Here is a 57,671-nt window from a genome sequence, read left to right on the forward strand (position 1 = left end):
TATAGCGAGGTAAGAAGTGAAGCCAACAGGAAATTGAATAATAAAAAATGGTTCAAAACACTTCAGGATTTTGGAGAAGCGTTAAACGAACCCATTGCTGAACTTGCTATTTATGCTTATTTATCAGATAGAAGTAGTGACTTACACAATCATTATGTCGAAGACTTACAAAACAATCCCTATTACGACCATCTTAAAACCCGACTTGAGCATACATACCCCAATGCCCCATATACGATTCAATACAAGAATGAATTAGCTGCAGATCGCTACATGATGGCCTCCTACGTTGGAAATGTACCAAGTTCTAGCAATATTTACCTCTATATACTTCTAATCTTTTCCCTTTTATTAAATACTTTGCTGTTATATCGGTATTGGAAGACAAAGCAATCTAAAACTGAAGATTTAAAGGCCAAACTATCAAAACAAGAGCAGGTCGTCTTGGAGCATTTATTGCAAGACAAAACCAATAAAGACATTGCCGAAGCCTTATTTTTGAGTGTGAGTACCGTAAAATCACACACCAACAACATCTATAAAAAATTAAACGTACAATCTCGTGACGACGCAAAGTCACTGTTTGCTAGATAGTTATAAAATTCAAACCAGGTACTAGTACCGATTTCCAACCGTAAATCTTAAAATTTCTTGAAGATAATTTTGATGTTTGCTTCAGTATTAATCATAAATTTTTTTATATCATGAAACGAACATTAAACCTTCTAGTTTTATTTACATTAGTCTTCGGTCTTTTTAACGCGGCACCTGCAGAAATCGATAAGTTCGATACAAAAGTCGCAGTTATCGAATTTGAAACGGAAATTATTGACTATGGTACTATAGCGCAAAATTCCGATGGTACTAAAATCTTCATGTTTACCAATACAGGTGATGCTCCTTTACTCATTACCAAAGTAAAGACAAGTTGTGGATGCACAGTACCTAGCTACTCTAAAGCTCCTATTTTACCAGGGGAATCTGGTGAGTTAGAAATTAAGTACGATACCAAAAGGGTAGGCGCTTTTACCAAAACGGTTACCGTGATGTCTAATGCCGAAGGAGGTAACAAAATCCTAAAAATTAAGGGAAACATTGTGGCTTCAAAATAAGGTCATAATTACACAGACAAAACTGCTAGGACTCCTAAGATTCTTAGCAGTTTTCTTTGTTTTATACTTTAAAGAAATAACGTAATTTTGCAGTTCTAAAATTACGAGAATGCAACTTTCAGAACAAGAATTAGTACGACGCGAAAAGTTAGAAAAATTACGTGCTCTAGGCATTAATCCCTATCCAGCCGATTTATACCCAGTTAATCATACATCCCAACAGATAAAATCTGATTTTGAGGAAGGTAAACAGGTGATTATCGCAGGTCGACTAATGGCTATCAATATCCAAGGAAAGGCTTCTTTTGCACAATTGCAAGATAGCGAAGGTCGTATTCAAGTCTATTTTAACCGTGATGAAATCTGTCCTGGTGAGGACAAAACACTGTATAACGATGTCTTTAAAAAATTAATTGATTTAGGGGATTTTGTCGGTATCGAAGGAGAACTTTTTACGACTAAAGTCGGAGAAAAGACGGTCATGGTTAAGCATTTTAAGTTGTTGAGTAAAGCCTTAAAACCGTTGCCAATTCCCAAACAAAAGGATGGGGTTACCTATGATGCATTTACGGATCCCGAACAGCGTTACAGACAGCGTTATGCCGATTTGGCGGTAAACCCTCATGTAAAAGATGTGTTCGTAAAGCGCACAAAGTTGTTTAATGCCATGCGTCAGTTTTTTAATGATGCTGGCTATTTTGAAGTAGAAACACCCATTCTCCAACCTATTGCTGGAGGTGCTGCTGCGCGTCCATTCGTAACGCATCATAACAGTTTGGATATTCCCTTATATATGCGTATTGCCAACGAGTTGTATTTAAAGCGTTTAATTGTTGGTGGCTTTGAAGGCGTCTATGAGTTTTCTAAAAACTTCCGAAATGAAGGGATGGACAGAACCCATAATCCTGAGTTTACGGCTATGGAAATCTATGTAGCCTATAAGGATTACAATTGGATGATGGACTTCTGCGAAAAACTATTGGAGCATTGTGCCATTGCCGTTAATGGGACAACGAAGGCGACTTTTGGAGACCACGACATCGATTTTAAAGCCCCTTACAAGCGCGTCACCATGCGTGATTCTATTTTAGAGTTTACTGGGTTTGATATCGATGGAAAGTCTGAGGATGAGATCCGAACTGCTGCCAAAGATATGGATATCGAAGTCGATGACACCATGGGTAAAGGCAAGCTTATCGATGAAATTTTTGGTGAGAAGTGTGAGGGTAACTATATACAGCCCACATTCATTACCGACTATCCAAAAGAGATGAGTCCTTTATGTAAAGAACACCGCGAAAATCCTGAATTAACTGAGCGCTTTGAGTTGATGGTTTGTGGTAAAGAAATCGCCAACGCCTATTCTGAGTTAAACGATCCCATCGATCAGCGTGAGCGTTTTGAGCACCAATTAGAATTGGCAAAGAAGGGGGATGATGAAGCTACCGGAACCATTGATTATGACTTTTTACGTGCCTTAGAATACGGCATGCCACCTACCTCTGGTATGGGTATTGGCATGGACCGTTTGGTGATGTTCTTAACCAATAATCAGAGTATTCAGGAAGTATTGTTCTTCCCGCAGATGCGACCAGAAAAGAAGCAAGTTGCTTTAAATGATAATGAAAAGGCCATTTTTGAGATTTTAAAATCTCAAAAACGCATGGACTTAAGTGAATTGAAATCAAAATCTGGCTTAAGCAATAAAGGTTGGGATAAGGGCATTAAAGGTTTAGGCAAACATGGCTTAACTAAGGTTGAAAAAACTGAGGAAGGTTTGTTCGTAGAACTTATCTAATACACCAAAACATATCTCAATAAAAAAGGAATCATCTATAGCGGTTCCTTTTTTTATGTTAAGATTTAACATCAAATACCTTTGTTAGCGATTAAAAAAACCTAATTTTAGGAAAACACAATCTCAATGAAAAAAGTTTACCTTTTCATCCTTTCTCTAATCTTACTTACCACTTGCCAAACTGAAAAAGACGCCAAAAAAGCTTATGTTATTACTGGAGACATCTCTGGTGACTATGACGGCTATGTTTACCTGGTTTACCCACAGTTTTTAGACAGTATTTACAAAGTCAAAGACAGTGTTAAGGTCATTGATGGGACATTTAAATTTACGGGATCTACCCACTCGCCAGTTCAAGGCTGGCTGAATTTAGAAGGCCAATCGAGTATCGCATGGTTGCTCGTTGAGAATAGCACCATAGACTTAAAGGCCAATTATACCTTTGAAGGGGCCGGGGATAATATCTATAGAAAAATTACGATTGAAGAAGTCATTGGCTCTAAGAGTGATAGCATTAAAGAAGACTATCGAAAATTCTTTCGCGACAACAAAGCTAAAGCGAATTTTGATGATTTGGTCAAAGATAAACTCAGTAGTATAGCCAAAATGGAAGATACTGATGGTTATACAGGTAAGCTATTAGCGGATAATGTGGTTTTCACCAACAGGCTTAATCTTGAAGAGGCCAGTCAGATTCTAGAACAAATTGACACCAATTATGTCGCTCCTTTTGAAAGAGAACTTATAAGGGCTGGCATCAATCGCTTAGAAACTTTTAGTGGTGGCAAGCCCATTTTAGATTTCGTCTTAAATGACAAAAATCGCGACACCATCAATAGTGCCGACTTTAGAGGCAAATTGTTACTCATAGATTTTTGGGCCTCTTGGTGTGTTCCGTGTCGTAAAAAGCATCCGGAGTATGTAAAGTTTTATAATGAAAATCAGGATGCCGATTTCGAAATCCTTAGCGTTTCTATAGATAAGGATGTCGATGCCTGGCAGAGAGCCATGGAACAAGATCAGATGACTTGGCAAAATGTTATTGATAAGGGAGGTTTTGAAGGAAAAACGGCCAAAGACTACTTTCTTTATGCTATTCCTTACAGCTATTTAGTGGACAAAAGTGGCAACGTTATTATGCCAAATCCAACTGTTGAAGACATTGAAAGCTATTTGTAATTAGGTTGTTTATCTCGCTTTACCTTTTAATACAATGAGTATGATTCACATCAAAATGTCTCAGAAAACCATGTAATCACTTGTTATTTAACACAATTTTAGTATTTTCACGGGGCTATTAAAGAAAATCAATTTCCCAATGAAAAAGTATCTTGCCTTCGCCTTGCTTATAACATTATGTTCTTGTAACAGTGATGATGATGCAATGGCTCCAGTCGAAGATCCCTTAGTTGTTGCTGAATTTAGAACAAACCTTTCTGAGTTGAATTTATTTGTTGGAGACCTCAATGATCTGGATATTACATCGAGAGCATTTGAATATAGTCCTAACACCGCTTTATTCACGGATTACGCGCACAAACAGCGCTTAATAGCACTGCCAGAAAATACTGCTATGCAGTATAATGGTGACGGTTTACCTATTTTTCCAGAGAATACGGTCATCGCGAAGACATTTTATTACAATAACGATGAACGGAACTTAAGCTTGGGTAGAATCATTATCGAAACTCGAATTCTTATAAAAATCAATGGCAATTGGGAAACGGGTAATTACAAATGGAACGATGACCAGACCGACGCTACTTTAGATTTAAATGCAAGCACAGTACCAGTAACCTGGATCAATGATCAGGGAGAAACCAACTCGACAGTTTATAAAATTCCATCAGATAGTCAATGTTTCACCTGTCATAGAACTAATGAAGAAAAGCGTCCTATAGGTCTCAAGCTAGAAGCGCTAAATTTTGATGTTAATGGTGTCAACCAAATACAGCAACTTGTAGACAATCAACTATTAACGGATGTTGATTTCACTAATCTTAATGCCATCCCAAACTGGGATGATTCAATCAATTATTCCTTAGAGGAACGGGCGAGAGCTTATTTTGATATTAACTGCGCACATTGCCATACTGATGGTGGGTATTGCGAGTCACAATCGAGCTTGAGATTAGATTATAGTACTTCTTTGGATAATACGAACATTGTAGAGCGAAAGAACAGTATTATTTTTAGAGTTGCATCAGACTTTGAAGAAGGATTAACCATGCCATGGATAGGGACGTCTATGCTTCATAATGAAGGCGTGGATCTCATCTTAGAATATTTAGACACGCTTTAGAAAACACGTTAAATATATACTAAATTCGGTTTTGTTTTTGAAAGATTCTTAGTAGAATACGTACTTTCATGCAAATTTTTTAAAACCGACGTAAAGTGAAACGACTATCCATCAAGCTACTTTTCGTAGCCTCAACCTTTTTGGTGTTTTCATGCTCGACAACTAAAAAAGCGAGCAAATCAAAAAAAACTGATGCCACAGCAATGGCAAAACCACCAGCAAAAAAGCCTGGTAAAAATGATCCAAAACCTTATAATAAAGTCATTACTAAAGATGCCAAATCCGATACAGGACTTTTTACAGTACACTCTTTAGATGACAAATTCTATTACGAAATTCCAGATTCGCTCTTCGACAGAGAGATGCTTATGGTCACTCGAATTGCCAAAACGGCAAGAGGATTAGGTTTTGGTGGTGGAAAGCAGAATGAACAGGTACTACGCTGGGAAAGAAAAGGCAAAAAAGTAGTACTTCGTGTCGTATCGTACAATGTTACTGCGGCCGATTCCTTACCCGTAAACGAAGCTGTTGTCAATTCTAATTTTGAGCCTGTACTTTTTACCTTTCCCATAAAAGCTTACAGTAAAGATTCGACAAGTACGGTCATAGATGCCACACCATTGTTCTCTAAAGATGTAAAACCCTTAGGGCTTCCACAATTTAGAAGACGCCCCTATAAAGTAACGCGTTTGGAAAGCGACAAATCTTTTATTGAAACAATTAAGAGTTATCCTAGAAATATTGAAGCCCGCCACGTTAAGACTTACGCTGCTGGTTCACCTCCATCTAATTCTAGTACAGGTAGTATTTCCATAGAAATTAACAACTCCATGATTTTATTGCCAGAAAACCCTATGAAACGTCGCTATTTTGATGAGCGTGTAGGCTGGTTTACAAGTCGTACAACGGATTATGGTTTAGACGACCAAAGAAGCAAGTCTTTAACCTATTTAGATCGCTGGAGATTAGAAGTAAGGGATGAAGATATTGAGAAATTTAAGCGCGGCGAACTCGTAGTTCCCAAAAAGCAGATTGTGTATTATATAGATCGCGCGACTCCTAAGAAATGGAGAAAATATATTAAACAAGGGATCGAAGATTGGCAGGTTGCCTTTGAAGCTGCTGGATTTAAAGACGCCATTATTGCCAAAGATCCACCTACTGTAGAGGAAGACCCCGAATGGACACCAGAAGATGTGCGTTACTCTGTAGTACGCTATCTAGCTTCTCCTATCCCCAATGCTAACGGGCCTCATGTAAGTGATCCTAGAACAGGTGAAATCTTAGAAAGTGATATTAACTGGTACCACAACGTTATGTCTTTATTACGCGGTTGGTTCTTTGTGCAAACAGCGGCTATTAACCCTGATGCCCAAAGTCCAGAATTTAGGGAAGAAGTCATGGGCCGATTAATTCGTTTTGTCTCAGCTCATGAAGTTGGACATACGTTAGGCCTACCGCATAATATGGGAAGTAGTCATGCATATCCCGTAGAAAAATTAAGAGATGCCAATTTTACAAGACAATTTGGTACTGCACCATCAATAATGGATTATGCACGTTTCAACTATGTAGCGCAGCCTGAGGATAAAGGCGTAGCGTTAATGCCCGATGTAGGAGTCTATGACAAATATTCCATCGCTTGGGGCTACCGACCTATTTTAGACAAAACAGCTGAAGAAGAAAAAGAAACTTTAAATCAATGGATTACGGATAAAGCAGGTGATCCCATGTATCGTTTCGGACACCAGCAAGTGGGTGATATTCACGATCCAAGCTCACAAACAGAAGATCTGGGAGACGATGCTATGCTCGCTAGTGATTATGGTATTAAAAACTTAAAACGTATTGTTCCCAACCTCATAGAATGGACTACCGAAGCGGGTGAGGATTATGATGATTTACAGGAAATGTATGGGCATGTGGTGTCCCAGTTTAATCGCTATATGGGGCATGTAGCCAATAACATTGGAGGGGTGTATGAGAATTACAAGGCCGCAGGTCAAGAAGGTGTGGTTTATACACCTGTTGCTAAAGATCATCAGAAAAGAGCCATGGCATTTTTACAAAAGCAATTGTTCGATACACCTGAATGGCTGATTGATAAAAACATCTTTGACCGCATTCAATATTCAGGTTCTGTAGACCGTATTAGGGCCATACAAGCGCGATCACTAAACACGGTGCTTAGTTTAGGAAAAATGCAACGTTTAACCGAAGCACATACCTATGATAGCAATGCTTATTCGTTACCAGAAATGATGAAAGATTTGCGTCAAGGGATTTGGAGTGAATTGCGAAGTGGTAAGAAGATAGATACTTACAGACGTAATTTACAGAGAGCTCACATCGATCGTTTGGCTTATCTAATGACTGCGAAAAATCAAAGCGGTAGAACATTTAGTCCTTATATCAAAGCAACTGCCGTAAACACAAGTCAATCCGATATTAGAGCAGTCGTAAGAGCTGAATTAAAGGCCTTGCGTTCGCAATTGAGGAATGCTCGTGGTGGAGACGCGATGAGTAGAATTCATATTGCAGATGCTATTGAACGTGTTAATGCTATTTTAGATCCTAAATAATTTAGACCTTATATAAAATTTAAAAGGCTTCAAATGAGTTTGAAGCCTTTTTCAGTTCTAAATATACTATTAATCTTCACCGGTGTGTCTCAAATTGTCAATATCATTTTCGATAGACAAAATTAGCAGACTTGTTGCCGTGCAAAATACAGGGCTCGTAATACAGTGGTGGCCATTCCAACTCCCATCTTCATTTTGGATATTCATTAAACGTCCCGACACATCATCATACCATTTTTTCCAATCATCGTCATCATTGACCACCATAGATTCCCCGGTTTGTAAGAAACTTAAAAACTCTTCACCACCATTATTTCCAAAACCCGTCATAACCTCATTTTCTTGTGCTTTTTGTTTAGATGCATTGTAAATATTATATGACGAAGTATAAGCAATGGCCTCACTTTCTGGAACTCCTATGTCCTTTAGATTTTCGACATTTACCTTATCATCGTCTTTAAGCTTCCCTTCCTTTTTAGCTTTGGCAATTAGCTCCCTAGCTTTTCTAGCATCTTTGGCTGAACCTCTGGCAGAATTACTCACAGCATATAATATAACTCCTGCGCCATCAGTCGTTTTAACAGATTTTGATTCTTCATCATAATTGCTTTTTAAATAATCTTTTTGATTAGTCACCACAATCTCATCTAAGGTTGCACCAACGGATTCTGCGGACTCCAAAGCGCTTGTTGCCAAACCAGATTGTAATACTCCAGCCCAACCAGCTCCTGTAACCCTACCGTCTTTACCCGTGGCATTTTGAATTTTTTCCACACAAACATCCAGACATTTCTCTATGCGCTTTTTAGTTGATGCATCTATGTTTTCTTTTAGAATATTCGAAAAAAATTGTGCTGTCAATACCGCATCAATATTCTGTCCCAATTTACTCTGAATTTGGGTCCCTTTTTCTTCAGTAATATAGATATCGTCCTTAGATACACTTTCAACTTGCTCGAGTAAAAAATCTAAAGCGCCCTTAAGCTGTTCTTTATACGGCCCTTTCTTTAGCGTACTGCCACTTCGTAACAAAGCCATAGCCACCATTGAAGTTGTTGCTGGATCTGCATTAACGGCATGGGGATTCATTTCTCTCTGATTATTATGACTCCCTGCTCCATATCCCCCGTTCTCTAGCTGAGCCTTGGCTAACCAATTTAGTCCATTGTCAACAACAGGTTGAATGTTATCCTTTAATTTAAACCTGGAATAACCCTCTGATGATTGTTCCCCAAATGTGGTCATAAATACGCAACCTTCTGCATTATCGATGTTAGCTTCGGCCATTAGCGAATGCTCTTGTGGCCTATCGATGGATAATAGTGTAATTACAAATGCGGTAATAACTCCCATAATCCCCAATCCTAATTTTGTCTTTGATGTCATAATCTTTCGTTTTTGATTTAACTAAAAATAAGACAATCGCTTAGGACAAAGAATTTATAATGAGTGTAGTAGGGCTCTGGATGAGTGAAAAAACGATTTAAGGAAGTTTGATATTGGTCGTTTGATGGTAGGTCTCAAATTCCACTAGGTTATTATGATCACCTCCTTCAATTGTAATAAAATCCAAGTTACCTATCCCTAACTCGGAAAGTTTCTTACCCGAGGCGTAAGGCACGACCTTATCATCTGTTCCATGCAAGATGGTAATAGGACAGGTTGCCCTTAACAAATACTTATAGGTTGGGAACTTATACTTCAGCAAAGATTCGACTGGAAATATAGGGAATCGATGCTTGGCCACGTCTAAAATACTGTAATAAGGCGTTTCTAAGATGAGTTGTTTAGGTTGATTTTTTGAAGCTAAATATGAGGCTAAACCAGTGCCAAGAGACCTTCCATATAAATTGATATCATGCTCTGGATACTGTTTCAAAAGATAATCATAACAGTATTGGGCATCCTTATAGAATGCAGCTTCTGTGAGCTTCCCCGTACTTTTGCCATAAGTTCTATAGTCCATAACCAAAACGTCATAATTCTTTTCCACAAAATAGGACGTAATCTTACCCCATCTACTCAAATCACCAGCATTACCGTGGAAATAGAGTATAACACCTTTTGATTGTTCTGCTTTAAAATGTAGGGCATTTATAATAGCACCCTTCTCCGTCTCAAAAAATAACTCTTCAAACCGGTAATCGAACTGATATTGATACTCTTGCTTTAGCGTGGTGGGCAAAAACATCAATTTCTCTTGAAAAAAATAAAGTGCTGATCCTATCATAACATATAAGCCTAAAAGAAAAACGACCGTATTTTTAAGCCTTTTTCTCAGTTTTTTTCGAGGTGTGAATGACATTAATACTTGTGGTTTCTAAATCGATGGTTTTGGGTTCAGTGTTTAAAATATCATCCAACATGTTGTGATACGATTCAAAATTATTCAAATTTTTGTGGCCACCACCTATAACTGTGTGCAGTTTGGTCAGCTTAGGGTTGATTTGAGCTAATTTCACACTCGACTTGTACGGAATTAGCTTATCGTGTGTCCCGTGAATGATGTGAATTGGGCATTGTACATATTTTAACCATTTATAGGTTGGCAAAGGATACTTTAAGAGCAATGACAAAGGCATAAAAGGGGCATAACGTGCCGTAACCTTGGTAAGGCTGTAATAAGGCGCATCTAATATGAGCATTTTAGGATTATTTAGCGAAGCCAATTTTGTAGCAAAACCAGACCCCAATGAACGTCCGTAAAGCACTATTCTATCTTCGGTAGTTCTTTCCTTGAGCTTATCATAGACTTTTTGCAAATCGCGTTTAATCGCCTTTTGGGAACGCTTCCCAGTACTTTTGCCAAAGCCTCTGTAATCTACCATCAAAACGTTATAACCATGCCTTGTAAAATCTACGGCGAACTTTCCCCATCCTTTAATACTTTTTGAATTTCCCTTTAGGTATAGCACTACGCCTTTACTTTCTCCCTTAGGAAAAAACCGTAGGCCATTGATAATAGCACCGTCCCTAGTCTCAAGATTATACTCTTTAGTGACTTGATTTTCATAAGCGAACTGAAAATCCTTTGGTAACTTTTCGGGCTTAAACAACATATAATCTTGCAGATAGTACAAAGCTATACTAATTACAATATATATTCCTAGGATGAATAAAACGGTTGAGACCCAGTAAGGCATAGTCTAAAGGTATTTACGCAAGACACAATTTACGAAAATTACAATTGTAGCTTGAAACTAGCGATCTACATTTTTCAAAATGAAATCTAAGATTCGGTTTTTGTATGCCTCTCCCCCCATTTCATACAAATTATAATGCCCTCCATTTTCTACTTCTATAAATTCTTTCTCTGTTGTCTTTAAATTAGCATAAAGTGCCTTTCCATACTTAAAGCCAATACTTTGATCCGCATTACCATGGGCAATTAATACGGGTTGCCCAATATGCTTTACTGATTGCAATGGTCTCACACTTTCTGGATTAAAGTCTCCTATCTTACCAGCTCTATCGAGCGCATAATCTGATAAAAATCGAATCCCAAAGCCTTTTAAATAACGCTTTTTATAATCGTAAACTATTTGACTTAAATCAGCAAAAGTACTCTCTATCACACCAAAATTTATACGCTCATCATACTCTAGAGCTTGTATTGCAATAGCTCCACCTAAAGAATTTCCCCAGATACCAATTGATAAATTTGGCGATTTTTCCTTTACGACATTGACCAGTTTAAAAATATCCTTTTTCTCTTTAAAGCCATAGGTTGTATAAATTCCGTCGCTCTTCCCATGTGCTCTGAGATCAACTAAAATAGATTCTATTCCATTTTTGGCCAATAATGCCGATGTACTTAAAAAATGTTCTTTGCACCCTCCTATTCCATGAACTAGTATTACAACACCTTTTGGTGAAATTTTATCCGTTTTTATCCAATAGGCACTAAGATTTAGACTATCGTCGACTTTTACAGCAAAACTTTCACTTACTAAATTAAAGTCATTTGGAGTTTCAGAAACACTAACCCTTGGCGGTTGGATCATTGCATAAGGAGCTATATGATGAAATCCTATATATATTCCAACAACAATAACGGTGATTACACATATAGCAACATATCTTACTTTTTTCTTCATTGTATTAACCTACTAAAAATACTTCAAAAATACTTCCGCAAAAGGATCCTGTCCTACCACCGTATAATAAAATAAGGCCCCTAACCAACCATGGATTATACCCATCACATAAATATTTTTGACCTTTAAATATATATATCCATAGAATAATGCCAAAATAAACGTACCTAACATTAACCAAAGCGAAGGATAATGTACAAGGGAAAAGACTATTGCCGTAAGTAGAATTATTAAACTCTTTTTGAGCTTTACTCTTTTTAAGTCTTTAAGGTTTCCTGCCAATAATCCAATGGTTAAAAATTGTTGAATACTGCCCCAAATAGGGTAAGTAATAAGTAAAGGAATAATGTGCCAAGTTAAATTAATAGTGCCTTGAATGTAACCCACTAAAAAAAACACTGCAATTGCTATTATTGCAAAAGGTAGCATTAACTTGAATACAGTTTTAAAATTTCCCAACTGAAACCCCCAATCACTTAGAACATTCCTATCTTTTTTATAGCGGTAATAAACATAAAAGGTCCAAGCGAGGATTGCAACGACTACAAATGGTAATCGCCAATTGAGATAATCCATAAAAATAAACTTGCCTATCCCGGTCAAAATTACTCCTGCAATTTCCAATACTCTGATTTTATCGGATATGGGTCTGGTTAGTTTTATGCTTGAAAACTCCGTAAGGTATTTTGTCAATCTATTTTTCATAACCAATGGAATTTAAAACCTCGCAGCTCTAAACCACACTGCGAGGTTTTGGGTTACTAACTAACCAATCATCAAAACAAAAAAATCATGTATACGATGATACCCTCTGCAATTCCAGTCACTATAGACATTCCCAATATATCTTTGATCTTACTTCGCAGAAAGAAAACTGTACTTAATATGGCGATAATCCCGGCAAGCAAAATTTCTAAGGCATTAATCTTAGAAAGCAACAATGTAATACCGGTAAAGGCTGCTGTTATGCCTAAGGTTATTAGGCCAAATTTTAAAATCTCCTCCTTTGTGTAATTCCCTTCTATAAAACCCTTTCTTAAATCCCTTAAGACCGAAAGAATGAATAGTAAGGGAACAACAGATAAGAACGGTGCAAAAATGACTTTGATTCCTTTTATTACACTTAAATCGTTGTAAAAGAAAAAGGCTATAGCGGTAAATGCCAGCAAACCGGTTACTATGATCGTTTGAAATGTAAAAAGTAACTCCCTCTTACTAGCATTGGTCTGGTCTTTTGATGTTTTAATGATGTTCATAATATTAAAATTTGATGATTGTACTTTTAGTTTTAAGCGGATAAAAAGAATATGTGTACTGCTAAGGCCATGAGCACTCCACTCAATATGCCATTGGCCTTTAAGTTGTTATACAATAAAAAGTTAAATACGTAAGAACTTATGGAGGTTGAGTTGATCAAGTGCGCAAGAATTAAGGCATCCTCGAGTCTCTTATTTGTCAGAAACTCTAATAACTGCATTAAAAGAAGAACACCTATAACTGAAATAACCAATAAGAGCGTCGCTGGTCTTTGATTTTTTGCCTTGTACTCCTCCAAATTTTCAGGCAAGAAATGTTCAATAACAATAAACCTTGTAAAAAATAATATTGGAATTGGAAACAAAACGGAACCAACAATCTTCACAACATCCCTTAAGGTTCGTATCTCATCATAGCCCAAAAACACGAGATAAATAAAAACGACAAGAGATACACCTACGGTAATAAAGAAAGCTGTATTTAAACGCTTCTGTATCATTTTAATAACTTAAGATATACGGACTTCTAGATAGGTTACTAGCTAATGAATCAATGTTCTGGTTGTAGGCCTCAATCAAGTAACTAGATATGGACTGCGCATACACGAGTATTAAGCCGAGCACACCAAAAAAAAGACTCGCCCAAATAAGTTCTGATGACGTAAAATTAGACTTAGATTCCATGATATTTTGCTTTAATGATTACTAGGCAAAATTGAAATAAAATTGAATGATGTAAAAACCAATTTTCGTATAAAACTGACGATATATTTTTAATATATATGAATTAAAATCCTATATTTATTGATTTATATTTCATATAAGTGACGATTAAATGATAGCATTAAAATCGATAATAGATACGTTTAGCAAAGAAGATCAACAAAAATTCATTACGTTTCTACAGGAAAAAAACAAGCGTAGGGACACTAAGAATATTCAATTATTCAAGCTAATGAGCATCCCAGAACTAGACTCCAAATCTATTTGCAGGCAACTTTACGAGGTCGATCATTGTAATGCCTATCACGCTTTAAGAAAACGTCTTTTTAATGCTTTGATAGATTTCACGGCCAATAAAAACTTAGAGGATGAGAACTCGGTGGATATGCAAATCATAAAATACATTTTAGCGTCTCGGACCTATTTACTTCAAAAAAACTACGATATCGCCTACAATATATTAGACAAAGCCGAGCGCCTTGCCGACGAGCATTCGCTGTTTCCCATTCTCAACGAAATCTACCATACTAAAATCCAATATGCGCCAAATTACCCAAAAATTGATTTGGAAACGCTCATTTTAAAGCAAAAGAATAATCGTAAACAACATCAATTAGAAGATCAATTAAATATTATTTACGCAAAGCTAAAACTGATACTAAATACGATTAGCTATAAAGGAGAAGTTATTGATTTCGAAAGTCAGCTGAAATCTGTACTTGCGGATTACAAGCTTGTGCTCAATGAATCACTTTCTTTCAAATCCCTTTATCAGATTCTGACTATAGTCAATATATCTGCATTAGTCACTAGTCGATATTTCGAAATTGAAAACTTTGTCATGAGTAGTTATAGAATCTTGAAAGAAAAGAAGGAAACAGACAAACAACTATTCTATCAAATTCATATTGTATATATCATTGCCAACGCGTTATTTAGAAACAAAAAGTTTGAGGCCTCATTAACCTACATCAATGAGATGGAAGAATTGATGCGATTAAAAAAAGGCATCTACTACAAAACCTTTATACTAAAAAAAATATTGGTTGAAGCTTTAAATTACAACTTTATCGATAAGCAAGAAACAGCCATTAAGCTTGTAGAGGCTACAATTAAAAAGAAACATCAGGACATTGAATCGCTTTTAGACCTTCATCTGTCGTTATTGATGTTTTACTTTCAGAAAGCCGATTTTGCCAAGGCCAAATGGGTGCTTTCAAAATTTTATCATACCGATCAATACTACATCGAAAAAGCAGGAATAGATTGGGTGATTAAAAAAAACCTAGCCGAAATCTTACTCTATGCTGAAATCGCAGATGACGATTTATTTTATTCAAGATTAAAGAGCTTTAGACGGAAATACACGTCTTATCTAAAAGAGATTGATCAATCTAGGATTTTGACCTTTATCAATTATGCCGAGCGCTACTACAAGCGTCCTGAAATAGCAAAAAGCAAGGCATTTGCCAAAGCTCTTGTCATGGCGCTTGAAGGTACTTCAACACAAAAAGAGGATATTTTCGTTATTAGCTTTTATGCCTGGTTAAAAAATAAAGCTACGGATAAAAACCTGTATAAAACCACCTTAAAACTTATAAAGTCATAGCGGTTCATAATTTAAAATTCTCCTTTTAAATAAAATTATTATTTTAGTAGCTCGAAATAACTAAACAATCCACCATGAAAAAAATAATGACACTTGGCTTATTTGTTTTTGCCCTATTCTTAGGAACGTCATCTGTTATGGCCCAATCCAATACCATAGAGGTTAACAACATCGCGTCAGAAAAGACCAAAGCTCTACAACAATATATAAAATTCGACCAGAATCAGAGTCATCAGGTCTATGAAGCTATAAAGGAATATACACAGGCCACTTTGGACCTACAAAAGGCAAAAGTTGTTAAAGAAGGTGCTGAGGAAAAAATTAAAACATTGCTCAACACCAAAATGCGAGAAATCTTAACAGACGAACAGTTTGAACGTTACCGAAGCTTTTCTTTGGAACAACAATAATACAACCTTAACATCATAAAGAGCTTCGCGATATGCGAGGCTTTTTTTTGCTATAAGGTTCTTGCTATCTCTTCCACAGCAGCAATAGTTTCATTTAAGTCTTGATAGGTTAAAGCATCTGTAATAAACCATGATTCAAAGGCGCTTGGAGCAATATAGATGCCTTTATTAAGCATACCATGAAAGAACGTTTTAAACGTTTCATTGTTACCCTTGGCAGCACTTTCAAAATCCACTACAGGGTCTTCAGCAAAATGGACCGAAATCATAGAGCCAATTCTATTAATCGTATGTACGACCTCATTTTTGTTGAGCGCATCGGCGATACCCTTATGAAGGTATTTGGTCTTTTCCTCTAACCTGCTCATTAAGCCCTTGTCTGTATCTATGGCTTTCAGCATGGCTAATCCAGCCGCCATGGCCAAAGGGTTGCCACTCAAAGTCCCTGCCTGATAAACAGGTCCCAAAGGCGCTAGGTGATTCATGATCTCATTCCGAGATGCAAAAGCCCCAACAGGCAATCCACCTCCAACGACTTTTCCAAAACAAACTATATCTGCCTTTACACCTTTTAATTCTTGAACTCCACCTTTTGCCAATCTAAAACCCGTCATCACCTCATCAAAAATGAGAAGTATATTGTTAGCGTCACAAAGGGCCCTTAAACCTTCTAAAAACCCTTCAACTGGTGGAATACAACCCATGTTTCCGGCTACAGGTTCGACAATAATAGCTGCAATTTCATTGGGATTGGCCTCAACGATTCCTTTTACATGTTCAATGTCATTATATTTGGCCAATAAGGTGTCTTTCGCCGTACCTTGAGTGACACCTGGACTATTTGGAGTCCCGAAGGTCACGGCACCACTTCCGGCCGCTATTAAAAACGAATCGCTATGGCCATGATAGCACCCCGCAAACTTTATGATTTTGTCTTTTTTTGTAAATCCTCGCGCTAAACGAATGGCACTCATACAAGCCTCTGTACCAGAATTGACAAAACGAATCTTATCGATATGAGGCACCATAGAAACTGCTAATTCAGCGATTTCAGTCTCCAAAGCTGTTGGCATTCCAAATGACGTCCCTTCTCTTGTCTTTTCAACTACTGCATCAACCACAGGTGGAAAAGCATGCCCCATTAACATCGGGCCCCAAGAATTGATATAATCAATAAATCGATTGCCGTCTTCATCGTAGACATATGCGCCCTTGGCTGACTTAGCGAAAATAGGCGTTCCCCCAACGGCTTTAAAGGCTCTTACAGGTGAGTTTACACCACCTGGTATCACTTTTTGTGCCTCCTTAAACAAGGCACTACTTCTTTGGTATAACATAAATTAGTTCGGAATCATTATTTCCTGACCTAAAGCTAGATCATTAGAATTGAGGTTATTTAATTCTTTAATTGCTTCTACAGTTGTTTTGTATCGCTTTGCCAATGAGTATAGCGTATCCCCTTTCTCAATAATATATCGTATCACCCCACTATTAACTGGAACCTTTACGATCTTGTCATTTCCTAAGACCTGCTCATCATACTTATAAAGCTCATAACGTTCAATTAAGGAAATCAATTTTTGCGGATATTTTCTGTCCGTGGCATAACCTGCTTTTTTTAGACCTCTTGCCCAGCCCTTGTAGTCATTGGGTCTTAATTTGAACAAATCAGCGTATCGTCGTCTTCCCGTTAAAAATTCTGAATGATCCTTGTAAGATGATTCGGCTTTCTCATATTTTCTAAAACACTCTTGGGAACGATCATCATCATGGTATATTTTGGCACCTTTCCAACCATGGCACTTAATTCCAAAATGATTATTAGCTTTAACCGCCAATCTCCCCTTTCCTGACCCCGATTCTAAAATACCTTGCGCTAAAGTAATACTAGCAGGTATTTTGGAATGTCGCATTTCTTGTTTTGCAATATCCGCATATAGGGCAATATACTTCTCCGTAGAGGAGGGTGGTTTCGCAACGACCTCTTTTTTAGGTTCATTTTCAACCGGTTCTTCCTTGGTCACTACAACGGTTTCTGTCTCTTTCTTTTGGTTCTTTTCCTTTGTAACAATACCTTTTTTGGGACCGCATCCTAAAGCAAGTACCGCAAAAATCAATACAATATAGTTGTGTTTTAAATTCATTCTATTAAAGGCCACCCTTTTTGTTTTAATTTTAAATTCATGCCGTCAATTCCCTGTAATCCTCCGGTATGAATTACCAATATTTTTGAGTTCTTTGGAAAAAAGTCTTGGGCTATCAAATCAACAATCCCAAACATCATTTTTCCTGTGTAAATAGGATCTAATGGTATATCGTAAGTGTTCTTAAATCTGTTGATAAACGCAATCAGTTCTGGCTTTATTTTGCCATAACCCCCAAAATGATAGTTTTCCATCAAGTCCCAGTTGTCGTTGGTTGCAAATTTACGAATATCTTGTTTTAAAAAGCCCCCTTTTAAGGCAGGAAAACCAAGTACTTTTTGATGCTCTAGCGAGGTGTTTATTATTCCAGAAATTGTGCCACCTGTTCCAACACAGCAACAAATAAAATCAAACTTATCATCACTGTCTTGAAGTATTTCTTCGCAACCCTTTATCGCTAGTGCATTAGTACCGCCTTCTGGAATTAAATAAAATGCCCCTAACTCCGATTTAAGCCCATCTAAAAACGTAGCTTGGTTTTTTTGTCTGTAATGCGCTCTTGAAACAAACTTTAAACGCATGCCACATGACCTAGCGAAACTTAATGTAGGATTCACCTCTATCTTCCCCTCTAATTCCTCTCCTCTTATTATCCCTATGGTCTGTAAATTATAAAGTTGACCTGCATAGGCAGTAGCGGCAATATGATTAGAATAAGCTCCACCAAAGGTCAAAAGGGTATGATGCCCTTGAAGTTGAGCTTCCTTGAGATTGTACTTAAGCTTTCTATACTTATTTCCGGAAACGAACGGATGAATTAAATCTTCACGCTTTACATAAAGACTGATACGCTTATCAGTTCTGAGTGGTACATTATGAACTAAAGATGGCTTTATAATACGCATAAGCGCTAAAAATAATTAATAAATTCCCAAAAAGATCGGGAGTCTAAATAGTCGAGATCTTTTTCATTCTCGTAAGCTTCACGTTCAAAAGACATATTTCTGTAGGCTAACCCCCACTCTTTGTATTGAAACCATCGCACTAAAAACTCAAAGCCATAGATTATAAAAAAAGGAACAATCAATAATTCAATCTGCTGTCTTAAATGAATCTTCTCATGATTGACCAAAACCTTATTCCATTTTAAACGTTTATGCTTTAAAAACATAAATGGAAAAACGGTCATCCCAAGGTAGCCTTTTGGCACCAAATATTTCAAAATTAATATCACAACAAGTCCTAATTCAAAAATCAATCCATACTCATTTTCATCAGCATAATATTTAAACAGTAAGCTTGACTTAGGCCAAGGCATCTTTTTTCGAATTTACGCTATCTTTGTAAAACATGAAACGAGCGTTAGTAAATTTTAAACGCTTTTATAAAGATTAGGTTTAAAAATTTTAACGCGGGAGCGAAGCGATTGCACACGTTCTCAATTTTATAATTAAAATCATACCTAATAATTATTAAAATTTATACGTGTGAAAAAATATGTCCCAATAGAAGAAGGCGATTACTATCTAACACCCGAAGGTTATCGCTGTTTTACTGAACAATATCATCTAAAAAGAGGCTATTGCTGCGAAAGTGGGTGCCGGCATTGCCCATATGGTTTTAACAAGGATCAATTAAAAAAGACGTAATGCAACTGACAGAATTATCATTTAAGGATCAGATATTAGAAGGCATCCCCGATGTTTTGCCGCAACCAAAACCCTATGATTCGGCTATAAATCATGCTCCAAAACGGAAGACCATACTATCGCCTAAGGAAGAAGAACTAGCACTTAGAAATGCCTTGCGTTATTTTGATCCGCGACACCATAGGGTCTTATTACCCGAATTTAAAAGTGAGTTGGACACCTATGGCCGTATCTATATGTATCGCTTTAGGCCAGACTACAAGATATATGCAAGACCCATTGATGCCTATCCGGCAAAATCCAGACAGGCTGCAGCCATTATGTTAATGATTCAAAACAATTTAGATCATGCCGTTGCACAACATCCTCATGAACTGATTACCTATGGTGGTAATGGAGCAGTGTTCTCTAACTGGGCACAGTATCGGTTGACTATGAGATACCTGGCTGAAATGACCGATGAGCAGACCTTGGTGATGTACTCTGGGCATCCTTTAGGCTTATTTCCATCACATAGAGAAGCCCCCAGAGTAGTCGTTACAAATGGCATGATGATTCCCAACTACTCTCAACCAGATGACTGGGAAAAGTTCAATGCCTTGGGCGTCACCCAATACGGTCAAATGACTGCAGGAAGCTATATGTATATAGGCCCTCAAGGCATCGTACATGGCACGACGATTACGGTATTAAATGGTTTTAGAAAAATCGGCAAATCGCCCAAAGGACACTTGTTTGTTACTTCGGGTTTAGGTGGTATGTCTGGGGCCCAGCCAAAAGCAGGTAATATTGCTGGCTGTATTACGGTTTGCGCAGAAGTTAATCCAAAAATCACTCAAGTGCGTTTGGATCAAGGTTGGATTGACGAAAAAATCTCGCACTTAGACCGACTTGTCACGAGAGTCAAGGAAGCAAAATCCAAAAAGGAAACTGTATCCATTGCGTATTTGGGCAATATTGTTGATGTATGGGAAAAATTCGACGAAGAGCATATTCACATCGACCTAGGAAGCGACCAAACTTCCCTTCACAATCCTTGGGCAGGTGGTTATTACCCAGCAGGCTTATCGTTTGAAGCCTCTAACAAAATGATGGCCGAGGATCCTGAGAGGTTCAAGGAAAAAGTTCAGGAAAGTTTAAGGCGACATGCTAAAGCTATCAACCAGCATACTGCCCGTGGCACCTATTTCTTTGATTATGGCAATGCATTCTTATTGGAGGCATCACGCGCAGGCGCAGATGTCATGTCCGATAATCAAGACTTAGGAAGGGAATTTAAGTATCCTAGCTATGTACAAGATATAATGGGGCCCATGTGCTTTGATTATGGTTTTGGACCATTCCGATGGGTTTGTGCTTCGGGAGAACCAGAAGATTTGGCCAAAACGGATGCCATTGCCTGTGAGGTCTTGGAAGCCATTATGCAAAATTCACCTGAAGCTATTCAGCAGCAGATGGCGGATAATATTCGATGGATTAAAGGTGCTCAAGATAACAAGCTCGTCGTAGGTTCTCAAGCTCGGATTTTATATGCTGACGCGGAAGGTCGTATGAAAATAGCCGAAGCTTTTAATCAGGCGATTTCTAAGGGTGACATCGGCGAGGTTATACTCGGAAGAGACCACCACGACGTTTCTGGCACGGACTCACCCTATAGAGAGACCAGCAATATTTACGATGGTTCTCGTTTTACAGCAGATATGGCTATTCACAATGTTATTGGAGACAGTTTTAGAGGCGCTACATGGGTGAGTATCCATAATGGAGGTGGTGTTGGCTGGGGAGAAGTGATTAACGGAGGATTCGGCATGGTTCTTGATGGTACTAAAGAAGCATCCATACGATTAAAACAGATGTTATTTTGGGATGTCAATAATGGTATCTCGAGACGAAGTTGGGCTAGAAACGACGGCGCTATTTTTGCGATAAAACGTGCGATGGAAGCGGAACCTAACTTAAAGGTCACTCTACCTAATCATGTCGATGACGATTTATTTAAATTAATTTAAAAAAAATGATATGAAGAAACTACTCAAATTTACACCGATTTTAGTGTTTGTCATCTTTTTATCGTCCTGCAGCTCTGTACGTGTTGCAGCAGATTATGACAAGGATGCAAATTTTGACGAGTACAAGACCTTTGCTTTTTTTAAGCCAGGTATTGATAAAGCTGAGATCAGCGACATTGATAAGCGAAGAATCCTAAGGGCTATCGAAGCAGAGCTTTTGGCCAAGGGCATGACCAAATCCGAAAATCCAGATATGCTAGTCAGCATTTTCACCAAGTCTAACCAACGCGTAAATGTTTTCAACAACGCTTGGGGCGGTTGGGGCTGGGGCGGCTGGGGCTGGGGTGGCTTTGGCGGCTGGGGTCCTGGATGGGGCTGGGGACCTGGTTGGGGCTGGGGAGCTGGCTGGGGCGGCAACCAAGTCACTACTAGAACAGAAGGTATGCTATTTATAGATTTGGTAGATGCCAAAGCGAAAGAACTCATCTGGCAGGGATCAGGTACAGGATACCTCGTCACTAAGAATGTTGATAAAAAAGAAGCTAGAATTAAAGAATTTGTTGCCAAGACTATGGAACAATTCCCTCCATCCAGCTAATTGAACAGCACATACTATACGAAAGCACTAGTTCTTCTAGTGCTTTTTTTATGACACTTTATGCTGCGATTAGGCTATTATTCTAAATACGCTATCTTTGCCGACTTTTAAGATCGTGCATTATGATATTAGGCCACACCACAAGAAAAAACTTTACACAGAATCCCAAGAATGATATCCTTTCTGGCTTAACCGTTGCATTGGCATTAGTGCCAGAGGCTGTAGCTTTTGCTTTTGTTGCAGGCGTCGATCCCTTAGTGGGGCTTTACGGAGCCTTTATGATGGGCATTATAACCGCTCTTTTTGGCGGTCGACCCGGAATGATTTCTGGTGCTACCGGAGCTATGGCAGTCGTTATGGTGCATCTGATTAGCAAAGGTAATGATGTTGGGCAAGCCTTAGAAACACCCATTGACAACTTGGGCCTACAGTGGCTATTCATCACCCTTTTATTTGTTGGAGGCATTCAAGTATTAGCCGGTATTTTTAAGCTTGGAAAATTTGTGAGGTTAATTCCTCATCCTGTGATGATGGGCTTTGTGAATGGATTGGCAATAGTTATCTTTTTAGCGCAACTTAAGTTGTTCCCAAATGCAGTTCCCAAAGATATTTCTATTTGGAACCATACTTCTGAATGGTTCGGAGCCTTATTCTCTAACGGAAGCTTTTGGAAAATGATGGGCTTTATAGGCTTAACTATGGGCATTATGTATGGACTGCCTAAACTCACAAAGAAAATACCTGCAGCCTTAATTGCTATTATAGTTGTGGCCTGTATCACCATCCTAGGTGGTATAGATATGAGCACTGTCGGTTCATTTATAGCCGATGGAGGTGGAAAAGGTCTTAAAGGCACACTACCTACATTTCAAGATCAAATATTTGGTTTATTTGGCACTTTACAAGAGCATTGGGATACCATACTATCTACAGCTTTTGTTTTAGCTGCTGTAGGTCTTATTGAATCTTTAATGACATTAAACCTCGTCGATGATATCACCGACACCAGAGGTAATGGTAACAGGGAATGTATAGCTCAAGGTGGTGCCAATATCTTGAATGGATTATTTGGTGGTATGGGAGGTTGCGCTATGATTGGACAATCGATAATTAATGTCGATTCTGGTGGTCGTGGTCGACTATCAGGTGCAGTTGCTGCCATAGCATTGCTGTGCTTTGTGTTATTTGGTGCGCCCTTGATAGAACAGATTCCAATCGCTGCTTTGGTCGGTGTGATGTTTATGGTGGTTATCGGCACCTTTGCTTGGTCTAGCTTTAGAATCATCAGAAAAATTCCAATCTCTGACGCTATCGTCCTTATTGCGGTTTCAGCCATTACCGTTTGGAAAGACTTAGCTGTAGCTGTTATTGCTGGAGTTATCATTTCTGCATTAGTATTCGCCTGGAAAAATGCCACCATGATCAGAGCCCGCAAACGCATGCAACCTGATGGTACAAAGACCTATGAAATATGGGGGCCTTTGTTCTTTGGTTCTATTCAAACCTTTAATACGAAGTTTGACGTAAAAAATGATCCCAACAAGGTAGAAATCGATTTTGTAGAATCTCGCATAAGCGATCATTCTGCCTTGGAAGCCATTTTCAATTTGGTAAATAAATATGAAGCCGAAGGCAAATCCATAAAGCTAAAACACTTGAGCAAAGACTGTAAAATACTACTTCGTAAAGCCAATCCGAAGTTTGATGAAGTTATTATTGACGATGTCGATGATCCAAGATATCATTTGGCCGCCAACCCTGAGGAATTCACAAAGCCATTGTCGGATTATCAAATCTAAGTTATAGCATCATTGTTTTACATCTGAACATTTTTAGCTTCAGGGAACTGTTTGGGAATTTCGTCTCTATTTTCGTCTAACATTTGACGCAAGTCAATTTCTATGCCTCTAGAAATTGTAGAAATAGGGACATCATTTGGCATCCCTTCGAACGGGTTTTCACCAATTCTCGCCATGCGTTCCATGATATGAAATGCCCAAGAAACAATAGCACAAAATGGGACTCCTAACCAAATAAAATACTTAGATACCCTTGGAAATTTATCCATCATCTCTACTCCGATTTCCGAAAACTCTGGAATGATACCAAACGGTAACAACACTACAAATGTTCTTGTTAAATAATAAGCCAAACTTGCATATTGTCTTGGGTATGGAAAATTCTTTATGCGTTCTGTCTTACCTTGATGTGTAAACAATTCCTCCAGAACATTTTCCAATTCCAAAAAGGCAAATCCCCAGATTAATCCTTTTTCTTTTAATATCCGTATATGCTTGGACTGCAAATACAGAAGTGCCGTTTGTTTATTGCTTTTACTTAAGACATAGTCTTTTTCTTCTTTGGACAAGTACAGCATTAAATTATCCTCTAAACTTGATATTTCTTCTGGAGTATGAATCGCTCTTGCCCATTCCCTATTGGTCATGGCCTTATGCTGCGCTTCCCAAGATTTTCTTTGACGCATTGCATATCTTAGCGCAGTCATCCATGCTATATGCCTATAAATAAGAGTTTTCTTATGCGATTTAAGCTCTTCTTCAGAGATTGATACTTCAGAGTGCCCTATTGTCACCATATCCTGAACTTTCATTCCCCAGGTTCTGGATGTATTAACGATAGCTCCCCAAATCTTACGCGCTTCCCAAATCCGCCCATAAGCCGAATTGTTTTGAAACCCGACCATAAATGCTACTGCAGTACCAATAAGTGCAACTGGGGTCCATGGCACATGCAGAAAGGTGAAGTCTAAAACTTCATATAAAACTGTTATAATACCGGCATAAATAAGATAGATCAGACTCTCCCAACGCGACCACAGCGCCATTTCTATAACCGAATATCGTTTTTTAGTTAACATAGCTCAAAGACGTTTACATTACAATATCATTCTTCCATTCATAGGCCTCTGGAATATCCGTATCGTCGATCAATTGCCTAATGTCAATCTCTATTCCTCGACTTAAATCTGTAATTGGCACATCATTCGGCCCTCCTTCAAAAGGGTTCTCCGTATTCTCACCAATAGCCTCCATGGTATGAAACACCCATGATAACAAAGCACTAAATGGTATAGAGAACCACACAAAATGTTGAGCTATAAATTCTTGGATAAGATGCCCCCAATTGGTCCTTGATTGATGCGTAGCTAGGTCCTTAATAACATCCTTTCCGATAGATTCAAATCCTTCCATAACGCCATATGGCAGCATTAGAATGAACAACCAAACAAAAATGTAGTTGATGGTGGCATACTGTCTTGGATAGGGGAAGTTCTTAATACGTTCGCACTTCCCTTGAAGCGTATAAAACTCTACAAGGATATTCTTCATTTCCATATGGCGAAAATCATCAATAAAACCCTGCAGCTTTAATTCTCTGAGACGTTTGGATTGTATCCCTAAAATTTGAGACGCTTGATTGCCCTTGGCAAATAATTCTTGATATTCCTGCTCCGAAATATAATCCGATATAGCATCTTTTATGGGTATGGTATCTTCACAAACCAAATAGTTCGCTTCTCGAAACTCTTTATTGGATTTGGTATTCTTTAGATGCATTTCCCATGGCTTATCCATTCTTAACTGATATCGAAGTGCAGTCAACCAAGCCACATGACGATGTACTAATTCCTTATGTACCTTACGGAGATCTTCTTCTGATATAGGATTCTTAGCGTACTCATTGGTAATATAGTCTTTAACTTGAATCGTCCATGATCGAGATGTGTTAACAATACCCCCCCAAATTTTGCGCGCTTCCCAAAGCCTATCGTAGGATGCATTGTTCTTAAAACTCACTAAAAAGGCTACTGCGGTACCCAAAACACCTAAGGGCAACCATGGTACATGCAGCCATTTTAACCCAACGATGTCAAATAATATGACAGGAATGGTAGCTAGAACTAGAAATAAAAATAGGCGTCGTCGTGTCCATTTTACAACCCCTTTGACTGGAAATATGCGTCTTGTATACATGATATAATCTTATATCATGTAAGATACAAAAGACTAGTAATTCAGCAAATCTTCAATTTTAGCTTTTACCTTTTCTGTTGATGGAATCATGGTTTCTTCTAATGTCGAATTTAATGGAATTGCCGGCATGTTCTCACTACCAATAGTCATTACCGGCGCATCTAGGTACTTAAAGCATTCTTCTTGAATTTTTCCTGCCAAGGCTCTAGCAAAACTATTGTTGGACGGCTCTTCGGTCACCACCAAACATTTTCCAGTTTTCTTAACGGATGTCATAATGGTATCTTCATCTAAAGGGAAGAGGGTTCTTAAATCGATGATTTCAATTTGATCGCGCATACCTAATTCTCCAGACGCATTATACGCCCAATGGACTCCCATACCATAAGTTACAATGGTCAAAGTTTCGACATCATCTTGCTTCCAAATTTCTTGTAACAACCAGGCCTTACCAAAAGGCAATATATAATCTTCTGAAGGCTCTACTGAAGTCGCACCATCGGTCCCTTTCACCTTACTCCAATATAAACCTTTATGCTCAAAAATAACCACTGGATTAGGATCGTAATAGGCCGCTTTCATCAGGCCTTTTAAATCGGCCCCGTTACTTGGGTAAGCAATCTTAATGCCTCTAATATTCGTAACCACACTTTCTACCGATGACGAATGATAAGGTCCTCCACTACCATAAGCGCCAATAGGCACACGAAGAATCATACTTACAGGCCACTTTCCATTGGTCAAGTAACAGCTACGACTCACTTCGGTAAATAACTGATTGAGTCCAGGCCAAATATAATCTGCAAACTGCACCTCAACAATAGGCTTTAATCCCACGGCAGACATCCCGACCGTACTTCCAACAATAAAGGCCTCTTGAATCGGTGTATTAAAGACACGATCATCCCCAAATTTTTGCGCTAAAGTGGCTGCTTCCCTAAACACACCACCCAGTCGTCCACCAACATCCTGCCCATAGAGCAAGCATTCTTTATGCTTTCGCATTAATTCTTCTACAGCAAATAAGGCGCAATCTACCATTACTACTTTATCCGCGCCCTCAGGCTCACGCACGCCTTTTTCTTCAGTGATTGGTGTTGGTGCAAAATCATGCGTAAACAAATCTTGGGGCTTCGGATCTTCGGCTTGTAAAGCTTTTTCAAAATCAGAGGCAACCTTAAGCTTAGCTTCATGTTCAATACTATTGACCTCTTCTTCAGAAAATCCATGATCTAATAATTGTTGCCTTAAAACCGGATAAGGATCCCGTGAACGCGCTTCGTCAAGATCATCGCGATACCATTCCATACGCACACCAGAAGTATGATGATTTAGGAGCGGCACTTGCGCATGAACCAGAAATGGGCGACGTTCTTTACGCATAGTGGCTATGACCTTTTCTATAGTTTCATAACTCTCCATAAAATTAGCACCATCAATACTGATGGCCTCTAAACCATGAAACCCAGCGGCATATTCTGCAGCATTTTGCGCTCGCGTCTCGGCCTCATTTGCTGAAATGTCCCAGCCATTATCTTGAACCAAATACAAAATGGGCATTTGTTTTAAAGCTGCCATCTGAAAGGCCTCTGCAATCTCCCCTTCGGTCACTGATGCATCCCCTAGTGAACATACGGTAATTGGGTATAATTGAAACCCTTCGACTTCGCTCAGGGTGACATTTGGATTGTCTAAATTTTGTTTTTCGAGATATTGCATTCCCATAGCTACACCTGTAGCCGGAATTGCTTGCATACCTGTTGCGGAAGATTGATGTGGAATCTTTGGTTTATCATCATCCTTTAAACTCGGATGTGAATAGTAAGTTCTTCCTCCCGAGAATGGGTCGTCTCGTTTTGCTAAAAGCTGCAACATTAAATCATAAGGTTCTAAACCGAATGCCAATAGCATGGCTTCATCCCTGTAATAAGGAAATGCGTAGTCCTGAGGCAATAGCTGTATCCCTAAAGCCACCTGAATCGCTTCGTGACCTCTTGAGGTGGCATGTACATATTTTGAAACTTGCTTAAAACTTTCTTCGTATAGTTCTGTCATCGCTTTTGCTGTGCAGAGCTTAGAGAATCCTTTTTTTAAGATGTTTTTTTTCATTTAAGCTAATTCCTTTCTAGTTTTAAGCATCCAGCCAAACTTATCTTCGAGCCTACCTGTCTTTATGGCATTAAGCGTGTCATTAACATGTAATCCAACTGGACTTTCATCTGACACATGAATGGTTTCTCCTTCTAGTCCAATGTCTTGAATATAAGCTATACCTACTGCGGTACCAGCTCCAAAAGCTTCCTCTAACGTTCCATTTAGGGACGCTTCTCTAATCTCTGCTAAAGTGATGAGGCGTTCTGTTACCTTAAATCCTTTATCCTTTAGTATATCTATGACACTCTTTCGGGTAATCCCATCCAAAACAGAACCGTCTAATTTTGGTGTGATGAATTCACCATTGATCTTAAAGAAAATATTCATTGTCCCTACTTCCTGAATATACTTATGTTCAGCAGCATCTAACCAAAGCACCTGATCATAACCTTTGGCTTTTGCCAGTTCGGTAGGTCGGATAGCAGCGGCATAATTTCCGGCCGCCTTCGCTTCTCCCGTACCTCCATGGGCAGCTCTTATAAAGTGTTTTTCTGCCCACAGCTTTATACGCTTGCTAAAAAACGGTCCTGATGGCGAGGCCATAATGATGAACTTATAATGTGTTGCCGCGCGCATACCTATAAATGGTTCATCCGCGTACATAAATGGTCTTAGATAAAGCGCGCTGCCTTCTTTTGGCGGTATCCAGTTATGCTCTAAACTCACCAATTCCTTTAAACCTTCAACAAATAAATCTTCAGGAAAATTGGGCATTCCCATACGGTCCGCACTTTTGTTCAGACGTCTAGCATTTTGCTCTGGCCTAAATAGCATAGGCTCTCCCTGTGTATCCTTGTAAGCTTTCATCCCTTCAAAAATGGCCTGCCCATAATGCAATGCCATCGCTGCAGGGTGGGTCGGAATCATTCCCATTGGAACAATTCTTGGATTTACCCATTGACCATTTTCATAATCACAAATAAACATGTGATCTGTAAAGCTGGTTCCCAAGGGAATGTTGTCAAAGTCTAAAGCATGTACTTTAGATTGTTCTACTTTGGTAATAGGAATAGTATAATTCATCATATTTTATTTATATGTCATTGCGAGGACTAAGGACGCAGCAATCTATCCTTGGGATTCTTCGCTTTTAAATTCGCTAAAGCTGCGTTAAACAAGTCGCTTTGAATGACATCAATTTCTCTATTTTGCTAATTGGAATGGTATAGCCTATAATATTATCTAAACACCCCTAATGAGCTCCGCTCGGTATCTTCAATTAAAGCTATTGCTTTAATTTCAATAATCCTCAAGGGACAATCTTTTTTTGCTTCCTCAATCAAATCTAAGAACGAATCGTTCTTTTATCTCTTATCTAAATATCTCTATCGGTATCAAATTGTTCAAAATAATCGGCAACACGACGTACAAAACTGCCCCCTAAAAAACCATCAACCACACGGTGGTCAAAAGACAGGGATAAATACATCATACTCCTGATGGCGATTTCATCTCCATGTTCGGTCTCTATAACTTCGGGACGTTTTTTAATAATCCCTAAAGCGAGAATTGCAACTTCGGGTTGATTAATGATTGGTGTTCCCATAACACTTCCAAAAGTTCCCACGTTAGAAATAGTAAATGTGCTTCCTTTAATATCATCGGCTTGCAACTTATTTTCACGTGCCTTTGCACTTAAAGCATTGACATCTGCTGCCAACGCCACCAAATCCTTTTGGTCTGCATTTTTCACCACAGGCACAATTAAGTTACCACTTGGTAGTGCTGTCGCCATACCTATATTAACCTCTTCCTTTACGATAATATTCTTGCCGTCAACAGAGGCATTGATGTTAGGAAAATCCTTAATCGCTTTTGCCACAGCTTCCACAAACAACGGTGTAAAGGTTAAACGCTCACCATATTTTTCTTGAAATGCTTTTTTATTGGTGTTGCGCCATTGCACCATGTCGGTCAGGTCGGCTTCTACATACGCTGTAACATGAGGAGAAGTATGCTTAGAATAGACCATATGATCGGCGATCATCTGACGCATTCGATCCATTTCTACAATTTTACCTTTGCCTTTGTCGAAGGTCAATTGCGGAATACGATATGCCGTGGGATCTTGCACAACGGGTTGTGCAAACTTGTAGAGTCGACCATCTTCAATATAATTAAACACATCACTCTTTCGTAAACGCCCCTCTTTTCCCGTTGCTGGTATTCTAGCCAACTCTTCAAAGCTTATATGATGCTTCTTTGCAATAGAAATGATTAATGGTGAGAGAAACGTGTTGGAATTTGAAACGGAAAAGTTCCCTGTATTGACAGCAGGTTGCAGAGCCGGTTTTGACCTTTTGGCTTTGGCCTTCTTTTCTACTTCCGGCTTTTTTGTTCGATTTGAAGAACCCTCGGATTTGGGTTTTGAAGTTACGTTGCCATCAACTTTAATGACAGCGATGGTTTCGCCAATTTTAATAACGTCATTAGGTTGGTATAAAATTTCTTCAACGACACCGGTAACGTTAGAAGGCACTTCAGAATCTACCTTATCTGTAGCTACTTCCAATAACATCTCATCCTCCTCTACTGTATCACCTACATTTTTGAACCATGTTATTATTGCGGCTTCGGTGATACTCTCACCGAGTTTAGGCATTTTAAATTCGAAATTTCCCAATTTTCCTTGTTCTATAATACAAGGAACAAATATACAGAATATCGCATTTTTAAGATGTTAATAACTTTTAAATTCAATTATACAAGAAATATTTTCTTTTAAATAACATAAAATAAGATTTATTTTCTTTTTATATTTACCCTATTGAAGCTTTACAATATAATTTTCTTATGGCTCACCATCTTGATAAGATCGACACACAGATATTAGGCATTCTACAAAAGGATAGCAACCGAACCACGAAGCGTATTGCCGAAGAATTAGGCATGACCACGTCGCCTGTTTTTGAACGCATTAAAAAACTTGAGAGAGAAGGCTATATCAAAAAGTATGTCGCCGTATTGGATAATAAAAAAATAGGGCTGAAGCTCACCGTATTCATTGGTATTACACTACAAGGCCATACTAGAAGTTATCTCGAAAAGTTTGTGACAGAAATCAACAACTTCCCGGAAATAGTGGAATGTCACCGGGTGAGTGGAAATTTTGATTATTTACTGAAACTCATAGTTGAAGATATTGAAGCCTATGAACATTTTATTATTTCAAAACTGACGCTTTTACCCTATTTGGGCAATGTGCAAAGCTTGATCACGCTCTCAACAGGCAAAGAAACCAACGAGATTGATTTGAGTCGAATATAGTTTAAAATTAACCCTCTTTAGCCTCGACCATTTATAATTTTTGTATATTTTAAAAACCCTATTAGACGGGTTCTCACAAAATGACTTCATGGAAAACGTAGGTTTTAGAAATATCAATATACTTCTGTTGTTATGGTTATGGAGCTTCCAACCCAGTCCTGGACAAACCATTGAAGTCTTAAATATTCCTTCTACCTATGGAAGTCGAAACGTTTCTTTTCAAGGCTTTACCTTAGAAGGCAGTTATTTAGTGGGAGCAACTTCTAAACTACTTGAACCTTCGAATTTTGGCTTGGGAGGTACCATAGAAAACAATATAACTATTACGCATGGCTTTGAAGACCTTGGCTCTATCGTAGATTTAAATCAATTAAATACCTACGATATTATATTTATCGGATCGGTTTTTAGTAATGTGAACGCATTTACATCATCAGAAATCGATGTATTAAAGAATTGGTCTGCCCAAGAAAAAAAGGTGTTGATTATAGCTGAACAACCCGTAGGAAAACCTATCTCGACTGCATTTAATCTTCCTCTTATTGCAGGAAATACCAATCCAACGACAGCTACTCCTGAAGATGTGAACAGAAATATTCATATTTTTTCAGGACCTTTTGGTAATGTCTCTCAAATTACCCAAAGCGGAAACTCTCAAGGTTATTTCAGTGAAAGCTGCAATGCTTCTGCATTAGCCAGGAACGCCGATGGCAATGCCACCATACTTTATGATGCGACTTACAATGATATCTTCATTGCCGACACCGGTTACTTTACCAATCAGAATTCTCAAATGCAGAATAACACTTCCATAAATACCGAAATAGAGATAGCTTGGGGTAATTTATGGGCTTGGGCTATAAGAGAGGTTTTAACAGGTGTATCACCAGGGCTCGTTAGCAATGAGGGTGAAACGCTTCTGACTTCTGAGTGTATTAATTCATACGCGTCAATCGAACTCTATAATAATTTTGCGTCTATAATCAGATGGGAAACCTCTTATGACAATGGGGCTACTTGGGTTGAAATTTCAACAACCGACAATCCACTAATCTTCCCTGACCCTATCGATGGTCAGGTTTTTAGAGCCGTAACATCTAATGATGTAAATTGCCCTGACTTTTTTTCTTCAGCAACTATATTTAATCCGTTTGATATTCCTGATGCCTATCAACCCCAGGACATCGAAATCTGTGACGATATCGACAATAATGGCATCGAACATTTTGATTTAACAGTTCAAAATGAAATTATATTAGGGCCACAATCACCTCAAGATTTTACAGTTTACTATTACAGAGATTCCAATAGAACTGATTTAATTTTAGACGCCGAGCTAACCACTTTTACCAACACTACAAATCCACAGGAAATCTTTGCAAGGGTTGAGCATAATACAGGATTATGTACTAATGACGACATAAGCTTTCTAATCATTGTAAACGCACAACCCATAGCATTTCAACCTAATGACCTTTTTGCCTGTGCTCATATAAGTGATGGTACATTGGGCACTTTTGATCTTAGCATTCAGAATTCGGCAATTTTAGGAACACAATCCGAATCAAATTTTAATGTCAGGTATTTTAGAGATGCATTACGTTTAGATGAAATTACCATAGAGCAGGCGCTAAATTTTGTAAGCACAACTAATCCTCAAGAAATTTTTGTTCTCGTAGAAAATAATGAAGCGGATTGTATTGATAACAGTATTAGTTTTGAATTAATAACATATCCATTCCCGATTTTGGAAATTGAAGATCAATATCTATTATGTCTAGATGCTAATGATAATGTTATTGACCCTGTGAACACCACATTTGTGATCAATCCTCCAATCGATACGGAGTTAAGTGAAAATGAATATGCCTTTCAATGGTATAATGGTCCTCAAATATCACCGACTAATTTAATCGATGGTGAAACAAACAATTCTTATTTCCCAAGTGCTCCTGGCACCTATACTGTACATGTCACCAACATTAATACACAGTGCACGACACAGGCTAGTACAGTTGTAGTTGAATCATATCCGCCAGAATCAATAGAAGTTGAAGTTATAAGTAGTTTATTTTCAGAAAATAGCAGCATTGAAGTTGTGGTTATTGGTAATGGCTCTTATGAATATAGACTCAACGCTAGCCCTTGGCAAACGTCTAACATGTTTAATGATGTTTACGGGTGTGAAAACATTGTTTTCGTAAGAGATATTAGCAACTGCAATGTCATTACTTATGATGTTGGTATCGTAGGTTATCCAAAATTTTTTACCCCCAATAATGATGGCACAAATGACTATTGGAATGTGACGTGCCCAACGCTATTAGAAAATGCTAAAATCTATATTTATGACCGATATGGAAAGTTACTTAAACAATTAAGCCCGTTCGACAAAGGATGGGACGGCACTTACAATGGCAGAAACATGCCTACCAACGACTATTGGTTTTTAGTTGAATATAGGAGTACCGACAATCTACAAAAGCAATTTAGAGCTCATTTTTCTTTAAAAAGATAATTCATGCCGCTTCTAAGCTAGACTTCTCTTAAGGCTTCATGAGAGTCTTCAAAAATTGCTTCTACAAGGTCGTCTTATTGCCTCTCGTTAATCATAACATCGGACGTCTTTTTGCAAACACCGGTTAGGGTTGTAAAATCAGTTTATTCCATTTTTCGCCTTCATGCGTAAATAACTCACGAAGATGCAACCGGCTTTCTTTAAACTCCATAAACTCAATTCGTTTTGGGACTATATAGAATCCAGACCATTGTTCTGGTCTGCTAACTGCCCTTCCACTATAATGCCCTTTTTGTTTCTCCAAAAGAGCAATTAATGTCCTTAGATCGTCTATTTCTGTTCCTTGTTCGCTAATTCGACTTACGATTTGCGAGGCCTTGTTTCTTTCTTTAAAATACCGATCGGCTAGATCTTTTTCAATTTGAATGGCATCTCCCTGAACTCTAATTTGTCGTTCGGTTTCCGTCCACCAAAATGTCAATGATGCTTTAGAGTTTGCTAATAACTCCTTACCTTTTCTAGAATCCAAAGGGCCGGTTATCACAAATTTATTTTCTATGAGTTCTTTAAGGGAGACAAATCTAGAATTGGGATACCCATCTTGTCCTATTGAACTCAAACAGCATGCAGAGGGTATCCTGACAGAAGTCTTTTCCAATTCTTCATTATACCAGACTTTAAATTTTTGTATTGGATCCATATACTTATAGCCAATTACTTTTTAAAAGTTTCTCGGAGAGTTTTGTAGGTATCTTCCTGAAGCTCTCTATCCGATGGAACTGCTCTTAAGGGCTCTACTTCTCTTAAGGTTTCATGACAGTCTTTGGGTAATTGTTGATACAATTCTGTGCCCTTTGTTTTCCAAGCAATCATATCGTCAGATACTTCTTTGACAATCTTCGCTGGATTACCAACCACCAAACTACGTTTTGGAATTTTAGTTTCGGCTTTTATAAAGGCCATCGCACCTACAATAGATTCATCACCAATTTCGGCATCATCCATAATAACTGAATTCATACCAATCAGGCAATTCTTTCCCAAATTAGCCCCATGGATGATTGCGCCATGACCAACATGTGCACTCTCCTTTAACACAATGGACTTTCCGGGAAACATGTGGACCGTACAGTTTTCTTGTACATTGACACCATCCTCTAAAATGATCTGTCCCCAATCGCCTCGAATCGCTGCTCCCGGACCTATATAACAGTTTTTACCGATAATGACATTACCTGTAACCGCTGCCAAAGGATGTACAAAACTACTTTCGTGAACAACTGGTGTATAGCCTTGGAATTCGTATATCATATAGCCCATTTTTATTTTCCCTAAAGGGGAAACCGATAACTTAAATTTACTTTTATGTCATTGCGAGGACGAAGGACGTGGCAATCTGCTTACGAGATTCTTCGCTACGCTCTGAATGACACTTATTTAAAACGCTTAAGTGTTTCTTTCGTAAAATCGCTTAATACCAATCGACCACTAATGGCTGCACGTTCTGCCAAGAGCCTATCCCAATCCTCTGTTCCTTTCCAAAACATCTGCTTCATTTCTTTCATAGCTTCGGTATTATAGTTACATAGGTTTTCGGCAAAAGCTTTTACGGCAGCATCCAATTCTTCAGTGCTCTCAAAAACTTGCGTAAACAACCCTTTTTGTTTTGCCCATTCGGCTGGATAAAAACTGTTTGCATCAATGGCAATTTGAGACATCCCACTTAATCCCAACTTGCGTTCTACTGCTGGTCCAACGACAAAAGGGCCAATACCGACATTGAGCTCACTTAATTTGATGGCAGCAAACTTTGTAGCCATACAATAATCCGTTGCAGAAGCCAAACCAACACCTCCCCCAACTGTTTTCCCCTGTACTCGACCAATAATAAACTTTGGACATTTACGCATGGCATTAATCACATTAGCAAATCCTGAAAAAAATACTTTTCCAGTCGCTTCATCATTAATATTGATGAGCTCCTTAAAACTGGCACCAGCACAAAAGGTACGATCTCCGCCACTTTTTAGAACAATCACTTTAATAGCCTCATTTTGCCCGGCTTCAGTGATTGTATTAGCCAATTTAGCCAAAATATCTCCTGGTAACGAATTATGCGCAGGATGAAAAAATTCGATATAGCCTACTTCGTTTTCTATGGTTTGTTTTACGTAAGGGTTAGTCATATTTTCTGTTATTCCCGCAAAGGCAGGAGTCTATTTTTAATTCTACTTATTCTATTTTGGATTCCTGCCTTGCACCTCCGCCAAAGCTTGTGCCTCCGCTTTCAGCCTTCGTAGCAAACTACTTCGGCGAAGTAGGCAAAGCTATGGTGACACGCGGACAGCGAATGCGGGCGCAGGAATGACAAAACTATATTAATTTAAATTGTTCGAAATGATGGTTAAGATGTTTTCTTTCCAAAAGGTACCACTCATATCTATTTAACTCTCCAAATACCATATTGTTTAAAGTTGCATCTGGATTCTCTTTAAAGTATTCTAGGTATTTTTCCCTTTGTGCTTTAAATTTTGAAATGGCGGTTGCCAAATCCTCATGTTTTAATTCATCAAGCTTATCCTTTTCTAGCATCGGAAACTGGGAATTTTGAGGGAATTTTTTATAATTCCAAAGACTGTTCTTTACTTTCTCCAAAATCTTTTCTGGTGTAGACACTTCAAAATCCTGTATCTCCCCTGCCGCAATTTTATAGGTGTATTCTAAATGCTCTAACATATGCTGAGGTGTCATGATTCCCCATTGTGGTTTCCTATCTTCTGAAAGCTTAGCCAAACATTCATCTATCTTTTCATCGGTCATTTCAACAAAAGTGTCTTGTTTCTTCTGAACCATAGTCAAGACTGTTGCTAATGCTACTAATTCGTCTTCAGCATCAAAAATTTCTGCAAACCACTTTACAATGCCACTTGGATGTTCTGCCGAAGCCACATCGCGATCTACTTTTTGCTTGCAAGTTAATCGTACATAAATCGTATCGTTATGATATAAGGGACGAAGGAACCTACACTCTTCTAGCCCATAATTGGCCGAAACAGGTCCTTTGTTGGGATAGACAAATAATCCTGCCGCGGCTGAAATAATAAAGTAGCCATGTGCTGTGCGTTTTTCGAAAATACTACCATCTAAAGAGGTGATATCCGTATGCGCATAGAAATGGTCCCAAGTGAGATTAGAAAAATTGATAATATCCGAATCTGTTATGGTACGCTTATGAGTCCTCATAGACATTCCTGGCTGAATGTCTTCCCAATGGTATTTAAATGGATGTTGCTCTGCTTCTTTGTATTTGGCTTTTTGCTGATATATGCCTGTAATTTCTGTAATGGTTGTCGGTGAGCCTTGAATCGCAGTACGCTGTAAGTAATGCTTTATCCCTCGCATACCTCCCATCTCTTCTCCACCTCCTGCACGTCCTGGACCTCCATGTACCAAATACGGCAATGGTGAACCATGACCCGTACTTTCCTTAGCCATATCGCGATTAATGACCAAAATTCGCCCGTGGTGACTTGCGGCATTAACCACATAGTCTGTGGCAATTTTATCGTTAAAAGTCGCAATAGAAGATACCAAAGAGCCCTTACCCATTTGTGCTAATTGCACCGCTTCATCGAGTGTTTTGTATGGCATAATAGTACTCACCGGACCAAAAGCTTCGCGTTCGTGAACAACGGTATTCTTGAAAGGATGGTCCGCTCGTAATAAAATCGGACTGATAAATGCGCCTTTTTTAGCATCAGCACCAATAGTTTCAATTTTATCTAAATCTCCGTAAACAATTTGTGCCTCTTTGGCGAGATCATTGACTGAATCTTTAACAGCCTGCACTTGTTGATGGCTTACCAAAGATCCCATTCGCACTTCCTTCAACCTCGGGTCTCCGATGGTGACTTTATCCAATGCTTTTCCTAGGGCGATTTGAACATCCTCTACCAAATTTTCTGGTACAATGATTCGACGAATGGCCGTACATTTTTGTCCAGCTTTTACGGTCATTTCTTTTCGAACTTCTTTAATGAACAAATCGAATTCTGGTGTTCCGGGTATTGCATCTTCCCCTAAAATCGAGGCATTTAACGAATCGGCTTCCATGGTAAATGGCACAGATTCTTCAATTAACCTAGGATGTGCCTTTAGTAAGCGTCCTGTTGCCGCAGATCCTGTAAAGGTGACTACATCTTGAGATTCTACGGTATCTAAAATCGTTTTTACGGTGCCATTAATGATTTGCAACGCTCCTTCGGGAAGAATTCCTGAATCGATAATTGTTCTCGCCACTGCTTCGGCCAAATATGATGATGATGGTGCTGGCAAAACCACGGCGGGCATTCCTGCCATCCAGTTCACGGCACATTTTTCGAGCATGCCCCAAACCGGAAAATTAAAGGCATTGATATGAACAGCAACCCCTTTTTTTGGCACCATAATATGATGCGCCATAAAGCGTCCGCCTCTTGACAAATCTATTGGGTCTCCCTCCACATGAAAGGGTTGATTCGGAAATAGTTTACGCAAGGACGCATTTGCAAATAAATTTCCAAATCCACCTTCTATATCTATCCAACTATCCACTTTAGTGGCTCCGGTTCGATAACTCAATTCATAAAAAGTATCTTTTCTTTTGGTAAGGTAAAGTGCTAATTTTTTGAGCATATTACCACGCTCTTGAAAGGTCATTTTGCGCAGTTGCGCCCCACCTTTTGTACGTCCGTAGTTTAGGATTTCTGGAATGTTCAAACCCTCTATAGCGACACTAGTAAAGGCTTCACCTGTAACTGCATCAAGAATTGGCATGCCTTCTTCTTTCCCTGTTGTCCATTGACCTTGGACATAATGTTGTATTTTTTCCATAATAACTTAAGCCATTATTCTTAAAATTCTTCCCGTAATTTTCCCTTCAATAGACTTTACATAACCATCTACAATTTTATGCATTGGCACTGGTGTATTTCCTGGAAAATAGTCTTTATATTTTTCAAAAGAATCTTCAACCAAATCCGAGCAGACTACATTGATACGTTTACCATCTTCTAACTCCAAGGCCACAGCTTTTACAAAGCTATTAATGGCTCCATTCACCATCGCTGCACTTGTTGTCATATCTACAGGATCGTCTGCCAATATGCCTGTAGATAAGGTTATTGAACCTCCCGAATTGAGATAGCCTTTTCCTATTCGCACAACATTAACTTGACCCATCATTTTACTTTTGATACCAATATAGAAATCTTCTTCCGATAGATTATCCAATTTATCCCATTTGGCATCACCTGCAATGGCGACAATAGCATCTAACTTACCAACAGATTCGAACATCGATTTAATGGAACTTGAATCTGAAAAGTCAACAGTCACGTCTCCAGAATTGCGACCAGCAACAAGCACCTCATGTTTTTGAGTTAGCCGTTCACTGACTTTTTTACCAATGGTTCCGTTTCCTCCTATGACTAATATTTTCATTTATACACGTTCTATAATTGCTGCATACCCTTGCCCCACACCTACACACATCGTAATTAGGGCATATTGCTTTTGTTGTTCATGTAACTCTAAAGCAGCTGAATAGGCTATTCTCGCTCCTGTAACGCCCAGTGGATGCCCAATGGCTATGGAGCCTCCATTCGGGTTCAACCTTGGGTCATCATCCGCCAGTCCCCAAGCTCTTGTACAGGCCAATGCCTGAGCGGCGAATGCCTCATTTAACTCAATGATATCTATATCGTTCATAGTTAAACCTGCTTTTTCTAAAGCCTTATTAGACGCTTGCACCGGACCGATTCCCATAATACGTGGCTCAACTCCAACAACTGCTGAACTCACGATTCTTGCTAAGGGTTTAAGACTGTATTTTTTAACCGCATCTTCCGAAGCGATAATGGTTGCGGCTGCACCATCATTTAATCCTGAAGCATTACCCGCCGTTACACTTCCTCCTTCTTTTTTAAAGGCTGTTCTCAATTTTCCTAAGACCTCAAGAGATGTATTGGGCTTTATAAATTCATCTTTCGAAAATTGAATGGGATCTTTTTTACGTTGTGGGATTTCAACGGTTACAATTTCTTTTGCCAAACGCCCATTTTCTTGAGCTTTGGCCGCTTTCATCTGACTCCAATGGGCAAATTTATCTTGGTCTTCTCGGGAAATATTATACTTCTCTACCAAATTCTCTGCCGTCATTCCCATACCATCCGTCCCGTACATCTCATGCATTTTTGAGTTGATAAAACGCCAGCCAAAACTTGAATCGTACATCTTAGAATCATTTCCAAAAGCACTTGACGGTTTCGCGATTACATAAGGACCCCTGGTCATATTCTCAACACCTCCAGAAATAAACACATCACCATCTCCTGCTTTGATTGCACGATTAGCATGGATGATTGCTGATAATCCAGAACTACAAAGTCTATTCACCGTTTCGCCCGGAACTGTATGTGGTAAACCCGCTAGTAACGAGGACATGCGCGCTACGTTACGATTATCTTCACCTGCTTGATTAGCACAACCCATAATGACATCGTCGTAGGCTTCTTTTGGAATATTAGGATTTCGCTTAACGACTTCTGAAATCACCAGTGCGCCTAAATCGTCTGTACGAACTGTAGATAATGTACCTTTATAATTTCCTATGGGTGTGCGTACACCGTCTATGATATATGCTTCTTTCATAACTAAAAATGAGCAGATTTTACTACTCTATAAATTTCTTCTTTATTTTTTTCATTTGAATCATAAGGACATTGCACTAAAATAGATATCCCTTGGTTATCATCCCCTTTTTTAAAAAAATGATAAAAGTGAGTTTTATCATTTCCAAAAGATTTTGATCCTAATATTAAATAAGAATCTAAATCCTCAATGTACCTCTTAGTAAAATCATCCAGAAAATCAAGTATCTTGATCATGAACTCATATCGAGCTTTTGCACTTTCATTTATTCTCTTTACAGAAAAATCAATTTCACCATCTTTAACATCAATAGCTTTACCCATTGGCACCTTATAAATTTCACCATCTACTTTAAATGATACAATTTTTGATTCTTGAGCGTAACCATTAAAACTATATATTAGGATTAATAATATAATTCTTTTCATTCTTCCCAATTTTTTTGTGTTCTATAGACCACACCTTTAAATAAAGCAATTAATTCTTCACCTCGTTTGACCTCAACCACATTAAAACCGAGTTTATTATTTACTTTTTCAATCACTGATTCGGCAACTAAATAATCGCCTTCTTCCAAAGCTTCGATGTGATTAATACTCGTTTCAATAGACACTGCATATTTACCATGGGTATTGGCCGCAAAGCCAAAAGCTGTATCTGCTAATGAATAACTTACACCGCCATGGGCATAGTACATACTATTCAACATATCTTTTCTGACTGTCATAGCCACTTTACAACGCCCAATTTCACATTCTAAAATCTCAATGCCTAACCATTGGCTAAAGGCATCCTGAGACAGCATTTTGTATGGTATGTCTGCTCCGTTCATGTTTTATTTGTCATTGCAAGGACGAAGGACGTGGCAATCTCATCATGAGATTCTTCGCTTCGCTCTGAATGACATTCTACTAATTAAAAAAATGTTTTATTCGTTCTACTCATCTTTCTCAATAGCGGACTACAGCGGTAGCGGTCCTCGTGATATTCATTGTATAAACCATCTAATTGATTTACACACCAATCGATGCCTTTTTCATCTGCCCATGCCAGTAAACCTTTTGGATAATTTACCCCTTTGGTCATGGCATTGTCAATATCTTCTGTTGAGGCGATATTTAAGAACAACGCATCAGCCGCTTCGTTAATGAGCATGACCAATACACGATCAAAAATTTGTTGTGCAAGAGACCTCTCGACTGCGCTCGAGGTGATATCAAAACCACCAATTAGCTTACCGTTTTCATCATAATCGTAATAGCCCTTTCCTGACTTACGTCCCAAATAACCTGCTTCCGCTAAACGTTTTTGGGTAAATGCTGGTTTGTATCTTGGATCGAAATAGAAGGCTGTAAATACGGTTTCGGTTACTGTATAATTGACATCATTACCAATAAAGTCCATCAACTCAAAAGGACCCATTCTAAATCCACCCAAGGTTTTTAAACTCCAATCAATCGTCATAAAATCAGCTATCCCTTCTTCATAAATACGTAAGGACTCTCCATAAAACGGCCTCGCCACTCTATTAACAATAAAACCTGGTGTATCCTTAGCCACAGCCACTACTTTTTTCCAATCTGAAATGGTTTTAACCGAAATATCTAAAACGTCTCGCGATGTTTGAATGGCTGGAATGACCTCAACCAATTTCATCAACGGTGCTGGATTGAAAAAATGAATGCCGATGCAACGCTCTGGTTTTTTGAGTGATGAGGCTATGGATGCTATCGACAAACTCGACGTATTCGATGCAATAATACAGTCCTCTGAGACATAGGTTTCTAATTCTGAAAACACCTTTTGTTTGATATCTAGATTTTCTATGATTGCCTCAATTGTCAGGTCTGAATCCGCCAAATCCTTTAAGCTATCGACATAGGAAATATGAGATTGGATGCGATGCTTTTCATCGGCATCTATTCGACCTTTTTCAATAAGGCGATTCAATATTTTTTCAAGGCTGGCCTTTGCTTTGTTTAAAGCAGTTTCATTGGTATCGTATAATTTCACATGACAACCAGCGGTAGCGGCAACTTGTGCTATGCCGCTTCCCATGGTTCCTGAACCTATAATTCCTATGTTCATATTTGTTTTCGACCTTTCGACTCCTTTCAAGATAAACTTTACCAGAAATCATTTTAGTTGAACTTCTTTTTACACCCCTAATGAGCTACGCTCGGTATCTTCAATTAAAGCTATCGCTTTAATTTCGATAATCCTCAAGGGGACACCCCATATTGTCAAAATGGAAGGTTTGTCACATCGACGTTTCCTCCCGACAAGATAATTCCTATTTTTTTATTTTTAAATTCTTCTTTGCTTTTCAAAACTGCAGCAAATGGTACAGCACAAGAGGGTTCGATAATAATTTTCATTCGCTCCCAAATGATTTGCATGGCTTCTACAATTTCATCTTCCTCAACACGTATTATTTTCTCCACATGCTCTTTTATGATAGGAAAATTACAATCACCTAAATGTGTACGCAGTCCGTCAGCAACGGTATGAAAGCTAGTATTGGTTTCTATTTTTCCCGAAATTAAAGAGCGGTACGCATCATCTGCTTCCATAGGTTCGCCACCAATAACCTTGCACCTGGTTGAAAAATATCTTGCTGCCAAAGCTGTTCCTGCAATAAGTCCGCCGCCGCCAACCGGTGTTAAAATTACATCTAATTCTGGATATTCCTCTAATAACTCAATAGCAGCTGTGCTGTTGCCGTAAATCACCTCATCTTGATTTGAGGGATGTAAAAAAGAGGCGCCTTTTTCCGCTTTTATTTTGTTCGCTGTTGCTTCTCTTGCTTGTGGTGTAGATTCGCACTCAATAATTTCACCTTCATAAGTTTTAACGGCATCCTTCTTAACCTGTGGCGCGTTTTCTGGCATCACAATATAGGCTTTAACTCCCAATTTTTTGGCAGCCAATGAAACTGCTTGGGCAAAGTTTCCTGAAGAATGTGTTACTACACCTCGTTGCCGTTCTTCATCGGTTAAAGACAATATCGCATTGGATGCACCTCTCATTTTAAAGGCTCCCATTTTCTGGAAGTTCTCGCATTTAAAAACAACATCAGCATCCACCATTTCATTGATTAAACATGAGCTTAACACAGGTGTTTTATGAATAAAAGGTTTTATTCTGTTATGGGCTTCTATGAGGGTTTGTTTTAGACCGGTTTGATTGTCCCCTTGAGGGGACTTTAGGGGTGTTTTTAAATTCTTTACTTTTTCTTCCAAAGACATTGAAATACTGAACATGTTATTTTTTATGTCTTCGTCACTGAATCTAATAAATTTCACTCCGTATTCTTCAAGTTTATCTTGTCTATTTTTATCTTCAAAATAGCGGTACTCATGTGAGTTCCCATCAATCTCTATAGCCAACATGAGTTCATGACAGTAAAAATCAACAATGTAATTCAACATTGGAACTTGTCTATGAAATTGAACACCAAGGGCCCGGTTTTTAATTCTCTTCCAAAGTAAAACTTCTGCTAGAGTGCTATTATTTCTAAGCTCTCTTGCATAGTCTTTTAATTTTGGATTGTATGGAATTATTTTGTTTTTCAATATTTACACCCCTAAAGTCCCCTCTAGGGGACAATTCTCAATATTAAAGTTTATCTTCAATAAGATCATTTATTTCCCTTCGAAATTCGGCTTTCGTTTTTCTATAAATGCGGCTACACCTTCTTTATAATCGTCACTTTGAGCAGCTTCAATTTGATACTTAGACTCCATGTCTAATTGTGCTTCTAAAGTATTGGCCATGGATGCGTTGAATAATTCCTTAATCATACCTAAGGCTTTGGTTGGCATATTAGCCAACTTCACCGCTAATTTCGCAACTTCATCATTGAACCGCTCCAACGGTATGACTTGATAAATCATTCCGATGCGCTCTGCCTCTTCTGCTGATACTTTATCTCCTAGCATGGCTAATGCTTGTGCTTTTTGAAAGCCTACTAATCGTGGTAAAAAGAAGGTTCCTGCACTATCCGGCACCAAACCTATTAAGCTAAAGGCTTGAATAAAACTCACCTTTTCGTGAGCAACTACGATGTCACAGGCTAATGCAATATTAGCTCCGGCTCCTGCGGCTACACCATTAACTGCTGCTATTACGGGCTTCTTTATAGTTCTTATTCGCTTTATTATTGGGTTGTAATGTTCTTCCAATATTTTTTTGAAGCCAGGATTCAATTCGGGCGTTGTAACTTCTTTTAAATCTTGACCTGCGCAAAATGCTTTTCCGCTGCCCGTAAGTACAATGGCCCTTACTTCCGAATTGGCCTCACATGCGTCAAAAGTCTCTTGAAGACGTAATGCCATTTCGCGGTTAAAGCTATTGAACACTTCTGGTCTGTTGAGCGTAATGTACGCTACTTTATTCTCTATCTTTAAAAGAATTGATTCGTTACTCATACCTTACTTCCCCAATATTAGGGATTTTTAATTACACTTGCATCTATGTTAATGAGATGCTGAAACAACACTTCGACTACGCTCAGTGTGACAGTTCAGCATGACAACAAGTTGTCATTTTAAACATTTAAAATAATCGAATGGCTCGTGACAATCGTCACATTGAAATTGTGCTTTACAGGCCGTTGAACCAAACTGACTTACTAATCTTGTATTCCTTGAGCCACAATTTGTACACTTTACCAAACGCTTTCCTTCTAACAACACACTTTTATCCGCTTCGGCATTTAATGGCGCGGCAATTCCATAATCTTCTAAGGCTTTTCTACCTCGTGGTGTAATCCAATCTGTTGTCCATGCTGGATGTAAGATTAGATCCACTTCTGACTCATAACCCGCATCTTTTAAGGCTTTCTTGATATCATCCCCAATAACGTCCATTGCTGGGCAACCGCTGTAGGTTGGTGTAATCTCTACGTTCACCTTACCATCAACAATCACGGCCGATCGCACAACCCCCATATCCATAATAGACAGCACCGGAATTTCAGGATCTGACACCTCTTCCAGAATTGGAATTAATCCTTGATCTATATTTTGCTCTGTTGTGGTCATAGTTATTACTAAAAAAACAGAAATGTTATAAATTATTTCTCAATACGATTTTCTATCGAAAATTACTTCTAATAACTTAATTACTGTAACAACACCCCTATGAGCTACGCTCGGTATCTTCAATCAAAGCTATTGCTTTAATTTCGATATCCTCAAGGGGACAATCGGGAATCTTATATCGTTTCATATAATGAGATGCTGAAACCCGTTCAGCATAACAAATCATAGATTTGCTACCATTCCATATTGGGATATGCCCGTTGCATATATTGTAATTCGGCCAAAATATAACCTAAGTGCTCGGTATGTACGCCTTGCTTACCACCTTTTTGGAAGTACTTTGTTTCTGGAACTTTTAAAGTGGCTTCTTCGAGAACTTCTTTGACATAAGCATAATACGCTTCTTTCAATGCGGTAACATCAACACCAATGACTTCGGAGACCATGGCCTTGTCGGCATCAGTTTGATGGAACAATTCATCTGTATATATCCAGAGGTCATTAATAGCTTCCTGTATTTTTTCATGACTTTCATCCGTCCCATCTCCTAAACGCCTAACCCAGTCTGATGAAAAACGTTCGTGGTAGCTCACCTCTTTTACGCATTTATTCGCAATTGCTGACAATGTCAAGTCCGAACTTTTTTGCAATTCTTTGAGAAATGCTAAATGATAGGCATCAAATAAAAACTGTCTTCCAATAGTATAGGCAAAGTTGGTATTGGGTTGTTCTACCAGTAATATATTTTTATAGTCGCGTTCTTTGCGCAACATGGCGATATCGTCTTCTGTTCTTCCATCTCCTGCAATTTTGCCTGCATACTGAAAATAACTACGCACCTGACCAAAAAGATCGAGTGAAATATTTGTGCAAGCAATATCGGTTTCTAGATTTGGCCCATGACCACAAAGCTCACCTAAGCGTTGACCCAGAATTAAGCTATTATCTGCTATTCCGAGGATATAGTTGTATAAATTTTCGTTTTTCATAATTTTTCTGAAGACGAAGATAAAACTGAAACCGAAGACGAAATTAATATCGCTTCAAAATGGTCACTACAATTCTTATTAACTCGTCATTTTCTTTTTGTAAGGGTTTTAATTCTTCTTCTGTAAATATTTTTGCCTTAATTTGAATATTTATGTTTCTCAAACTTTCTCTTAATTCTTTGAGCGTAATTCTTAATTTATTAGCCTTATCTTTATCTGATGCTGCACCAAGATATTCACCAAAATTTAAAGCCGATGAACAAGATGATCTAATTAACTGTTTTGCCAGATAATCACCTGAATAACTCAAAGGTCTTTTGTCGTAAAAAATTATTATTGACGCTGCAAAGTCTTCTAATCTACTATCTAAATCATAATTTTTCATTCAAAACGAATTCATCTTCGACTTCGACTTCAGTTTCGTACTTTTTTTACATATGTTTTACCTCATCCGGGACGTCATAAAAGGTGGGATGACGATATACCTTATCTTGAGCAGGTTCAAATAGTTCGCCATTATTTTCCGGATTGGATGCCGTAATATGTTTGGATTCCACAACCCATATACTTACACCTTCATTTCTTCTGGTGTAAACATCCCTAGCATTTTCAAGCGCCATTTCAGCATCAGCAGCATGCAAACTTCCAAAATGCCTGTGTTCTAATCCATTCTTACTTCTTACGAAGATTTCCCAAAGTGGCCAATTTTTTGTTGCCATATCGTTATAATTTTAAACCGCTTGTTTTTCTTTTCTCGCTTGTTTCTTTTCAGCATAAGCCATGGCAGCGTCTCGCACCCATGTGCCACGTTCCCAAGCACCAACCCGTGCTTTCATTCGTTCTTTATTCATAGGGCCATGACCTTTAACCACCTGCCAAAACTCGTCCCAATCAATTTCTCCGAAGTCATAACTTTGACGTTCTTCATTCCATTTTAAATCTGCATCCGGCACCGTTAATCCTAAAACATCAGCTTGTGGAACTGTTTGATCTATGAATTGCTGACGTAACTCGTCGTTGGTTTTACGCTTTAACTTCCACTTCATAGATTGCTCGGTATGTACCGATTTATCATCTGTTGGCCCTAACATCATTAAACTGGGCCACCACCAACGATTTAGTGCATCTTGAGCCATTTCTTTTTGCTCTGGCGTTCCGTTACAAAGCTTCAGCATGATTTCGAAACCTTGTCTCTGGTGAAAACTTTCCTCCTTGCATACGCGAATCATAGCTCTTGCATATGGTCCATAAGATGTGTTGCACAAGGGCACCTGATTAATAATGGCAGCACCGTCCACTAACCAACCAATGGCTCCCATATCTGCCCAGGTCAATGCTGGGTAATTGAATATACTTGAATACTTTGCTTTTCCTGTATGTAATTGCTCATACAATTCTTCTCTAGACACCCCAAGTGTTTCACAAGCACTATATAAGTATAGACCATGCCCGGCTTCATCCTGCACTTTGGCAAGCAAAGCGACCTTACGTCTTAGAGAAGGTGCTCTGGTAATCCAATTACCTTCTGGCAACATACCGACAATTTCAGAATGTGCGTGTTGAGAAATTTGCCGAATATGCGTTTGGCGGTACTTCTCTGGCATCCAATCTTTAGGTTCGATTTTTTCGTCACGCGCAATACGCTCGTCAAAATGTTCTTCTAGACTTCGACTTCGCTCAGTCCCCTGACTTCTAATTTGTTCTTCGCTCATAGTTTTTAGCTTTTGGCTATTAGCGCTTAGCTATTAGCTAATCATTTTATTTTCTTTTTCAATATCTTCTATACATCGAAATCAACAACTACTTTTTCTGTTGTTGGCACTGCTTGACAACTCAATACGAGATTTTGTGACACTTCTTTTTCATCTAAGGCATAATTAATCATCATTTCTACCTCTCCCTCTTTAACTTCACATTTGCATGTGCTACAGACACCTCCTTTACACGCAAATGGCAAATCAGCTCCGGCACCTAAAGCTGCATCCAAAATATTGTTATAGTCTTTAGTCATGGTGAATAAAAACTCTTTACCACCATCGACTATGGTAACTTCAACACCTTCTACATTTTGTTGTGCCAATCGCTCTTGGCGCTTAATATCTTCTTCTGTAAGTCCTGTAACGAATAGTTCAAAATGCACTAATTCTTTCGGTAAGCCTGCATTGATTAAATATTGACTGACATAATTTACCATTTGTTCTGGACCACATAAAAACACTTCACTGGTATCGGGAATATCAATAAAGATTTTGGTTAGCACATCCATCTTATCATCATCAAATCGACCATTGAATAACTCTATATCTCTTCGTTCCTTGGTGAGGAAATAGTAAATTTCCAACCTCCCAAAATAGGTGTTTCTAAGCTGCTCAAGTTCTTCCTTAAAGATAATGGATTTTGCCGTTTTATTGACGTAAAATAATTTGCACGTCGAATTTTGTTCTTCAGACAAATGCGTTTTAATCATTGAAATAACCGGAGTAATTCCACTTCCTGCCGCAAAGAACAAATAGTTTTTAGCATGCTCTGGATGGCAGTCCACACCAAATGTTCCACTTGGTGCCATCACATCAAGATAGTCACCTGCCTTAAGTTCTTCATTGATATAGGTTGAGAATTTTCCGCCAGGTATTTGTTTTACTGCAACTTGCCATTTCGCTTCATTTGGACTAGAGCACAATGAATACGAACGACGCACATCTTCTCCGTTGATATCCGTTTTCAAGGTTAAATGCTGTCCCTGTCTGAATCTGAAAACATCAGATAACGCTGAAGGCACATCAAAGGTTACGACTGAAGTGTCTTCTGTTTCCTTATAAATATCTTTAACTCTTAAGCTATGAAACTCTGCCATTTTATGTCGCTATCTAAACGCGGTATCCTTTAATTATACTTCTAAAACTTATTTATGCAGTTCCTGATTTGTACCACCTCAATAGCTTTGAGTGGGCTTCGGTCAGAGGAACGTTAACAAACTAACAGTTGTTAGTTTACGTAGCAAAGTTATAAAATTATATCTAAACTATTTGTTAATTCCTTTAATGAGGATCTGGTTGAGTGTTGTAGATAATTCCTTGAGATCCAATTCTTCTTTTTTAGGTATCCAGATATAGAGCGATCTGAGTGTTGTTAATATTGAGAACATCATCGTTTCTGGTCTTTCATTTACAATTTCGCCAGAAGCAATCCCTTCTTCGAGAATACTTCTAAAATCATCTTCATAGTTACTTCTCAACTGCTTATAATAATCACGCTTTGCAGTGAGGTGCATCCAATCGTTATTCAACGAAGCCATACCATAAATATTCTGACTCGATAAGCTCACATGCAGCTCAATAATTTGTTTGAGTTTACCAATACAGTTGTCCCCCGAAGATTGTATCCGTCGCATCCCTTCTGTAAACGCTTCCGCCAAGGAGATAATAATATCATCGAGGATATCTTGCTTTGAATCAATATGATTATATAGGCTTGCAGCCTTGATCCCCATTTCCGAAGCCAAGTCGCGCATAGTAACAGCACTATAACCCTTTTCCTTAAACAACCTTGCGGCTATTCTAATTATTTCTTGTTTTCGGGTTTCTGCTTTATTGTTCAAAGTTTTAAGTCAATTAGTTTTAAGGATTCGACCGACTCAATAGGCGTCTGATCATATTTTAAAGTCCAACCTAAAGAATTTGTAAGAATAAGGAATTTGGACAGCTCACTAATTAGTCTGTTTTGGGCATTTGATTTTAAATCTGATTCTTCTATTTTTTTCATCAATGCCGCTCTGACAGTGGCCTTAATTTCATTATAATCCTTGGCTTCAAATTGATTTAAAAAGTCTTCTTGAATATCGTAATACTCTAAATCTGGACTGATTTTTATTTCCTCCTCCGGAATATTTAAAATCTGTAATGTCTTATTGACCTCATCTATTTTGTATTCGATCTTACTCAGATCATAACCCACCGTTACATCAGCATTTACGATAACTATAGCTTGCTTTTCCGCCTCTAATAAATCAGCAAATATCGACTTAGAATTTTTATACGTGTATACTTCACTAAAATGCCCTTCGGTAACCACCAGCTTACCAACATTTTTAATCTGCTCTTGAATTAGGGTCGTATTTTCTTGCAGGGTAATCTTATCCTCTTTTTTATCTCCACAGTACTTAAAAGTATATAATACAATGAGTGTTATGATAACTCCAAATAAAATCTTTCGCATAAGCTAATTTAATCAAATTACATCTCATAGCTCATTTAATACCATTTTTACATCCTGTTTTTCTGAATTACATCGAAGGTCTAAGCCATTTATCTATAAAAAGTGTAATGCGTCTTAGTTCTCTTACTCACAATCAACTATTTAGTAATTTAACATGTTACAATGCTGTTATCCTTCAATTTTTATAACAGTAACAGTGCTATTAATCCATTTTAATGCTTAAAAACTTTACTATACCGGTTTTTATGTTTTTGATGCTGGCCTCCTATGGTCAAAAATCAACTTTATTGCAAAATGTTAATTTTAGAGCAAAAGACTTAAAGCATGGTTTAAATGAAATTGGAGACAGTCTAATTTTAACAAGCGAAAAAACCATTTATAGCGTAGAAATATTTAATCAGGATTTTGAGAAAGTTGTTGACGTAGCTGCGAACGAAACCAAAATTCCATTAAACGACACACCCCTGGGGCGTCTTGTTGTTCAAGCAAAAATGCAGAATAAGAGAATCATAATGACACTCTTAAGGCATGAGGAAATAGAAATTATTTCGGAAGAACAATTAGAAAGTGACCCTATAAGTAATACTGTAATTCCTGAAAGGGATATGAGATACGCAGACGTCATTTCTAAAACTAATCCACGAATCATTGAGCATGACGTCGCATTAAATGCAAAAAATGAATCGATTTTTGTGATGGTTGTTCAAACGCCCGTAAAGCATGAAATTGAAAAGCCTATAGTGCGCAATGAAGAACTCCCTAGATCGGATATGAAATCCAGAAGAAGTTTATCAAGCATGCTTAACTGGAAACCAAAAAAAGCTAACACAAGTAGTAAAGTTTTTTGGATTTCCTATTTGGTAAACAGTGGTACAAACTCAGCAAAATCAATGAGAATGGTAAGCCATAGTGAAGCGGACGAACTTATTTCTAGATATAAGCTTGAAAACAAGACCCAACAAGGCAAACTAAATAAGTTGACCATTTGGGAAGTATATGATGCCAATAACTTTATCAAAAAACAATCTGAAAACCGCGATTACGTTCATTCTTCAGAATCTGACCTATTCGATGTCATACCTTATTTTACTTCTGAAGCGCCATCGAAGTTATATTAATGCCTTCTAAACATTAACTAAACGAGGGTATAATCAACCCTGTTTTTTGCTTTACATCGCTTTTGAAAGTACCTCAACTAAAAAAAACGCAACACAGCTTAAATTTATTCTCAGTCAAGTAGTTAGTTATAATTTTACCAACAGATACATAGCATATTTCTAACCTCAAATCTTAAAGCAAATATGATGTATAAAAACCTACTTGCGCTACTTATGCTCTTTTTGACTATGGTATCAAATAGTCAGGATATCGTTTTGCTTAAAAATTTTAATCCGAAAGCCAAAGTACTCCAACATCATTTAAATAAGACCAGAGACAGCTTGATTCTGGACTGTAGCCAAAGCATTATCAAAGTAGACCTATTTAACGGCGATTTTGAAAAAACGGTTGAAGTCAACAATTCTAAAGTCAATATTACTTTAAACGATATTCCTGTAGGTGAATTTATGATTGAAGTTCAATTAGACGACAGGACTATAATTATGGAATTGATAAGGTATGATCGTGCTAAGAATTCGTCCAATGCATGTGACAGTGGCGAACTTGCCTATGAAAAAGGCACTATGTTGGACGAGAATTTAAATACTATAAATGTTACCACTACAAATAGAATTGAAAATTTGCTATCACCTAGAAAAAGGACCGCAAAAAAGAAATTCTTTTGGGTGATTCTTAAAATAAGTAATGCTCCAGGATCTGCTAAGACCATGAAACTGGTGGATGAAACTATTGCAAAAAAACTGATTCAAAAAAACAAGCTTGAATCAAATAATGCAACTAGAAAATTCAATGAATTAATAGTTTGGGAAGTCTATGATTCTTCAAAATTCATGCAAGCACAACTTGCAGACCCCAATTACATCAATTCTACAACTTCAGACCTCTTTAACGTTATCCCCTATTATACGACTACAAAAAACCTGGTCGCCGTTAAGTAAGATGGCATCATTTGGCGAAATTTAAATCACAAACTTTTGTCAAAAGGCATAACAGCTTTTTGGTTTTTGGCTAACTTGGTGTACTAAGTCACCTCAAAAATGAAAACTGCAACACGATTTTCTTGTCAGCTTTTAGCTCTTTTAGTCATCACACTTATATCCTGTAATGGGCATCCAAAAGTAGATTTAGAATTGGAAAAGAAACAGATTCTAAAGCTTCATCATGCACAACGCGATTATCATTTCAACAAGGATTCCATTGCCTTTGCCAACCAACTCTCGGAAAATTTTATTTCAGTAAACAAGGGCATTATCAACAGTCCAAATCAAAGTGAAACCATATCAAGATACCACAACTATTTTACTAGTGTCGAATTTTTGAAGTGGGACGATGTATCCGAACCAATTATTAAGTTCTCGGACGATGGTACTATGGCTTACACCATTGTAGATAAAATCGTTGCCGTATCCCAATTAAACGAAAACAGCGAGACTGTTGAAGGTCAAACGCATTTCGTATGGACTGCTATTTACAGGAAATACGAAGACCAATGGAAAATTGATTGTGTTACTTCTACTAACAAACCTTTAAATTGATGAGATATCTTAGGCTTATAGTCTTATTAGGAATTTGTTCATTATACACCCAATGTGCAGTTGATAGAACAATTAACAACTTGACAAATACAGAGCAAAAAACGCTCAACGAGTTTAAGCAATTAGACTCCATTAACAAATTACACATTACAGAGGATAACGAACCAGGTGAAAAACTAGTGGTATGCGTAACACTTGTTAACAAAGCCAACCTTAAGGTTTTGCCAAACCAAAAAGTAAGGTTTTACCATACTTCCGATAAGGGCGAATACGACCCTGTAGATATCAATGATGAGTCAACTGCCAGACTAAGCGGTGAGGCTTATACCGATAAGAAAGGTAAAATTTATGTTGAAACTATTTTACCGGGCGATTACGGAAGTTCTGAAGACAATCGGCATATTCACACCTCGGTATTTGGTGCTCAACCGGAGGCTTATGACATCAATTTTAATCAATATACTGGTCATATGGGTCGAAACTTCATTAATGGAAGTGATCAACATTTTTTAGCCGATTTAAAACGATCTAATGACGGTACCTTAGTATGTTTTATCACGATAGAAGTAAAAAATCCTAGACCTTGAACAGCACATGAATTGTTTAAAAAAAGGCATTCATATCATTTTTATCTTGTTGATTTCCTATAGCTGTAACACGTCCAAATCAATAAATAAAGCTCAAAAAAAGACCACTAGAATTTTGTTTATTGGTAATAGCCTGACTTATACCAATGATCTTCCAAAACTTGTAGAAACCGTTGCACAAGAAAAGGGATTGCATATAAAAACTAAAACTATTGCATTTCCTAACTATGCGTTAATGGATCATTGGGGTGACGGCATAGTTCAAAAAGAGATACAGACAAAAAAATACGATTTTGTTATTGTACAACAAGGTCCTTCTTCGCAAGCTTTTGGAAAAAAAGTCCTAATTGATTACGGTAAAAAGTTCAGCGATTTATGCAGGCAAAACAATGCTCAATTATGCTTTTTTATGGTTTGGCCATCACGATCTTATTATAACACTTTTGATGGTGTTGTTAAAAACTACAGCGAAGCTGCAAGATTAAATAATGCCCTCCTATTACCTGTTGGCGAAGCATGGAGAACGCACTTCAATACAACCAAAAACTTTGACTATTATTCTAATGATGGTTTTCATCCGACGCTTAAGGGAAGCCGAGCAGCCGCAAAGATTATGATAGAATATATTTTTGGAAAATAAACATTATTTTTAGCTTATGGCATATGACGAACATCTCGGAGACAGAATCCGTCAAATCATTAAGACCAAAAACGTTTCTTTTTATGATAAAAAAATGATGGGTGGACTGGTTTTCATGGTCAATGACAAAATGTGTTGTGGTACGCACATCGACAAAAAGTATGGTGACAGTTTACTCATGGCAAAAATTGGAGTTGAGGGATACAATGAAGAAATTCACAAAGAAGAGTGCCTGCCAATGGATTTTACGGGTAGGCCCATGAAAGGCTATATTTTTATTACTCCAAAGGGATTTGATATGGATGAGGACTTGGAATATTGGATTAATAAAGCTGTAGACTATAATAAAATGCTTTATCAAAAAAATTAGATACATGAGCTCATCCTGTCTCATATAAATTCGACGTGTTGAAAGTGAAAATCATCTCTGTAAGAGAACATCCGGAATTTAAAACTAAGGCAATAGCCTATTTTCAAAAAAGTTGGAAAAGCGTTTTACCAGAGATTTATGAAGACGCCATAACGCATAGCATTAGTGCCAGAAATTCGCTACCCCAATGGTATTTGTTAGAAAAGCACAATGAAATTATAGGTTGTTCTGGTCTCATAACAAATGATTTTATCAGCAGAGGAGATCTATACCCATGGCTTTGTGCTTTATTTATTGAAGAACCTCATAGAGGTAATTCTTATGGTCTTTTGTTGATAGAAAAGGTCAAAATGGATGCTGTACGATTAGGATTTGAATATCTCTACTTATGTACCAGCCTTATCGGTTATTATGAACAATACGGCTTTGTGTATATTGGTCAAGGCTATCACCCCTGGGGAGAAGCATCTCGAATTTATGAATTGAAACTACAAGGGTAACCATTAAAAATCTATGAAGGATAACTTTTCTTCTCAATCCAGCAATTATGCCAAGTACAGACCTACCTATCCTTCTGACTTATACGCTTATTTAAACACAATTGTAACTCACCGGCAAAATGCTTGGGACTGTGGCACTGGTAATGGGCAAGTCGCCACAGTTTTAGCCAAATCTTTTGAACGTGTTTTTGCTACAGATATGAGCCAAGCGCAAATTGACAATGCGATACCAGCTAATAATGTTATCTATTCCGTTCAACCGGCAGAAGCCACTAATTTCAATAATAAGTTCTTTGATTTAATTGTCACAGCACAAGCCATTCATTGGTTTAACTTCGAAAAGTTTTACAATGAAGTTAGAAGAACGGCAAAAGAAAATGCAGTACTGTGTATCATTGGCTACGGTAGAATCGAAATCTCTCCTGAAATCGACTACAGCATCACAAACTTTTACCACAATATCATTGGAGACTACTGGGATAAAGAACGTCAATATATCGACGACAACTATCAGACCCTTCCATTTCCATTTGAAGAGATTGAAACACCTACATTCATCAACCAACAACAATGGAATTTAGAACACCTTCTAGGATACTTAAACACATGGTCTGGGGTAAAACATTTCATTAAACATAAAGGCTATAATCCAGTTAATGATCTTAAAGATGAATTAGGCCAATTATGGAAAAGTGAAACACATAGGACCGTAAGATTCCCTATACTCTTAAGAATTGGAAAACTATAGACCTTACTAACTACGATCCCATACTTACAATTTGAATATATGAAAGTAGTTTCATATATTTGTAAAAGTACTTTCATAATTTAAAATAATGTCGGACATATTAAAACAACTAGGGTATTTAGCTGGTGCCTCTCGTTTTAGAAGAATAAGCGAGAAATTACAGCAGGATGGTGATAAAATCTATACCAATTCTGGTATCTCATTTAAAGCAAGTTGGTTTTCGGTGTATTATGTCTTGGCCAAATCTGCAACAGCACAAACTATTCTGGACATTGCGAATCAGATTGACTTCTCTCATATTACGGTAAAAAATATATTAAGAGAATTAAAGAACGAAGAACTAGTCGTCATTCAGCCTAATCCTAATGATAAGCGTTCAAAACTTGTATCGCTTTCCCAAAAAGGAAGACAATTACAAACGCAACTCGAACCGCTATGGTTATCATTTTCCAATGTTTTAAAAGAGGTCTTCTCAACGGGGCACCCAGATATTCTAAATATTCTCAACAGAATCGATTGGGAAATTAACCATCACCCAATCCATACAAAAATTCTGCAGACAGATCGTTCTTCAGTAAGAATTGTAGATTATAAACCGAGCTTAAAAAAGTACTTTTATGAACTTGCTGGCCCATGGTTATTAGATGTTTTAAATGGTGAATTGGAAGACGATGACAAATTCACCTTAAACCATCCCGCTAAAGCCTACCTTGAACAAGGCGGATTTTTGTTTTTTGCGAAATATAAAGACGACATTGTTGGTTGCGTCGCTCTTAAACGATTGGATGAGGATACTTTCGAGTTCGCCAAATTGTTTATTAATCCCAACTACCGAAAACTAGGTATAGCTACACGGCTAATAGAACGTTGTATAAGTCGTTGTATGGAAAATGACGCTACCGCACTTTGGCTACAAACCACTATGGCTATGCCCCGAGCTCATAAGTTGTATTATAAACTCGGATTTAATGACCAAGCAGCACCGACTCAGATGGACGTTTTAGACAGAA

59 protein-coding genes and 1 pseudogene (2 of these 60 only partly in view) are annotated in these 57,671 nt (G+C 38.0%); 23 read left to right on the forward strand and 37 right to left on the reverse strand.

From position 1 onward, the window contains the following. The 6 genes from ACO052_RS21395 to ACO052_RS21420 form a co-directional block, all read left to right on the forward strand. A protein-coding gene (locus ACO052_RS21395) for a response regulator transcription factor (protein WP_422105839.1) crosses the window boundary here: on the forward strand, window positions 1–594 show its 3' portion. 462 nt of this gene lie to the left of the window's left edge; only the last 594 of its 1,056 coding nucleotides appear in the window; its start codon lies off the left edge, out of view; its stop codon occupies window positions 592–594. Between the two features lie 110 nt (window positions 595–704). Next, window positions 705–1,112, forward strand: a complete 408-nt coding sequence (locus ACO052_RS21400) for a DUF1573 domain-containing protein (RefSeq protein ID WP_422105840.1) — start codon at window positions 705–707, stop codon at window positions 1,110–1,112. A gap of 109 nt (window positions 1,113–1,221) precedes the next feature. Further along, window positions 1,222–2,910, forward strand: coding sequence for a lysine--tRNA ligase (lysS, locus tag ACO052_RS21405; RefSeq protein WP_422105841.1), 1,689 nt, complete (start codon window positions 1,222–1,224; stop codon window positions 2,908–2,910). Window positions 2,911–3,036: 126 nt separating this feature from the next. Beyond that, on the forward strand, window positions 3,037–4,089 hold the full coding sequence (locus tag ACO052_RS21410; protein ID WP_422105842.1) for a redoxin domain-containing protein: 1,053 nt from the start codon (window positions 3,037–3,039) through the stop codon (window positions 4,087–4,089). 139 nt (window positions 4,090–4,228) lie between these two features. Next, window positions 4,229–5,212: a hypothetical protein gene (locus ACO052_RS21415; protein ID WP_422105843.1), complete on the forward strand. Its 984-nt coding sequence runs from the start codon at window positions 4,229–4,231 to the stop codon at window positions 5,210–5,212. Between the two features lie 95 nt (window positions 5,213–5,307). Further along, window positions 5,308–7,794, forward strand: coding sequence for a zinc-dependent metalloprotease (locus ACO052_RS21420; protein WP_422105844.1), 2,487 nt, complete (start codon window positions 5,308–5,310; stop codon window positions 7,792–7,794). Window positions 7,795–7,863: 69 nt separating this feature from the next. Here ACO052_RS21420 and ACO052_RS21425 read toward each other — a convergent pair whose 3' ends face one another. The 8 genes from ACO052_RS21425 to ACO052_RS21460 form a co-directional block, all read right to left on the reverse strand. Continuing rightward, window positions 7,864–9,180: a hypothetical protein gene (locus ACO052_RS21425; RefSeq protein ID WP_422105846.1), complete on the reverse strand. Its 1,317-nt coding sequence runs from the start codon at window positions 9,178–9,180 to the stop codon at window positions 7,864–7,866. 97 nt (window positions 9,181–9,277) lie between these two features. Continuing rightward, window positions 9,278–10,024 (reverse strand): alpha/beta hydrolase, encoded by a 747-nt coding sequence (locus tag ACO052_RS21430; protein WP_422105847.1) that lies wholly within the window; start codon window positions 10,022–10,024, stop codon window positions 9,278–9,280. A gap of 34 nt (window positions 10,025–10,058) precedes the next feature. Further along, window positions 10,059–10,937 carry an alpha/beta hydrolase gene (locus tag ACO052_RS21435; protein ID WP_422105848.1) on the reverse strand — a complete coding sequence of 293 codons (879 nt, stop codon included), beginning with the start codon at window positions 10,935–10,937 and terminating at the stop codon, window positions 10,059–10,061. A gap of 57 nt (window positions 10,938–10,994) precedes the next feature. Next, the gene (locus ACO052_RS21440; protein WP_422105849.1) at window positions 10,995–11,891 is read right to left on the reverse strand and encodes an alpha/beta hydrolase; all 897 of its coding nucleotides are present in this window, start codon (window positions 11,889–11,891) and stop codon (window positions 10,995–10,997) included. A gap of 12 nt (window positions 11,892–11,903) precedes the next feature. Then, complete coding sequence (locus ACO052_RS21445) at window positions 11,904–12,596, reverse strand: type II CAAX prenyl endopeptidase Rce1 family protein (protein WP_422105850.1); 693 nt, start codon at window positions 12,594–12,596, stop codon at window positions 11,904–11,906. 71 nt (window positions 12,597–12,667) lie between these two features. Further along, complete coding sequence (locus ACO052_RS21450) at window positions 12,668–13,147, reverse strand: hypothetical protein (protein WP_422105851.1); 480 nt, start codon at window positions 13,145–13,147, stop codon at window positions 12,668–12,670. 32 nt (window positions 13,148–13,179) lie between these two features. Beyond that, the gene (locus ACO052_RS21455) at window positions 13,180–13,647 is read right to left on the reverse strand and encodes a hypothetical protein (RefSeq protein ID WP_422105852.1); all 468 of its coding nucleotides are present in this window, start codon (window positions 13,645–13,647) and stop codon (window positions 13,180–13,182) included. Window position 13,648: 1 nt separating this feature from the next. Further along, window positions 13,649–13,831 (reverse strand): hypothetical protein, encoded by a 183-nt coding sequence (locus tag ACO052_RS21460; protein ID WP_422105853.1) that lies wholly within the window; start codon window positions 13,829–13,831, stop codon window positions 13,649–13,651. 151 nt (window positions 13,832–13,982) lie between these two features. Here ACO052_RS21460 and ACO052_RS21465 point away from each other — a divergent pair, with 151 nt between their 5' ends. Both ACO052_RS21465 and ACO052_RS21470 read left to right on the forward strand, forming a co-directional pair. Then, the gene (locus tag ACO052_RS21465; protein WP_422105854.1) at window positions 13,983–15,479 is read left to right on the forward strand and encodes a hypothetical protein; all 1,497 of its coding nucleotides are present in this window, start codon (window positions 13,983–13,985) and stop codon (window positions 15,477–15,479) included. Between the two features lie 74 nt (window positions 15,480–15,553). Continuing rightward, window positions 15,554–15,889 (forward strand): hypothetical protein, encoded by a 336-nt coding sequence (locus ACO052_RS21470; RefSeq protein ID WP_422105855.1) that lies wholly within the window; start codon window positions 15,554–15,556, stop codon window positions 15,887–15,889. A gap of 50 nt (window positions 15,890–15,939) precedes the next feature. On the opposite strand, the gene hemL is transcribed toward ACO052_RS21470, so the two are convergent. From hemL to ACO052_RS21490, 4 genes are read right to left on the reverse strand one after another with little or no spacing between them, the layout of a single operon-like run. Further along, window positions 15,940–17,226 carry a glutamate-1-semialdehyde 2,1-aminomutase gene (gene hemL / locus ACO052_RS21475; protein WP_422105856.1) on the reverse strand — a complete coding sequence of 429 codons (1,287 nt, stop codon included), beginning with the start codon at window positions 17,224–17,226 and terminating at the stop codon, window positions 15,940–15,942. A gap of 3 nt (window positions 17,227–17,229) precedes the next feature. Further along, window positions 17,230–18,033 carry a glucosaminidase domain-containing protein gene (locus ACO052_RS21480; protein ID WP_422105857.1) on the reverse strand — a complete coding sequence of 268 codons (804 nt, stop codon included), beginning with the start codon at window positions 18,031–18,033 and terminating at the stop codon, window positions 17,230–17,232. After that, on the reverse strand, window positions 18,030–18,938 hold the full coding sequence (locus ACO052_RS21485) for a 1-aminocyclopropane-1-carboxylate deaminase/D-cysteine desulfhydrase (RefSeq protein ID WP_422105858.1): 909 nt from the start codon (window positions 18,936–18,938) through the stop codon (window positions 18,030–18,032). Before ACO052_RS21485 ends, ACO052_RS21480 begins: the two co-directional genes overlap by 4 nt. A 5-nt stretch (window positions 18,939–18,943) precedes the next feature. Then, complete coding sequence (locus tag ACO052_RS21490) at window positions 18,944–19,351, reverse strand: hypothetical protein (protein WP_422105859.1); 408 nt, start codon at window positions 19,349–19,351, stop codon at window positions 18,944–18,946. Between the two features lie 169 nt (window positions 19,352–19,520). Between ACO052_RS21490 and ACO052_RS21495 the strand changes: the two genes are divergently transcribed. The 4 genes from ACO052_RS21495 (at window position 19,521) to ACO052_RS21510 (ending at window position 24,088) form a co-directional block, all read left to right on the forward strand. Next, the gene (locus ACO052_RS21495; protein WP_422105860.1) at window positions 19,521–19,682 is read left to right on the forward strand and encodes a DUF5522 domain-containing protein; all 162 of its coding nucleotides are present in this window, start codon (window positions 19,521–19,523) and stop codon (window positions 19,680–19,682) included. Continuing rightward, window positions 19,682–21,691 carry a urocanate hydratase gene (locus ACO052_RS21500; protein WP_422105861.1) on the forward strand — a complete coding sequence of 670 codons (2,010 nt, stop codon included), beginning with the start codon at window positions 19,682–19,684 and terminating at the stop codon, window positions 21,689–21,691. The genes ACO052_RS21495 and ACO052_RS21500 overlap by 1 nt, the downstream gene beginning before the upstream one ends. Before the next feature lie 10 nt (window positions 21,692–21,701). Then, entirely contained in the window at window positions 21,702–22,289 is a 588-nt protein-coding gene (locus ACO052_RS21505) for a DUF4136 domain-containing protein (RefSeq protein WP_422105862.1), read from the forward strand. Between the two features lie 122 nt (window positions 22,290–22,411). After that, window positions 22,412–24,088, forward strand: a complete 1,677-nt coding sequence (locus ACO052_RS21510) for a SulP family inorganic anion transporter (RefSeq protein WP_422105863.1) — start codon at window positions 22,412–22,414, stop codon at window positions 24,086–24,088. A 17-nt stretch (window positions 24,089–24,105) separates the two neighbouring features. On the opposite strand, the gene ACO052_RS21515 is transcribed toward ACO052_RS21510, so the two are convergent. The 5 genes from ACO052_RS21515 to ACO052_RS21535 form a co-directional block, all read right to left on the reverse strand. Beyond that, entirely contained in the window at window positions 24,106–25,167 is a 1,062-nt protein-coding gene (locus tag ACO052_RS21515; RefSeq protein ID WP_422105864.1) for a bestrophin family protein, read from the reverse strand. Between the two features lie 13 nt (window positions 25,168–25,180). Further along, window positions 25,181–26,284: a bestrophin family protein gene (locus ACO052_RS21520; RefSeq protein WP_422105865.1), complete on the reverse strand. Its 1,104-nt coding sequence runs from the start codon at window positions 26,282–26,284 to the stop codon at window positions 25,181–25,183. A gap of 33 nt (window positions 26,285–26,317) precedes the next feature. Continuing rightward, window positions 26,318–28,393 (reverse strand): alpha-ketoacid dehydrogenase subunit alpha/beta, encoded by a 2,076-nt coding sequence (locus ACO052_RS21525; protein ID WP_422105866.1) that lies wholly within the window; start codon window positions 28,391–28,393, stop codon window positions 26,318–26,320. Further along, on the reverse strand, window positions 28,394–29,461 hold the full coding sequence (locus ACO052_RS21530) for a branched-chain amino acid aminotransferase (RefSeq protein WP_422108092.1): 1,068 nt from the start codon (window positions 29,459–29,461) through the stop codon (window positions 28,394–28,396). Window positions 29,462–29,753: 292 nt separating this feature from the next. Continuing rightward, window positions 29,754–31,040 carry a dihydrolipoamide acetyltransferase family protein gene (locus tag ACO052_RS21535; protein ID WP_422108093.1) on the reverse strand — a complete coding sequence of 429 codons (1,287 nt, stop codon included), beginning with the start codon at window positions 31,038–31,040 and terminating at the stop codon, window positions 29,754–29,756. A gap of 191 nt (window positions 31,041–31,231) precedes the next feature. On the opposite strand from ACO052_RS21535, the gene ACO052_RS21540 reads away from it, so the two are divergent. After that, on the forward strand, window positions 31,232–31,705 hold the full coding sequence (locus tag ACO052_RS21540) for an Lrp/AsnC family transcriptional regulator (protein WP_422105867.1): 474 nt from the start codon (window positions 31,232–31,234) through the stop codon (window positions 31,703–31,705). 88 nt (window positions 31,706–31,793) lie between these two features. Continuing rightward, window positions 31,794–34,223, forward strand: a complete 2,430-nt coding sequence (locus ACO052_RS21545; protein WP_422105868.1) for a T9SS type B sorting domain-containing protein — start codon at window positions 31,794–31,796, stop codon at window positions 34,221–34,223. A gap of 124 nt (window positions 34,224–34,347) precedes the next feature. Here the strand turns inward: ACO052_RS21545 and ACO052_RS21550 are convergent, their stop codons facing one another. The 20 genes and pseudogenes from ACO052_RS21550 to ACO052_RS21645 form a co-directional block, all read right to left on the reverse strand. After that, complete coding sequence (locus ACO052_RS21550; RefSeq protein WP_422105869.1) at window positions 34,348–34,923, reverse strand: pyridoxine/pyridoxamine 5'-phosphate oxidase; 576 nt, start codon at window positions 34,921–34,923, stop codon at window positions 34,348–34,350. A gap of 14 nt (window positions 34,924–34,937) precedes the next feature. After that, a complete protein-coding gene (locus ACO052_RS21555) occupies window positions 34,938–35,534 on the reverse strand; it encodes a transferase hexapeptide repeat family protein (protein ID WP_422105870.1) in 597 nt (198 codons plus the stop codon). Between the two features lie 122 nt (window positions 35,535–35,656). Next, the gene (locus tag ACO052_RS21560) at window positions 35,657–36,409 is read right to left on the reverse strand and encodes an enoyl-CoA hydratase/isomerase family protein (protein ID WP_422105871.1); all 753 of its coding nucleotides are present in this window, start codon (window positions 36,407–36,409) and stop codon (window positions 35,657–35,659) included. Window positions 36,410–36,596: 187 nt separating this feature from the next. Beyond that, a complete protein-coding gene (paaZ, locus tag ACO052_RS21565; protein WP_422105872.1) occupies window positions 36,597–39,095 on the reverse strand; it encodes a phenylacetic acid degradation bifunctional protein PaaZ in 2,499 nt (832 codons plus the stop codon). Window positions 39,096–39,101: 6 nt separating this feature from the next. Then, complete coding sequence (locus ACO052_RS21570) at window positions 39,102–39,704, reverse strand: short chain dehydrogenase (protein ID WP_422105873.1); 603 nt, start codon at window positions 39,702–39,704, stop codon at window positions 39,102–39,104. Next, entirely contained in the window at window positions 39,705–40,913 is a 1,209-nt protein-coding gene (gene pcaF / locus ACO052_RS21575) for a 3-oxoadipyl-CoA thiolase (RefSeq protein WP_422105874.1), read from the reverse strand. It lies immediately after the preceding gene. Between the two features lie 2 nt (window positions 40,914–40,915). Beyond that, the gene (locus ACO052_RS21580) at window positions 40,916–41,341 is read right to left on the reverse strand and encodes a hypothetical protein (protein ID WP_422105875.1); all 426 of its coding nucleotides are present in this window, start codon (window positions 41,339–41,341) and stop codon (window positions 40,916–40,918) included. Continuing rightward, complete coding sequence (locus tag ACO052_RS21585; protein WP_422105876.1) at window positions 41,338–41,745, reverse strand: PaaI family thioesterase; 408 nt, start codon at window positions 41,743–41,745, stop codon at window positions 41,338–41,340. Before ACO052_RS21585 ends, ACO052_RS21580 begins: the two co-directional genes overlap by 4 nt. 83 nt (window positions 41,746–41,828) lie before the next feature. Continuing rightward, window positions 41,829–43,001 (reverse strand): 3-hydroxyacyl-CoA dehydrogenase NAD-binding domain-containing protein, encoded by a 1,173-nt coding sequence (locus ACO052_RS21590; protein ID WP_422105877.1) that lies wholly within the window; start codon window positions 42,999–43,001, stop codon window positions 41,829–41,831. Window positions 43,002–43,156: 155 nt separating this feature from the next. Then, the gene (locus ACO052_RS21595) at window positions 43,157–44,044 is read right to left on the reverse strand and encodes a pyridoxal-phosphate dependent enzyme (RefSeq protein WP_422108094.1); all 888 of its coding nucleotides are present in this window, start codon (window positions 44,042–44,044) and stop codon (window positions 43,157–43,159) included. A gap of 183 nt (window positions 44,045–44,227) precedes the next feature. Further along, a pseudogene (locus tag ACO052_RS21600) lies at window positions 44,228–44,488 on the reverse strand (endonuclease domain-containing protein); the annotation flags it as partial. Between the two features lie 69 nt (window positions 44,489–44,557). Beyond that, on the reverse strand, window positions 44,558–45,343 hold the full coding sequence (locus ACO052_RS21605) for an enoyl-CoA hydratase-related protein (RefSeq protein ID WP_422105878.1): 786 nt from the start codon (window positions 45,341–45,343) through the stop codon (window positions 44,558–44,560). A gap of 114 nt (window positions 45,344–45,457) precedes the next feature. Further along, window positions 45,458–45,958 carry a 1,2-phenylacetyl-CoA epoxidase subunit PaaD gene (paaD, locus tag ACO052_RS21610; protein WP_422105879.1) on the reverse strand — a complete coding sequence of 167 codons (501 nt, stop codon included), beginning with the start codon at window positions 45,956–45,958 and terminating at the stop codon, window positions 45,458–45,460. Between the two features lie 233 nt (window positions 45,959–46,191). Further along, entirely contained in the window at window positions 46,192–46,947 is a 756-nt protein-coding gene (paaC, locus tag ACO052_RS21615) for a 1,2-phenylacetyl-CoA epoxidase subunit PaaC (RefSeq protein WP_422105880.1), read from the reverse strand. A gap of 43 nt (window positions 46,948–46,990) precedes the next feature. Continuing rightward, window positions 46,991–47,332 carry a four helix bundle protein gene (locus ACO052_RS21620; RefSeq protein WP_422105881.1) on the reverse strand — a complete coding sequence of 114 codons (342 nt, stop codon included), beginning with the start codon at window positions 47,330–47,332 and terminating at the stop codon, window positions 46,991–46,993. A 46-nt stretch (window positions 47,333–47,378) separates the two neighbouring features. After that, window positions 47,379–47,666, reverse strand: coding sequence for a 1,2-phenylacetyl-CoA epoxidase subunit PaaB (gene paaB, locus ACO052_RS21625; protein ID WP_299366463.1), 288 nt, complete (start codon window positions 47,664–47,666; stop codon window positions 47,379–47,381). Window positions 47,667–47,678: 12 nt separating this feature from the next. Then, window positions 47,679–48,659 (reverse strand): 1,2-phenylacetyl-CoA epoxidase subunit PaaA, encoded by a 981-nt coding sequence (gene paaA, locus ACO052_RS21630; RefSeq protein ID WP_422105882.1) that lies wholly within the window; start codon window positions 48,657–48,659, stop codon window positions 47,679–47,681. A 68-nt stretch (window positions 48,660–48,727) separates the two neighbouring features. Next, a complete protein-coding gene (locus ACO052_RS21635) occupies window positions 48,728–49,801 on the reverse strand; it encodes an FAD-binding oxidoreductase (RefSeq protein ID WP_422105883.1) in 1,074 nt (357 codons plus the stop codon). A gap of 168 nt (window positions 49,802–49,969) precedes the next feature. Further along, window positions 49,970–50,545, reverse strand: coding sequence for a TetR/AcrR family transcriptional regulator (locus tag ACO052_RS21640; RefSeq protein ID WP_422105884.1), 576 nt, complete (start codon window positions 50,543–50,545; stop codon window positions 49,970–49,972). Further along, entirely contained in the window at window positions 50,542–51,162 is a 621-nt protein-coding gene (locus tag ACO052_RS21645) for a DUF4230 domain-containing protein (protein WP_422105885.1), read from the reverse strand. Before ACO052_RS21645 ends, ACO052_RS21640 begins: the two co-directional genes overlap by 4 nt. 215 nt (window positions 51,163–51,377) lie before the next feature. On the opposite strand from ACO052_RS21645, the gene ACO052_RS21650 reads away from it, so the two are divergent. The 9 genes from ACO052_RS21650 to ACO052_RS21690 all read left to right on the forward strand — a co-directional run. Then, on the forward strand, window positions 51,378–52,280 hold the full coding sequence (locus ACO052_RS21650) for a hypothetical protein (protein WP_422105886.1): 903 nt from the start codon (window positions 51,378–51,380) through the stop codon (window positions 52,278–52,280). A 183-nt stretch (window positions 52,281–52,463) separates the two neighbouring features. Beyond that, a complete protein-coding gene (locus tag ACO052_RS21655; RefSeq protein ID WP_422105887.1) occupies window positions 52,464–53,219 on the forward strand; it encodes a hypothetical protein in 756 nt (251 codons plus the stop codon). 99 nt (window positions 53,220–53,318) lie between these two features. Next, a complete protein-coding gene (locus ACO052_RS21660; protein ID WP_422105888.1) occupies window positions 53,319–53,816 on the forward strand; it encodes a hypothetical protein in 498 nt (165 codons plus the stop codon). Continuing rightward, a complete protein-coding gene (locus tag ACO052_RS21665; protein ID WP_422105889.1) occupies window positions 53,816–54,403 on the forward strand; it encodes a hypothetical protein in 588 nt (195 codons plus the stop codon). The genes ACO052_RS21660 and ACO052_RS21665 overlap by 1 nt, the downstream gene beginning before the upstream one ends. A 7-nt stretch (window positions 54,404–54,410) precedes the next feature. Beyond that, a complete protein-coding gene (locus ACO052_RS21670) occupies window positions 54,411–55,043 on the forward strand; it encodes an SGNH/GDSL hydrolase family protein (RefSeq protein ID WP_422105890.1) in 633 nt (210 codons plus the stop codon). Window positions 55,044–55,059: 16 nt separating this feature from the next. After that, window positions 55,060–55,413 carry a TfoX/Sxy family protein gene (locus tag ACO052_RS21675; RefSeq protein WP_422105891.1) on the forward strand — a complete coding sequence of 118 codons (354 nt, stop codon included), beginning with the start codon at window positions 55,060–55,062 and terminating at the stop codon, window positions 55,411–55,413. A gap of 44 nt (window positions 55,414–55,457) precedes the next feature. Beyond that, a complete protein-coding gene (locus ACO052_RS21680; RefSeq protein WP_422108095.1) occupies window positions 55,458–55,913 on the forward strand; it encodes a GNAT family N-acetyltransferase in 456 nt (151 codons plus the stop codon). Between the two features lie 13 nt (window positions 55,914–55,926). After that, window positions 55,927–56,661, forward strand: a complete 735-nt coding sequence (locus ACO052_RS21685; protein ID WP_422105892.1) for a class I SAM-dependent methyltransferase — start codon at window positions 55,927–55,929, stop codon at window positions 56,659–56,661. Between the two features lie 88 nt (window positions 56,662–56,749). Then, a protein-coding gene (locus ACO052_RS21690; protein WP_422105893.1) for a bifunctional helix-turn-helix transcriptional regulator/GNAT family N-acetyltransferase crosses the window boundary here: on the forward strand, window positions 56,750–57,671 show its 5' portion. 29 nt of this gene lie beyond the right edge of the window; only the first 922 of its 951 coding nucleotides appear in the window; it begins with the start codon at window positions 56,750–56,752; its stop codon lies beyond the right edge, outside the window.

Origin of the sequence: Winogradskyella sp. (assembly GCF_965228925.1) — a bacterium.
In the GTDB taxonomy this organism is placed as follows: Bacteria; Bacteroidota; Bacteroidia; order Flavobacteriales; family Flavobacteriaceae; genus Winogradskyella.

Coding starts and splice junctions, on each gene's coding strand:
- ACO052_RS21400 (WP_422105840.1), top strand. CDS start 705: ATGAAACGAACATTAAACCTTCTAGTTTTATTTACATTAGTCTTCGGT.
- lysS (WP_422105841.1), top strand. CDS start 1,222: ATGCAACTTTCAGAACAAGAATTAGTACGACGCGAAAAGTTAGAAAAA.
- ACO052_RS21410 (WP_422105842.1), top strand. CDS start 3,037: ATGAAAAAAGTTTACCTTTTCATCCTTTCTCTAATCTTACTTACCACT.
- ACO052_RS21415 (WP_422105843.1), top strand. CDS start 4,229: ATGAAAAAGTATCTTGCCTTCGCCTTGCTTATAACATTATGTTCTTGT.
- ACO052_RS21425 (WP_422105846.1), bottom strand. CDS start 9,180: ATGACATCAAAGACAAAATTAGGATTGGGGATTATGGGAGTTATTACC.
- ACO052_RS21430 (WP_422105847.1), bottom strand. CDS start 10,024: ATGATAGGATCAGCACTTTATTTTTTTCAAGAGAAATTGATGTTTTTG.
- ACO052_RS21435 (WP_422105848.1), bottom strand. CDS start 10,937: ATGCCTTACTGGGTCTCAACCGTTTTATTCATCCTAGGAATATATATT.
- ACO052_RS21440 (WP_422105849.1), bottom strand. CDS start 11,891: ATGAAGAAAAAAGTAAGATATGTTGCTATATGTGTAATCACCGTTATT.
- ACO052_RS21445 (WP_422105850.1), bottom strand. CDS start 12,596: ATGAAAAATAGATTGACAAAATACCTTACGGAGTTTTCAAGCATAAAA.
- ACO052_RS21450 (WP_422105851.1), bottom strand. CDS start 13,147: ATGAACATCATTAAAACATCAAAAGACCAGACCAATGCTAGTAAGAGG.
- ACO052_RS21455 (WP_422105852.1), bottom strand. CDS start 13,647: ATGATACAGAAGCGTTTAAATACAGCTTTCTTTATTACCGTAGGTGTA.
- ACO052_RS21460 (WP_422105853.1), bottom strand. CDS start 13,831: ATGGAATCTAAGTCTAATTTTACGTCATCAGAACTTATTTGGGCGAGT.
- ACO052_RS21465 (WP_422105854.1), top strand. CDS start 13,983: ATGATAGCATTAAAATCGATAATAGATACGTTTAGCAAAGAAGATCAA.
- ACO052_RS21470 (WP_422105855.1), top strand. CDS start 15,554: ATGAAAAAAATAATGACACTTGGCTTATTTGTTTTTGCCCTATTCTTA.
- hemL (WP_422105856.1), bottom strand. CDS start 17,226: ATGTTATACCAAAGAAGTAGTGCCTTGTTTAAGGAGGCACAAAAAGTG.
- ACO052_RS21480 (WP_422105857.1), bottom strand. CDS start 18,033: ATGAATTTAAAACACAACTATATTGTATTGATTTTTGCGGTACTTGCT.
- ACO052_RS21485 (WP_422105858.1), bottom strand. CDS start 18,938: ATGCGTATTATAAAGCCATCTTTAGTTCATAATGTACCACTCAGAACT.
- ACO052_RS21490 (WP_422105859.1), bottom strand. CDS start 19,351: ATGCCTTGGCCTAAGTCAAGCTTACTGTTTAAATATTATGCTGATGAA.
- ACO052_RS21500 (WP_422105861.1), top strand. CDS start 19,682: ATGCAACTGACAGAATTATCATTTAAGGATCAGATATTAGAAGGCATC.
- ACO052_RS21505 (WP_422105862.1), top strand. CDS start 21,702: ATGAAGAAACTACTCAAATTTACACCGATTTTAGTGTTTGTCATCTTT.
- ACO052_RS21510 (WP_422105863.1), top strand. CDS start 22,412: ATGATATTAGGCCACACCACAAGAAAAAACTTTACACAGAATCCCAAG.
- ACO052_RS21515 (WP_422105864.1), bottom strand. CDS start 25,167: ATGTTAACTAAAAAACGATATTCGGTTATAGAAATGGCGCTGTGGTCG.
- ACO052_RS21520 (WP_422105865.1), bottom strand. CDS start 26,284: ATGTATACAAGACGCATATTTCCAGTCAAAGGGGTTGTAAAATGGACA.
- ACO052_RS21525 (WP_422105866.1), bottom strand. CDS start 28,393: ATGAAAAAAAACATCTTAAAAAAAGGATTCTCTAAGCTCTGCACAGCA.
- ACO052_RS21530 (WP_422108092.1), bottom strand. CDS start 29,461: ATGAATTATACTATTCCTATTACCAAAGTAGAACAATCTAAAGTACAT.
- ACO052_RS21535 (WP_422108093.1), bottom strand. CDS start 31,040: ATGCCTAAACTCGGTGAGAGTATCACCGAAGCCGCAATAATAACATGG.
- ACO052_RS21540 (WP_422105867.1), top strand. CDS start 31,232: ATGGCTCACCATCTTGATAAGATCGACACACAGATATTAGGCATTCTA.
- ACO052_RS21545 (WP_422105868.1), top strand. CDS start 31,794: ATGGAAAACGTAGGTTTTAGAAATATCAATATACTTCTGTTGTTATGG.
- ACO052_RS21550 (WP_422105869.1), bottom strand. CDS start 34,923: ATGGATCCAATACAAAAATTTAAAGTCTGGTATAATGAAGAATTGGAA.
- ACO052_RS21555 (WP_422105870.1), bottom strand. CDS start 35,534: ATGATATACGAATTCCAAGGCTATACACCAGTTGTTCACGAAAGTAGT.
- ACO052_RS21560 (WP_422105871.1), bottom strand. CDS start 36,409: ATGACTAACCCTTACGTAAAACAAACCATAGAAAACGAAGTAGGCTAT.
- paaZ (WP_422105872.1), bottom strand. CDS start 39,095: ATGGAAAAAATACAACATTATGTCCAAGGTCAATGGACAACAGGGAAA.
- ACO052_RS21570 (WP_422105873.1), bottom strand. CDS start 39,704: ATGAAAATATTAGTCATAGGAGGAAACGGAACCATTGGTAAAAAAGTC.
- pcaF (WP_422105874.1), bottom strand. CDS start 40,913: ATGAAAGAAGCATATATCATAGACGGTGTACGCACACCCATAGGAAAT.
- ACO052_RS21580 (WP_422105875.1), bottom strand. CDS start 41,341: ATGAAAAGAATTATATTATTAATCCTAATATATAGTTTTAATGGTTAC.
- ACO052_RS21585 (WP_422105876.1), bottom strand. CDS start 41,745: ATGAACGGAGCAGACATACCATACAAAATGCTGTCTCAGGATGCCTTT.
- ACO052_RS21590 (WP_422105877.1), bottom strand. CDS start 43,001: ATGAACATAGGAATTATAGGTTCAGGAACCATGGGAAGCGGCATAGCA.
- ACO052_RS21605 (WP_422105878.1), bottom strand. CDS start 45,343: ATGAGTAACGAATCAATTCTTTTAAAGATAGAGAATAAAGTAGCGTAC.
- paaD (WP_422105879.1), bottom strand. CDS start 45,958: ATGACCACAACAGAGCAAAATATAGATCAAGGATTAATTCCAATTCTG.
- paaC (WP_422105880.1), bottom strand. CDS start 46,947: ATGAAAAACGAAAATTTATACAACTATATCCTCGGAATAGCAGATAAT.
- ACO052_RS21620 (WP_422105881.1), bottom strand. CDS start 47,332: ATGAAAAATTATGATTTAGATAGTAGATTAGAAGACTTTGCAGCGTCA.
- paaB (WP_299366463.1), bottom strand. CDS start 47,666: ATGGCAACAAAAAATTGGCCACTTTGGGAAATCTTCGTAAGAAGTAAG.
- paaA (WP_422105882.1), bottom strand. CDS start 48,659: ATGAGCGAAGAACAAATTAGAAGTCAGGGGACTGAGCGAAGTCGAAGT.
- ACO052_RS21635 (WP_422105883.1), bottom strand. CDS start 49,801: ATGGCAGAGTTTCATAGCTTAAGAGTTAAAGATATTTATAAGGAAACA.
- ACO052_RS21645 (WP_422105885.1), bottom strand. CDS start 51,162: ATGCGAAAGATTTTATTTGGAGTTATCATAACACTCATTGTATTATAT.
- ACO052_RS21650 (WP_422105886.1), top strand. CDS start 51,378: ATGCTTAAAAACTTTACTATACCGGTTTTTATGTTTTTGATGCTGGCC.
- ACO052_RS21655 (WP_422105887.1), top strand. CDS start 52,464: ATGATGTATAAAAACCTACTTGCGCTACTTATGCTCTTTTTGACTATG.
- ACO052_RS21660 (WP_422105888.1), top strand. CDS start 53,319: ATGAAAACTGCAACACGATTTTCTTGTCAGCTTTTAGCTCTTTTAGTC.
- ACO052_RS21665 (WP_422105889.1), top strand. CDS start 53,816: ATGAGATATCTTAGGCTTATAGTCTTATTAGGAATTTGTTCATTATAC.
- ACO052_RS21670 (WP_422105890.1), top strand. CDS start 54,411: ATGAATTGTTTAAAAAAAGGCATTCATATCATTTTTATCTTGTTGATT.
- ACO052_RS21675 (WP_422105891.1), top strand. CDS start 55,060: ATGGCATATGACGAACATCTCGGAGACAGAATCCGTCAAATCATTAAG.
- ACO052_RS21685 (WP_422105892.1), top strand. CDS start 55,927: ATGAAGGATAACTTTTCTTCTCAATCCAGCAATTATGCCAAGTACAGA.